This is a genomic window from Aeromicrobium sp. IC_218, from assembly GCF_004336805.1.
Taxonomy (GTDB): domain Bacteria; phylum Actinomycetota; class Actinomycetes; order Propionibacteriales; family Nocardioidaceae; genus Aeromicrobium.
Genome location: NZ_SJXM01000004.1, coordinates 167,892 through 223,222 on the forward strand (window position 1 = coordinate 167,892; position 55,331 = coordinate 223,222).

56 protein-coding genes, 1 tRNA gene and 2 riboswitches (2 of these 59 cut by a window edge) are annotated in these 55,331 nt (G+C 73.5%); of the genes, 36 read left to right on the forward strand and 21 right to left on the reverse strand.

Annotated features, from left to right (window positions below):
* Both E0W78_RS06690 and E0W78_RS06695 read left to right on the forward strand, forming a co-directional pair.
* A protein-coding gene (locus E0W78_RS06690) for a DUF817 domain-containing protein (protein WP_131403075.1) crosses the window boundary here: on the forward strand, positions 1–737 show its 3' portion. Its footprint begins 70 nt before the window's first position; the window shows 737 of its 807 coding nt (coding positions 71–807); its start codon lies off the left edge, out of view; it ends in the stop codon at positions 735–737.
* A gap of 223 nt (positions 738–960) precedes the next feature.
* Positions 961–1,926 (forward strand): SGNH/GDSL hydrolase family protein, encoded by a 966-nt coding sequence (locus E0W78_RS06695; RefSeq protein ID WP_131403076.1) that lies wholly within the window; start codon positions 961–963, stop codon positions 1,924–1,926.
* A 47-nt stretch (positions 1,927–1,973) separates the two neighbouring features.
* Here the strand turns inward: E0W78_RS06695 and E0W78_RS06700 are convergent.
* Positions 1,974–2,047, reverse strand: a tRNA-Gly gene (locus E0W78_RS06700).
* Between the two features lie 84 nt (positions 2,048–2,131).
* Here E0W78_RS06700 and dcd point away from each other — a divergent pair.
* Together dcd and E0W78_RS06710 are read left to right on the forward strand one after the other, a co-directional pair.
* Complete coding sequence (gene dcd / locus E0W78_RS06705) at positions 2,132–2,707, forward strand: dCTP deaminase (RefSeq protein ID WP_131403077.1); 576 nt, start codon at positions 2,132–2,134, stop codon at positions 2,705–2,707.
* Between the two features lie 148 nt (positions 2,708–2,855).
* Complete coding sequence (locus E0W78_RS06710; RefSeq protein WP_242686260.1) at positions 2,856–3,335, forward strand: acyl-CoA thioesterase; 480 nt, start codon at positions 2,856–2,858, stop codon at positions 3,333–3,335.
* A 9-nt stretch (positions 3,336–3,344) separates the two neighbouring features.
* On the opposite strand, the gene E0W78_RS06715 is transcribed toward E0W78_RS06710, so the two are convergent.
* Both E0W78_RS06715 and E0W78_RS06720 read right to left on the reverse strand, forming a co-directional pair.
* Positions 3,345–3,659, reverse strand: coding sequence for an SMR family transporter (locus E0W78_RS06715; RefSeq protein ID WP_131403078.1), 315 nt, complete (start codon positions 3,657–3,659; stop codon positions 3,345–3,347).
* Positions 3,660–3,670: 11 nt separating this feature from the next.
* Positions 3,671–3,735, reverse strand: a riboswitch (guanidine-III (ykkC-III) riboswitch).
* 16 nt (positions 3,736–3,751) lie between these two features.
* A complete protein-coding gene (locus E0W78_RS06720) occupies positions 3,752–4,270 on the reverse strand; it encodes a GNAT family protein (protein WP_131403079.1) in 519 nt (172 codons plus the stop codon).
* Positions 4,271–4,413: 143 nt separating this feature from the next.
* Here E0W78_RS06720 and E0W78_RS06725 point away from each other — a divergent pair, with 143 nt between their 5' ends.
* Both E0W78_RS06725 and E0W78_RS06730 read left to right on the forward strand, forming a co-directional pair.
* Positions 4,414–5,343 (forward strand): ABC transporter ATP-binding protein, encoded by a 930-nt coding sequence (locus E0W78_RS06725; RefSeq protein WP_131403080.1) that lies wholly within the window; start codon positions 4,414–4,416, stop codon positions 5,341–5,343.
* Positions 5,340–6,149 carry an ABC transporter permease subunit gene (locus tag E0W78_RS06730; protein WP_131403081.1) on the forward strand — a complete coding sequence of 270 codons (810 nt, stop codon included), beginning with the start codon at positions 5,340–5,342 and terminating at the stop codon, positions 6,147–6,149. Before E0W78_RS06725 ends, E0W78_RS06730 begins: the two co-directional genes overlap by 4 nt.
* Before the next feature lie 33 nt (positions 6,150–6,182).
* Here the strand turns inward: E0W78_RS06730 and E0W78_RS06735 are convergent, their stop codons facing one another.
* On the reverse strand, positions 6,183–6,746 hold the full coding sequence (locus E0W78_RS06735; protein ID WP_131403082.1) for a GNAT family N-acetyltransferase: 564 nt from the start codon (positions 6,744–6,746) through the stop codon (positions 6,183–6,185).
* A gap of 140 nt (positions 6,747–6,886) precedes the next feature.
* Here E0W78_RS06735 and E0W78_RS06740 point away from each other — a divergent pair, with 140 nt between their 5' ends.
* The gene (locus E0W78_RS06740; RefSeq protein ID WP_165570428.1) at positions 6,887–7,771 is read left to right on the forward strand and encodes a PfkB family carbohydrate kinase; all 885 of its coding nucleotides are present in this window, start codon (positions 6,887–6,889) and stop codon (positions 7,769–7,771) included.
* Between the two features lie 39 nt (positions 7,772–7,810).
* Here the strand turns inward: E0W78_RS06740 and E0W78_RS06745 are convergent, their stop codons facing one another.
* The 7 genes from E0W78_RS06745 to eccCa form a co-directional block, all read right to left on the reverse strand.
* Positions 7,811–8,335 carry a hypothetical protein gene (locus tag E0W78_RS06745; protein WP_131403084.1) on the reverse strand — a complete coding sequence of 175 codons (525 nt, stop codon included), beginning with the start codon at positions 8,333–8,335 and terminating at the stop codon, positions 7,811–7,813.
* 23 nt (positions 8,336–8,358) lie between these two features.
* Positions 8,359–8,934, reverse strand: a complete 576-nt coding sequence (locus E0W78_RS06750; RefSeq protein ID WP_131403085.1) for a hypothetical protein — start codon at positions 8,932–8,934, stop codon at positions 8,359–8,361.
* 2 nt (positions 8,935–8,936) lie between these two features.
* Positions 8,937–11,543 carry a hypothetical protein gene (locus tag E0W78_RS06755; protein ID WP_131403086.1) on the reverse strand — a complete coding sequence of 869 codons (2,607 nt, stop codon included), beginning with the start codon at positions 11,541–11,543 and terminating at the stop codon, positions 8,937–8,939.
* Positions 11,544–11,648: 105 nt separating this feature from the next.
* Positions 11,649–11,999: a hypothetical protein gene (locus E0W78_RS06760; protein ID WP_131403087.1), complete on the reverse strand. Its 351-nt coding sequence runs from the start codon at positions 11,997–11,999 to the stop codon at positions 11,649–11,651.
* Between the two features lie 10 nt (positions 12,000–12,009).
* The gene (locus E0W78_RS06765) at positions 12,010–12,315 is read right to left on the reverse strand and encodes a hypothetical protein (RefSeq protein WP_131403088.1); all 306 of its coding nucleotides are present in this window, start codon (positions 12,313–12,315) and stop codon (positions 12,010–12,012) included.
* 26 nt (positions 12,316–12,341) lie between these two features.
* The gene (locus E0W78_RS06770; protein WP_131403089.1) at positions 12,342–12,701 is read right to left on the reverse strand and encodes a hypothetical protein; all 360 of its coding nucleotides are present in this window, start codon (positions 12,699–12,701) and stop codon (positions 12,342–12,344) included.
* Between the two features lie 140 nt (positions 12,702–12,841).
* Entirely contained in the window at positions 12,842–16,804 is a 3,963-nt protein-coding gene (eccCa, locus tag E0W78_RS06775) for a type VII secretion protein EccCa (protein WP_131403090.1), read from the reverse strand.
* Positions 16,805–16,917: 113 nt separating this feature from the next.
* Here eccCa and eccD point away from each other — a divergent pair, with 113 nt between their 5' ends.
* From eccD to E0W78_RS06850, 15 genes are all read left to right on the forward strand, one after another.
* Positions 16,918–18,255: a type VII secretion integral membrane protein EccD gene (gene eccD, locus E0W78_RS06780; RefSeq protein ID WP_131403091.1), complete on the forward strand. Its 1,338-nt coding sequence runs from the start codon at positions 16,918–16,920 to the stop codon at positions 18,253–18,255.
* Complete coding sequence (locus E0W78_RS06785; protein ID WP_131403092.1) at positions 18,255–19,466, forward strand: hypothetical protein; 1,212 nt, start codon at positions 18,255–18,257, stop codon at positions 19,464–19,466. The genes eccD and E0W78_RS06785 overlap by 1 nt, the downstream gene beginning before the upstream one ends.
* Entirely contained in the window at positions 19,463–19,768 is a 306-nt protein-coding gene (locus E0W78_RS06790) for an ABC transporter permease (protein ID WP_131403093.1), read from the forward strand. The genes E0W78_RS06785 and E0W78_RS06790 overlap by 4 nt, the downstream gene beginning before the upstream one ends.
* Before the next feature lie 120 nt (positions 19,769–19,888).
* Complete coding sequence (locus E0W78_RS06795; RefSeq protein WP_131403094.1) at positions 19,889–20,548, forward strand: SAF domain-containing protein; 660 nt, start codon at positions 19,889–19,891, stop codon at positions 20,546–20,548.
* A 3-nt stretch (positions 20,549–20,551) separates the two neighbouring features.
* A complete protein-coding gene (locus E0W78_RS06800) occupies positions 20,552–21,367 on the forward strand; it encodes a hypothetical protein (RefSeq protein ID WP_131403095.1) in 816 nt (271 codons plus the stop codon).
* Positions 21,364–22,671 (forward strand): ATPase, T2SS/T4P/T4SS family, encoded by a 1,308-nt coding sequence (locus tag E0W78_RS06805; protein ID WP_131403096.1) that lies wholly within the window; start codon positions 21,364–21,366, stop codon positions 22,669–22,671. The genes E0W78_RS06800 and E0W78_RS06805 overlap by 4 nt, the downstream gene beginning before the upstream one ends.
* The gene (locus tag E0W78_RS06810) at positions 22,671–23,552 is read left to right on the forward strand and encodes a type II secretion system F family protein (protein ID WP_131403097.1); all 882 of its coding nucleotides are present in this window, start codon (positions 22,671–22,673) and stop codon (positions 23,550–23,552) included. Before E0W78_RS06805 ends, E0W78_RS06810 begins: the two co-directional genes overlap by 1 nt.
* Complete coding sequence (locus E0W78_RS06815) at positions 23,549–24,445, forward strand: type II secretion system F family protein (protein WP_131403098.1); 897 nt, start codon at positions 23,549–23,551, stop codon at positions 24,443–24,445. The genes E0W78_RS06810 and E0W78_RS06815 overlap by 4 nt, the downstream gene beginning before the upstream one ends.
* 38 nt (positions 24,446–24,483) lie before the next feature.
* A complete protein-coding gene (locus E0W78_RS06820; protein WP_131403099.1) occupies positions 24,484–24,702 on the forward strand; it encodes a hypothetical protein in 219 nt (72 codons plus the stop codon).
* Between the two features lie 16 nt (positions 24,703–24,718).
* On the forward strand, positions 24,719–25,144 hold the full coding sequence (locus E0W78_RS06825; protein WP_131403100.1) for a TadE/TadG family type IV pilus assembly protein: 426 nt from the start codon (positions 24,719–24,721) through the stop codon (positions 25,142–25,144).
* Entirely contained in the window at positions 25,141–25,584 is a 444-nt protein-coding gene (locus tag E0W78_RS06830; RefSeq protein WP_131403101.1) for a TadE/TadG family type IV pilus assembly protein, read from the forward strand. Before E0W78_RS06825 ends, E0W78_RS06830 begins: the two co-directional genes overlap by 4 nt.
* Positions 25,581–26,318 (forward strand): Tad domain-containing protein, encoded by a 738-nt coding sequence (locus E0W78_RS06835; RefSeq protein ID WP_165570429.1) that lies wholly within the window; start codon positions 25,581–25,583, stop codon positions 26,316–26,318. The genes E0W78_RS06830 and E0W78_RS06835 overlap by 4 nt, the downstream gene beginning before the upstream one ends.
* A gap of 93 nt (positions 26,319–26,411) precedes the next feature.
* Positions 26,412–26,987: a hypothetical protein gene (locus E0W78_RS06840; protein ID WP_131403103.1), complete on the forward strand. Its 576-nt coding sequence runs from the start codon at positions 26,412–26,414 to the stop codon at positions 26,985–26,987.
* A complete protein-coding gene (locus E0W78_RS06845) occupies positions 26,984–28,063 on the forward strand; it encodes a hypothetical protein (protein WP_131403104.1) in 1,080 nt (359 codons plus the stop codon). Before E0W78_RS06840 ends, E0W78_RS06845 begins: the two co-directional genes overlap by 4 nt.
* A gap of 109 nt (positions 28,064–28,172) precedes the next feature.
* Positions 28,173–30,959, forward strand: coding sequence for a LysM peptidoglycan-binding domain-containing protein (locus tag E0W78_RS06850; RefSeq protein ID WP_131403105.1), 2,787 nt, complete (start codon positions 28,173–28,175; stop codon positions 30,957–30,959).
* Between the two features lie 281 nt (positions 30,960–31,240).
* Here E0W78_RS06850 and E0W78_RS06855 read toward each other — a convergent pair whose 3' ends face one another.
* Entirely contained in the window at positions 31,241–34,204 is a 2,964-nt protein-coding gene (locus E0W78_RS06855; protein WP_131403106.1) for a heterodisulfide reductase-related iron-sulfur binding cluster, read from the reverse strand.
* A 156-nt stretch (positions 34,205–34,360) separates the two neighbouring features.
* Positions 34,361–34,906, reverse strand: a complete 546-nt coding sequence (locus E0W78_RS06860) for an NUDIX hydrolase family protein (RefSeq protein ID WP_131403107.1) — start codon at positions 34,904–34,906, stop codon at positions 34,361–34,363.
* 102 nt (positions 34,907–35,008) lie between these two features.
* On the opposite strand from E0W78_RS06860, the gene E0W78_RS06865 reads away from it, so the two are divergent.
* On the forward strand, positions 35,009–36,418 hold the full coding sequence (locus E0W78_RS06865; protein ID WP_131403108.1) for an FAD-binding oxidoreductase: 1,410 nt from the start codon (positions 35,009–35,011) through the stop codon (positions 36,416–36,418).
* A gap of 2 nt (positions 36,419–36,420) precedes the next feature.
* Here the strand turns inward: E0W78_RS06865 and E0W78_RS06870 are convergent, their stop codons facing one another.
* Positions 36,421–37,146: a sulfite exporter TauE/SafE family protein gene (locus E0W78_RS06870; RefSeq protein WP_131403109.1), complete on the reverse strand. Its 726-nt coding sequence runs from the start codon at positions 37,144–37,146 to the stop codon at positions 36,421–36,423.
* A 56-nt stretch (positions 37,147–37,202) separates the two neighbouring features.
* Here E0W78_RS06870 and E0W78_RS06875 point away from each other — a divergent pair, with 56 nt between their 5' ends.
* The 7 genes from E0W78_RS06875 (at position 37,203) to E0W78_RS06905 (ending at position 43,075) form a co-directional block, all read left to right on the forward strand.
* Positions 37,203–37,580 carry an ankyrin repeat domain-containing protein gene (locus E0W78_RS06875; protein WP_131403110.1) on the forward strand — a complete coding sequence of 126 codons (378 nt, stop codon included), beginning with the start codon at positions 37,203–37,205 and terminating at the stop codon, positions 37,578–37,580.
* A gap of 25 nt (positions 37,581–37,605) precedes the next feature.
* Positions 37,606–37,716, forward strand: a riboswitch (TPP riboswitch).
* Complete coding sequence (locus tag E0W78_RS16845; RefSeq protein WP_242686261.1) at positions 37,706–38,326, forward strand: ECF transporter S component; 621 nt, start codon at positions 37,706–37,708, stop codon at positions 38,324–38,326. (Overlaps the previous riboswitch by 11 nt.)
* Before the next feature lie 64 nt (positions 38,327–38,390).
* Entirely contained in the window at positions 38,391–39,716 is a 1,326-nt protein-coding gene (locus E0W78_RS06885) for an ATP-binding cassette domain-containing protein (protein WP_278249426.1), read from the forward strand.
* Positions 39,713–40,408, forward strand: coding sequence for an energy-coupling factor transporter transmembrane component T (locus E0W78_RS06890; protein WP_165570430.1), 696 nt, complete (start codon positions 39,713–39,715; stop codon positions 40,406–40,408). The genes E0W78_RS06885 and E0W78_RS06890 overlap by 4 nt, the downstream gene beginning before the upstream one ends.
* Positions 40,409–40,595: 187 nt before the next feature.
* Complete coding sequence (locus tag E0W78_RS06895; protein ID WP_131403114.1) at positions 40,596–41,054, forward strand: MaoC family dehydratase; 459 nt, start codon at positions 40,596–40,598, stop codon at positions 41,052–41,054.
* Position 41,055: 1 nt separating this feature from the next.
* A complete protein-coding gene (locus E0W78_RS06900; protein WP_131403115.1) occupies positions 41,056–42,276 on the forward strand; it encodes an acyl-CoA dehydrogenase family protein in 1,221 nt (406 codons plus the stop codon).
* Positions 42,263–43,075 (forward strand): SDR family oxidoreductase, encoded by an 813-nt coding sequence (locus tag E0W78_RS06905; RefSeq protein WP_131403116.1) that lies wholly within the window; start codon positions 42,263–42,265, stop codon positions 43,073–43,075. The genes E0W78_RS06900 and E0W78_RS06905 overlap by 14 nt, the downstream gene beginning before the upstream one ends.
* Before the next feature lie 22 nt (positions 43,076–43,097).
* On the opposite strand, the gene E0W78_RS06910 is transcribed toward E0W78_RS06905, so the two are convergent.
* From E0W78_RS06910 to E0W78_RS06920, 3 genes are all read right to left on the reverse strand, one after another.
* Positions 43,098–43,787 (reverse strand): NADPH-dependent F420 reductase, encoded by a 690-nt coding sequence (locus E0W78_RS06910; RefSeq protein ID WP_131403117.1) that lies wholly within the window; start codon positions 43,785–43,787, stop codon positions 43,098–43,100.
* A gap of 29 nt (positions 43,788–43,816) precedes the next feature.
* A complete protein-coding gene (locus E0W78_RS06915) occupies positions 43,817–45,121 on the reverse strand; it encodes an MFS transporter (protein ID WP_131403118.1) in 1,305 nt (434 codons plus the stop codon).
* Positions 45,122–45,214: 93 nt separating this feature from the next.
* Positions 45,215–45,811 (reverse strand): TetR/AcrR family transcriptional regulator, encoded by a 597-nt coding sequence (locus tag E0W78_RS06920; RefSeq protein ID WP_131403119.1) that lies wholly within the window; start codon positions 45,809–45,811, stop codon positions 45,215–45,217.
* Positions 45,812–45,892: 81 nt separating this feature from the next.
* Between E0W78_RS06920 and E0W78_RS06925 the strand changes: the two genes are divergently transcribed.
* Positions 45,893–47,668 carry an alkyl sulfatase dimerization domain-containing protein gene (locus E0W78_RS06925; RefSeq protein ID WP_131403120.1) on the forward strand — a complete coding sequence of 592 codons (1,776 nt, stop codon included), beginning with the start codon at positions 45,893–45,895 and terminating at the stop codon, positions 47,666–47,668.
* A gap of 4 nt (positions 47,669–47,672) precedes the next feature.
* Here the strand turns inward: E0W78_RS06925 and E0W78_RS16505 are convergent, their stop codons facing one another.
* On the reverse strand, positions 47,673–48,266 hold the full coding sequence (locus E0W78_RS16505; protein WP_165570431.1) for a hypothetical protein: 594 nt from the start codon (positions 48,264–48,266) through the stop codon (positions 47,673–47,675).
* 31 nt (positions 48,267–48,297) lie between these two features.
* Positions 48,298–48,903, reverse strand: coding sequence for a hypothetical protein (locus tag E0W78_RS06940; protein ID WP_131403123.1), 606 nt, complete (start codon positions 48,901–48,903; stop codon positions 48,298–48,300).
* A gap of 164 nt (positions 48,904–49,067) precedes the next feature.
* Between E0W78_RS06940 and E0W78_RS06945 the strand changes: the two genes are divergently transcribed.
* Positions 49,068–49,652, forward strand: a complete 585-nt coding sequence (locus tag E0W78_RS06945; protein WP_131403124.1) for a hypothetical protein — start codon at positions 49,068–49,070, stop codon at positions 49,650–49,652.
* Between the two features lie 50 nt (positions 49,653–49,702).
* Here E0W78_RS06945 and E0W78_RS06950 read toward each other — a convergent pair whose 3' ends face one another.
* Together E0W78_RS06950 and E0W78_RS06955 are read right to left on the reverse strand one after the other, a co-directional pair.
* Entirely contained in the window at positions 49,703–50,875 is a 1,173-nt protein-coding gene (locus E0W78_RS06950) for an acyl-CoA dehydrogenase family protein (protein ID WP_131403125.1), read from the reverse strand.
* Between the two features lie 8 nt (positions 50,876–50,883).
* Positions 50,884–52,455 (reverse strand): AMP-binding protein, encoded by a 1,572-nt coding sequence (locus tag E0W78_RS06955; RefSeq protein ID WP_131403126.1) that lies wholly within the window; start codon positions 52,453–52,455, stop codon positions 50,884–50,886.
* 86 nt (positions 52,456–52,541) lie between these two features.
* Here E0W78_RS06955 and E0W78_RS06960 point away from each other — a divergent pair, with 86 nt between their 5' ends.
* The 4 genes from E0W78_RS06960 to dinB all read left to right on the forward strand — a co-directional run.
* Positions 52,542–52,913 (forward strand): DUF202 domain-containing protein, encoded by a 372-nt coding sequence (locus E0W78_RS06960; protein WP_131403127.1) that lies wholly within the window; start codon positions 52,542–52,544, stop codon positions 52,911–52,913.
* Positions 52,910–53,248, forward strand: a complete 339-nt coding sequence (locus E0W78_RS06965) for a DUF202 domain-containing protein (RefSeq protein WP_131403128.1) — start codon at positions 52,910–52,912, stop codon at positions 53,246–53,248. The genes E0W78_RS06960 and E0W78_RS06965 overlap by 4 nt, the downstream gene beginning before the upstream one ends.
* 32 nt (positions 53,249–53,280) lie before the next feature.
* On the forward strand, positions 53,281–54,048 hold the full coding sequence (map, locus tag E0W78_RS06970) for a type I methionyl aminopeptidase (protein WP_131403129.1): 768 nt from the start codon (positions 53,281–53,283) through the stop codon (positions 54,046–54,048).
* 133 nt (positions 54,049–54,181) lie between these two features.
* Positions 54,182–55,331: the 5' portion of a DNA polymerase IV gene (gene dinB / locus E0W78_RS06975; RefSeq protein ID WP_131403130.1), read on the forward strand. It continues 50 nt past the right edge of the window; the window shows 1,150 of its 1,200 coding nt (coding positions 1–1,150); it begins with the start codon at positions 54,182–54,184; its stop codon lies off the right edge, out of view.

Genomic DNA, 55,331 nt, shown 5'->3' on the forward strand with positions numbered 1-55,331 from the left:
TCGCCGTCGGCGTCTTCGCGGGCCTCGCCCTGTCGTCGGTCGTCCCGCTGCCGGTCGCACGCTACGACGCGCTGCTGGTCTGGTGCGTCGGTCTCACGCTCGCGTTCTGGGCGGTCGGTCTCGAGACGAGGCGCGAGGTGCTCGTCGTGCTGGCCTTCCACCTGCTCGGCCTCGCGCTCGAGCTGTTCAAGGTGCACGTCGGCTCGTGGTCGTACCCCGAGGACGCCTGGACCAAGATCGGCGGCGTCCCGCTCTACGCCGGGTTCATGTACGCGGCCGTCGGCTCCTACATCTGCCAGGCCTGGCGCCGGATGGACCTGCGCCTGTCCGGCTTCCCGCTCGTCCCGGCCGCTGTCGTCGCGGTCGCGATCTACGCCAACTTCTTCACCCACCACTGGATCGCCGACCTGCGCGTCCCGCTCGCGCTCGTCGGCCTGGTCGTCCTGCGCCGCTGCCTGGTGCACTTCCGGGTCGGCCGCGAGACCTACCGGATGCCGCTCGTGCTGGCCTTCGTGCTCATCGGCTTCTTCCTGTGGCTGGCCGAGAACGGCGCGACCTTCCTCGGTGCCTGGACGTACCCGTCGCAGCAGGACGTCTGGGAGGCCGTCCACGTCGGCAAGCTCGGCGCCTGGTCGCTGCTGGTGACGATGAGCTTCGTCATCGTCGCCGTGCTCAAGCGCTGGGAGGGCGAGCTCTACGCCGACGCCCCGGTGACCGTCACCCCCGACCGGGACTGAGCGACCGTCACTCCCGACCGCGACTGAGCGACCGCGCCAGGGCGCGAGCTGGACTCACCGGCGCGGACCTGCTCATGATCGGCCCGTCCCTGGCCGATCATCGACGAGCGGACACCGGGCGACGTTCAGACATCCCACGGACCAGGGATGTCGTGCCGTTCGTCCCCGCGAAGAGTGCCGGACACCTAGTCTTCACGACGACCATCACGACCCGGGGACATGCATGCTGAACACCCACGCCCGCCGCTCCGTCACGGCGGCGATCACCCTGGCGCTCGCCACGATGCTCCTGGGGGGCGTGGGAGCGCCGGCCGTCGCGGCCGAGCAGACCGCTTCGGGAGCCGCCACGGCGCGCCCGACGCCGCTGCGTGCGAACGTGCCGCTGCAGGTGCGGTCGTCCCGGGGAGCCATGCTCCACGACCGGAAGGGCCGGGCCGTGCGCAACCGGGCCGGGCAGGCCCGCCGGATCGCCCGCGGCACGGTGCGGACGTACACCCACCGCGTGCGGATCGGGGGGCGCGAGTACCGCCGCATGGCCCGCAAGGGCTACCTGGTGCGGCTCAGCTCGCTGCGCAGCCTGCCGCCGCGTCCCGTGCCGAAGCCCCGACCTCTGCTGGTGATCCAGGGCGACTCGATCACCTCGCAGTTCAACGATCGGGTGGGCGATCCCCAACGAGGCTGGTGGTCGTTCCTCGCCCAGTCCAAGAACGCCCGGGTGCTCACCGACGCGGTCGGTGGCACCGGCTTCGCGAAGCGGGCCGCGGCCAATGGTGTCGGCTGCGTGACGCCCAGCTTCCGTGAGCGGCTGGGTCGGGTCGCGGCGATGCGACCGGACACGCTCATCGTGGAGGGCGGCCGCAACGACTGGTGGGACTGCGGGGTCGGCGCGCTCACGCCCGAGCAGATCGACGCCAACGTCGCGGCGTACTTCGCGGACCTGCAGAAGGTGGTCCGGAGCGCCGGGATCGACCGGGTGCACGTCGTCACCGTCTGGGGCACCGGGGACGTCGTCGGTCGTGCCCCGGTCGTGGCGGCCGTCCAGGCGCACGCGAGGCTGGCGGGCTACCCCTTCACGATGATCGACCTCGTGCAGAAGGAGACCCGGGACGGCACGCACCCGAACGCCGCGGGCAACCAGCGGATCTACCGCACCCTGGCGCCGCTCGTGAAGGTCGAGCTCGGCCGCTGACCACACGCCGAAGGGCCCGCCACCTCGCGGTGACGGGCCCTTCGCCGTGGAGCCGATGACGGGAATCGAACCCGCGTGTCTTGCTTGGGAAGCAAGCGCTCTGCCATTGAGCTACATCGGCGGACGACCTCACGGTCGAGCGCTCCTACTGTAGCCATCCCGCAGGCGCGCCCGCTCCAGGCCCGCCCACGCTAGGGTTTGCGACGTGCTGCTCTCCGACCGCGACATCCTGGCCGAGATCGACGCCGACCGCGTGCGCCTCGACCCGCTCGACCGGGGCATGATCCAGCCGTCCAGCATCGACGTGCGCCTGGACAAGTTCTTCCGGGTGTTCGACAACCACAAGTACCCGCACATCGACCCGGCGGTCGACCAGTCCGACCTGACCCGCGAGGTCGAGGTCGCGAGCGGCGACGAGTTCATCCTCCACCCGGGCGAGTTCGTGCTCGGGTCGACGTACGAGCTGGTCACGCTGCCCGACGACGTCGCGGCGCGCCTGGAGGGCAAGTCGTCCCTCGGCCGGCTCGGCCTGCTGACGCACTCCACCGCCGGCTTCATCGACCCGGGCTTCTCCGGCCACGTGACGCTCGAGCTGGCCAACGTCGCGACCCTGCCGATCAAGCTCTACCCGGGCATGAAGATCGGGCAGCTGTGCTTCTTCCGGCTCACGTCGCCGGCCGAGAACCCGTACGGCTCGGCCGTCTACGGCTCGCGCTACCAGGGCCAGCGCGGACCGACGCCGTCGCGTTCGCACGCCAGCTTCCACCGCACCCCGATCTGACCGTGCCGCCGCGTGACCTGGGTCGCGTGGCGAACCAGACACCTGCGCGAGGCGGTCCGGACGCGTCCCCCGCGTAGCCTTGAGGGTCGGTGACGACGACGACCCAGGGGGACGAGCGGTGGACGGCAAGACCTGCAGGGACTCCCTGGTGATCCGGACGTCGCGGATCTTCCCCGACGCCGTCAACGACCACAACACATTGTTCGGCGGCCGGCTCATGAGCGACATCGACATGACCGCGTCCATCGCCGCCGTCCGGCACACCCGCACCGCCGTGGTCACCGCGTCGACCGACTCGGTCGACTTCCTCTCGCCGATCCGGCCCGGCCACTCGATGTGCCTGGAGTCCTACGTCAGCTGGACCGGACGCACCTCGGTCGAGGTGTTCACCAAGGTCATCGCCGAGGACCTCAAGACCGGTGACCGCACCGTCGCCGCCACCGCGTTCCTCACGTTCGTGGCGCTGGACGACGACGGCCGCCCGGCCCCGGTGCCGCCGGTCGTGCCGGAGAGCGTCGAGGAGGTCTTCCTGCACGAGACCGGCGACCTGCGCGCCGAGCAGCGCCGCGACCACCGGCGCCAGTCGCAGGACCTCGCCCGCGTCCTCACCGCCGACCGGCCCTGGTGAGCGCCGGGCTCAGCGCGCGAGCTTGAGCCCGATGACGCAGCCGATGATGCCGGCCAGCAGCAGCACCTTCACCACGCTGGCCTGCTCGTCGCCGGTGGCCATGCCGTAGGCGACGGTCAGGGTGGCACCGATCGCGACCCAGACCGCGTAGGCGGTGCCGGTCGGGATGGATCGCATGGCGTAGGCCAGGCCGACCATCGAGGCGGACACGGCGGCGGCGAAGACGAGCGAGGGCGCCAGGCGGGTGAACCCCTCGGTCTTGCCGAGGGCGACGGCCCACACGGCCTCGAGGGCGCCGGAGACGATCAGGACGAGCCAGGACACGAGGGACTCCTACCGGCCGTCTTGTCGCGTTCCGGGTACGGCTCCCTCGTCCGGTCAGCCGCGTGGGGGCTGCGGGCCCGACGGTAGCAACGTCAGGACGCCGGGGCCAGCCGCTGGAAGAGCACGTGGTCCTGCCAGCGTCCGGCGATGTGCAGGTACTGCGGCGCCAGGCCGTACTGCTCGAACCCGTTCTTGGCCAGGACGCGCTGGGACGCCCGGTTGTCGAGCAGCGTCGCCGCCTCCACGCGGTGCAGGCCCAGGTGGTCGAAGGCATACGTCGTGGCCTCGCCCAGCGCGCGGGTCATCACCCCGTGGCCGGCGAACCGCTCGGACATCCAGTAGCCGACGGCGCACGACATGAACGCGCGCCGCACGACGCCCGTGAGCGTCAGCGCCCCGACGAGGCGGCCGTCCACGACGACGCCGAACGGGTAGGCCATCCCGGCCGCGTGGGCGGCGATGAGCTGCTTGAGCTCCTCGCGCTGGCCCGCGGCGGTGAAGAACGACTCCTCGCGCTCGGGCTCGTACGGCGCGAGCCGCTCGCGCTCGGCCGCGCGCACCACCGCGAGCTCGTCGGCGTCGTCCAGGTTCAGGATCCGCAGCACGTCCACGCCCGCACCCTAGGGCGACCCCGACCCGTCCGCCCGTCGGCTCGGGGTCGCGCCCCGGGTGCCGCCAGGGTCGCTCCCCGATGTGGCGGAGGGGGTTCGAGCTCGAGATTGGTCGTGCACCCACCGACCACCCAGGAGCAGTCATGATCCAGGCCCGCGCCCTCACCAAGCGCTTCGGCGACAAGACCGCCGTGGACGGCCTCGACTTCACCGTCGAGCCCGGCCGCGTCACCGGCTTCCTCGGCCCGAACGGCGCCGGCAAGTCCACCACCATGCGGATGGTGCTGGGCCTGGACCGGCCGACGAGCGGCTCGGTCACGGTCAACGGCCGGGCCTACGCCGACTCCCCGGCGCCGCTGCGCCAGATCGGCGCCCTGCTGGACGCCCACGCCATCCACCCGGGCCGCTCGGCCCGCGACCACCTGCGCTGGATGGCCGCCAGCAACGGCATCCCCACCCACCGCGTCGGCGAGGTGCTCGACCTCGTCGGCCTCGACACCGTGGCCGGCCAGCGCGCCGGACGCTTCTCGCTCGGCATGGGCCAGCGGCTCGGCATCGCCGCCGCGCTGCTCGGCGACCCGCCGGTGGTCGTGCTGGACGAGCCGGTCAACGGCCTGGACCCCGAGGGCATCCGCTGGGTGCGCCACCTGGCCCGCCAGCTGGCCGACGAGGGCCGCACGGTGTTCGTCTCCAGCCACCTGATGTCGGAGATGGCGCTCATGGCGGACCACCTGCTGGTCATCGGCCGCGGCCGGATCCTCGCCGACACCAGCATGCAGCGCTTCCTCACCGACCACGCCACGTCGTTCGTGCGGGTCAAGGCGCCCGGCCTGCCGGCCGTCGCCACCCTGCTCGACCGCGCCGGCCTCGACCTCGAGCGGGTCGACGACGCCCTCCACGTGACGGGCCTGGACGCCGCCGGCGTCGGCGAGCTCGTCGGCCGCGAGGGCCACGTGCTGCACGAGCTGACCCTCGTCCAGTCCTCGCTCGAGGACGCCTTCATGCGGCTCACCGCCGACAGCGTCGAGTACCGCACCCACGCCCCCGCCGAGCTCGAAGGAGCCTCCGCATGACCACGCTCACCCGCCCCGCGGCCCCGGCCGACACGTCGGCCCGCGCCGGCTTCCCGCAGGCCGTCCGGGCCGAGTGGCTCAAGCTCTGGAGCGTCCGCTCGACCTGGTGGACCGTCGCCGCCACCATCGGCCTGGGCGGCTTCATGACGATCCTCATCTGCGCGCTCAACGCCGAGTGGCTGGCCAGCGCCGACGCCGACGAGGCGCCTGCGACGTTCCTGACCTGGGGACTCATGCTGGCCCAGATCTGCGCAGTCGTGCTGGGCGCGCTGGTCGTCACCGGCGAGTACTCGACCGGCATGGTGCGGACGTCGTTCGCCGCCGTGCCCTCGCGCGGACGCGTCATGGCCGCCAAGTCGGTGGTGCTGTCCGGCGTCCTGCTCGTGCTCGGCGTCGTGGTCGCGCTGATCGGCTACGCGGGCGGCAACTGGTTCTTCGAGCGGGAGGGCATCGGGGTGCCGCTCGAGGGCGACATGCTGCGCGCGGTGCTCGGCAGCGGGTTGTTCCTGGCCGGCATCGGCCTGTTCACGGTGGCGGTCGGGTTCATCCTGCGGCACACGGCCGGGACGATCTCGGCGGTGCTCGCGCTCATGCTCATCGTGGGCAACATGGTGTCGCTGCTGCCGGGCGCGACCGGCGAGTGGCTGACCAAGCTCATGCCCGGCAACGCCGGCTCCGGCATCGCCCAGGCGATCGCCTGGAACCCGGACCTGCTCAGCCCGTGGGCCGGCTTCGGCGTGTTCGTCCTCGAGACGTCCGCGCTGATGGCGCTGGCGTGGATGGTCGTGCGACGGCGCGACGCCTGACGTCGCACCGTGGGCTCGCGAGGGGCCGGACGCTCAGGCGTCCGGCCCCGTCGCGCGTCCGGGGCCGCGGTACAGCACGTGGCGCTGCAGCGGGTGCCCGTCGGGCAGGTGGGGGTGGTCGAAGTCGTCGGCCGGGTCGTGCGTGAGCCCGATCCGCTCCATGACCCGGCGGCTGCGCCCGTTGCCGACGGCGGTGAACGACACCACCTCGTCGAGCCCGAGCTCGTCCCGGCCGAACCGGACGGCCTCGCGCGCCGCCTCGCTGGCGTACCCATGGCCCCACCACGGACGCGCGAGCCGCCAGCCGACCTCGACGGCCGGGGTGAACGGGGCCTCGAAGCCGGGCACGGAGAGTCCCACGAAGCCGGCGAACGGCGTCACGTCCGGCGCCTCGAGCGCCCACAGGCCCCAGCCGCGCTCGTCCAGGCCCGTGGCGATGCGGTCGGCGAGCGCGTCGCTGGCCTCGCGGTCGAGCGGGGCGGGGAAGTGCTCCATGACGACCGGGTCGGCGTTGAGCGCCGCGAACGGCTCCCGGTCCTCGGGCCGCCACGGTCGCAGGCGTAGCCGAACGGTCTCCAGGGTGGTTGCCGGGCGCATGTGTCGAGCATCGCACGGGCACTTCCGAAAAAACGGTTTGCCGCGACCCGTCGCGGCACTAGGGTTCCGTGCATGCTTCCCCACCGCATCGCTGCGCCCTGCCCTGGCGCGGTCGTCCCTCCCGGCCCGGGAGGCCCCGCGTGAGCCACGTCCTGGTCATCGGGGACGTCCGCGACGACATCAGCGTCGTGCAGGAGACGCGGCTGCGGGCCGACGACGACACGACCTCCAGCATCCGCACACGTCCGGGCGGCTCGGCCGCCAACGTCGCGGCCTGGGTCGCGCACCTGGGCGTCGACGTCGCGTTCGTCGGCAAGGCCGGCGTCGACGGGGCGACCAAGCACGCCCGCTTCCTGGAGGCCCACGGCGTCCGGGCGCACGTCGCCACCGCGCGGGACGCGATCACCGGCACCGCCGTCATCTCGGTCGACCCGGCCACGCGCATCGACTACGAGGACCGCGGCGCCAACAGCCTCCTGACCCTCGAGGACGTGCCGGAGGAGGTCTGGGACGGCGTCATCCACGTGCACCTGACCGGCCAGTCGTTCTTCGACGAGCGCACCCGACCCGTCGCGCAGGCCGTGGTCCAGCGGGCCCGCGAGGCCGGCGTGACGACGAGCGTCGACCCCGGCTGCCTCGTGCTCCTGCGCCAGGTCGGCGCGGACGTCTTCCTGGACTGGGTCACCGGCGTCACGGTGCTCATGCCCGACCTCGACGAGGGCCGCGTGCTGGCCGGCAAGGACGACCCGCACGACGTGCTGGACGTGCTCGGTGCCCGCGTTGGACGCGTCATGCTCACCCTCGGCGCCGACGGCGCGCTGTACGGCGGACGCGGGCGAGAGACGGTCGCGGTTCCCGCCGCGACGTGCGACCCGATCGACGTCACCGGGGCCGGCGACGCCACCGTCGCGGGGTACCTCGCGGCCCGCGCCCACGGCGCGGAGGCCGAGGAGGCGCTGGTGCGCGCGATGGAGGCCGCGGCCGCCTGCATCACCCGTGGCGGCGCCCGCCCCCACCTGGCCTAGGACTCGCCCTCGGCCTCGTCGAAGCCGTCGGGGTCGAGCTCACGGCTCGAGGTCGTCGGTGGACACCTCGGCGACGGCGGCGGCCACCAGGGGACGCAGGCGAGCAGCCGCGTCCTCGCCCGTCGGCGTCGTGTCGGCCACGGTCAGCTGCGCGGTGACCTGGAGGCCGTCCCACACCCCCCAGGCCGTCGGTCCCTCGGCGGTCGCCGCGTCGCTGCTGGTGCAGACCAGACCGTCCGCCCCGGCGACGTCGAGCGGCAGCGGCCGCTCGCACTGCGACCGCGAGGCCTCGACGTCGGAGAGCACCTTGTCCTCGGACTCGACGGCCCGTACCTGCGTGATCGCCCCGTACCCGCCGTCGCCCAAGACCCGGCAGCCCAGGACGTTCGACGCCGCACCTCCGCCGTCGACCGACTCGTCCTCGCGACCGGTCGGCTCGGAGCCGAGGGCGTCGCTCGCCGCCTCGTCGCTGATCCACGCGCATCCGTCGAGCTCGGCCTGCTCGGGCTCCTCGGAGCCGGTGCATGCGGCAAGACCGAGCAGCATCGCGAAGGTCGTCGCCACGGCGCGAGCGGCCACGTGCGGGGTCAGGACCCTGCCTCGGCCTCGTCGAAGCCGGCGGGGTCGACGTTGTCCATCACGTCCGTCGCGACGGTGCGCAGGCGGGCGGCGTCGTCGGGCTCGGCGCCGCCGTCGCGCTCCAGGCCCAGGCGCATGGTGAGCTCGTCGTCGGACCACACCGCGTAGAGCTCGGACCCGGCGACGTCGAAGGCGGTGTCCTGGCAGACGCCACCGGTCGCGTCCTCGATCCCGAGCGGCTGGGGCGTCGCGCACCCCTGCGACCAGCTGGCCACGGACGCTGCGGGATCACCCGTGGGCGTGCGGGTCACCGTGACGGTCAGGGCGGTGCCGATCGGGGTCGCCCACCGGCAGCCAAGCAGGTCCGACGTCCCGTTGAGCGAGGTGCTCGCGTCGGTCGGGTCGTTCACCGTGTCGCCGAGGACCTCGGTGACGGTCGCGTCGTCCACGAACCCGCAGGCGGCAGGATCGGACTTCTGCTCCGGCTCGTCGGCCTCTCCGGTGCATGCCGCCAGCAGCAGCGCGGCCGTCAGGGCGGGGACGGCGACGGCTGCTCGGCGTCCTCGGTCCGGTCGTGATCGCACGATCAGTCCGAACCGAACTGCGGGAAGTTGGAGCGGTAGGCGTCGATCTGGGTCTGGCCGTACACCGACGAGCCGTGCTCGATGACCCACTGGTTGAACTGCGCCTGGACCTGCGGGTCGACCCCGCTGTCGGAGTCGCTCGCGTACAGCGCCGGGTCCACGCGGCGCGTGCCGTCGGGGTCGGTGATGACGGCGTCCTCGGGCAGACCACCGGGGCCGCCCACGCTGATCAGGTCGTTGCGCAGCAGGTGGTCGTACGTGCTGAACCGCAGCGAGTGCGCGAGCTCGCTGTCGGCGTCCTCGGCCCATGCGTCCGTCACGCTGTCGGGCTGGCTGCTCAGCTGGTCGCCCAGGTACGACAGGCCCTCGGAGGTGATCGTCCCGGCGATCGCGTTGGCCGGTGTGGGGATGAAGCTCGTCGCGGCGCCGAACGCCTTGCCCAGGGCCTCGCGTCCGGCCTGGTCGATGGCCTCGTCGGCCTTGCCGCCCTTGAAGCCCTGCTCCAGGATCGTCGCCATCGTGTTGCCGCCGAAGGACGACTCGCTGCCGAACACCTCCTGGAAGGACCGGGTGCCGCCGTGCCCGTCGGGGATGAGCGCGTTCTCCAGGTCCGCGACGGTGCGTGGCTTCGACCCGTCCGGCATGACGGCCGAGTCCATCGCCTGGCCGATCTGCTGGTCGTGGTGCGTGTACGCCGCCGCTGCGACGTACTGCAGGCCGGTCTTGTCGTCGCCCTCGCCGAGGCTGTTGAGGATGGCGTCCAGGTCGTCGCCCGAGAGCGCCATACCGGTGGGCTTCCCGTCGACCGCGTGGATGAACCCCAGGCCGGCCGGGTCGCCCTCGCCGTTGGTGTTGGCGGCGCGGTTCACGTCGGGGATGTAGGAGGCCATCATCTCGCCGACCGAGTCCCGCATGCCGGTCGGGATCTGCCAGCCGTCGGTGCCGTCGACGTTCCAGAAGCTCTCGTTCTCGCCGACCGACTGGCCGATCATGAAGGCCGACTGCCCGGCGAGCTCGGCGGCGGCCTGACCGGAGGGCCCATCGTTGCGCGAGTGCGTGGTCGCGCCGGCCAGGGCCTCGCCGAAGCCGTCGCCGTCGTCGGTCGGCCACTCGCGCTGCATCAGCAGGTAGTGCAGACGGTCGTTGACCTCGACGTCGTCGACGCCGTCCTTCGGGCTGTCGAACGTCGTGGTGCCGCCGTCGGAGAAGAACCGCTCGGCCGCGCCGGGAGTCTTCTCCATGCCGCCCAGCAGGTTGGCCAGGCCGTCGAAGCCCGACATGCCCACCGCGCTGCGGTCGTCGCCCTCGCCGCTGAGCTGCGGGTCGCGGATGTAGTACGCGTCGCCGAGCGCCTCGTTCGCCGGGCCCCACACGGGGTCGCCGTCGTGGCTGCGCTCCCACTCGTAGACCTTGCTCGTGAGGTCGCCGAGGAAGCGGTCGTCGAAGCTGGTCTGCTCGCCGCCGTGGCGGATGAGCAGGGTGAGCGCCGCCGCGTTCTCCGGGTTGCGCGTCGTGTCGGTGATCGCGCCGTACCAGCGGTCGACGAGGTCGGCCGGGGGCGCGTCGGCGCCGGTCTGCTTGGTGTAGTTCGCGAACGACTCGCCCAGCTCGTCGAGCAGGCCGTCGTACATCTCGTTGTCGGCGACGAAGTCCGGGTCGTTGGCGCTGCGCTGGGTGCCGCCGGCGCTGTAGATGCGGTCGCTCAGCGAGCGGACGGTGTCGGCGATCTGGTTCGGCGAGACCCGCGAGAACAGCTTGTTGTTGTAGGCCGCGCTCGTGTTGAGCAGGGCCAGCAGCGCGACGGTGTCGGCGTCGACGTCGCGGGCGTCGTCGCTGGTCAGGTCGTCGGCGGTGTAGTCGGCGAGCTTCTCGGCGGTCTCCGGCGGGATGTGGTCCACCAGGTCCGGCGGGGCGTCCTGGACGTGCTCGCGGATGTAGTCGGCCTGCTCGGCCGGCGACATGTCCTCGATCGTCTCCAGGAACTGGGCCTGCTCGGCCTGCAGCCGCTCCTCGTCGGTGAACTCGATGCCGGGGAACATGCGCTCGGCGGCGGCGATCGGGATCTGACCGGCCGCGAACAGCTTCCGGACGTTCTGGTCGGTCGGGCCGTCGCCGAGCATCTGCGCGACGTTGTCGGCCTGGGTGTCGAGCTCCTCGAGGGCCGCGGCGTAGTCGGTCTTGAGGTAGGCCTCGATGCCGGCGCCGACCTCGGCGCTGCTGCGCTGCTCGTCCTCGGGCAGCTGGGCGTTGGCCTGGCCCTGGTAGCGCATGGCCGACGCCAGGTCGGTGCGGTAGCGCTGGTTGAGCTCGGCGACCTTGGTGTCGAAGGCGTCGACCGCCTCGGCGAAGAGCTTGATGCAGCCGCAGGCGTACTCGCCGTTCGCGGCCAGGGCAGCGGCGGTCTGCCGCGCCACCTGGGGGTTGAGGCTCGTGCCGAGCGTGATGTCGCCCTCGGTGCTCCCGACGACGCCCTGCTCGTCGAGCGCCAGGTCGTCGGCGATGTCGGCGATGATCGCGACCTGCGTGCGGGGCGACTCGGCCGCCGCCTCGATCTGGTCGCCGGTGACGTCGTAGTACTCGAACGGACCCTCGACGCGCGTGACGCTCATCTGTCTTCCCCCGGGTGTCGTGCTGCGTGGACGGGGCCCTCGGCCCCGGCGGACGGCGAAGGGTGACGGCCCCGGAGGGCCGTCACCCGACGACGTCGTGCGTGCCTAGACGGCGGCGCGGTTGATGCGAGCGCCGACGCCCTGCGTCTGCGTGGCGGCGGTGCGCACGTCCTGCGCGGCGTCGTTGTCGCCGTCACGCGCGGTGACCGCGACGTGGGCGACGTTGGACCCGCCGTCCTGGACGAGCGTGGGCAGCTGCGTCGAGCCGTCGAGCAGGAACGAGTCGAAGTAGGTGGTCAGCGCCGAGCGGATGCGCGCGTGCGTGACCGTGCCCTCGAGCTCGCCGAACCCGGACTTGATGCCCGAGCAGGCCGTGTTCGCCGCACCCCCGCGGCCCGCCATGCGGGTGCCGGTGGAGTGCAGGCCCTCGACGTCGACGCCGACCGTGTCGCCCATGGCCGCTACCTCAGGACAGGGTGTTCATCGACCGGTTGGCCGCACCGCGGACGTTGGTGATGAACTCGTCGGTGTTCTCGGAGGTGCGCCCGGTCAGGTTGGTGAGGTTGGTGTTGATGTCCTCGCCGTGACGGCTGGTGGCCGCGCGGGTGCCGGCGGCGACGTCGGAGCCGACGCCACCCTCCATCTGGTTGATCAGGTGCGCCTGCTGGCGGTCGACCTCGTCGCCGGCGCTCTGCAGGCCGGCCATGTTGGTACGGGTGTCGTCCACGTGCTGCTGGACGGCGCCACGGTCGACGCGGATCTGGTCGCTCATGTGATGTCCCCTTCAGTGTGTGGGCGTCAGGCCCGGTTGATCTTGCTGACGAGGTCGGTCGCGCCGGTCTCGACGTTGGTGGCCACGGACTTCTGGTCCTGGGCGCCGGTGTCCTCGTGCTGGGCGGTGCGGCGCACGAAGTCAGCGCCACCGGAGGCGTTGTTCGTGTGCATGAGCGCCCCGGCCGACAGGCTGTTGGCGGCGGCCGTGGAGCCGTTGCCTGCCTGCGTGGCGAACGCGCCCTTGTTCTGGCCGAGCAGGTCGCCGGTGGCGTTGTGCTGGCGAGCGGACAGACCCTGGGCGGCCTCGCCCTGGGTCGCGATGTTCTTGTTGGCCTGGGCTGCGCCTTCGTAGCCCTCGGTCAGAGACACGCGGTCTGCGGTCATCGGTCCATACCCCCTGAGTCGGAACGCTGAGTGCCCAGGATAGGCACAGGACGTGGGATGCGACACCCCGAGTGGCGCACGCCCGGGCGCGTCGTGCCCGCCCCCGCGGGCGCCGAAACGGTGTGGCCGAACCTGCTCGGTCAGTCGTCCTCGTCGTCCACGCGGGCTGTCTGGACGAGCGAGGCCGAGCCGTCGCGGGTGACGTACATGGCGCGTCCGCGGGGGAGCCGCTGCGACGGCAGGCCGCCGACGAGGCGGCCCTCCATGCGGTCGCCGGAGAACATGAAGCCCGGTGCGCTCAGGTCGATGAGGCGCTGGATGAGCGGCTCGAAGACCGCCCGCGACATGCCGCCGGTGCGGCGTGCGACGACCAGGTGGAAGCCGAGGTCGCGGGCCTGGGCGAGCAGGTCGACGAACACGTTGAGCGGGTTGCCCTGGGAGGTGGAGACCAGGTCGTAGTCGTCGACCAGGACGAAGACCTCCAGGCCCTGCCACCACGAGCGGTTGCGCAGCTGCTCGGACGTGACGTCGGGGCCGGGGACGCGCTGGCGGATCGCGGTGGCGATCTCGTTCGTCAGCCCCGTGGCCTGGTCGTGGCCGGTCGCGTACCCGAGCAGGTACTCCTCCGGCACGACGTCCAGCAGCGAGCGGCGGTAGTCCAGCACCGCGATGCCGACCTCGTCGGGCGTGCGGGTGCCGATGATGTTCTTGACCAGCAGCTTGAGCAGGTTCGACTTGCCGGTCTCGCCGTCGCCGTAGACCTGCAGGTGCGGGTCCGCGCCCCACAGGTTGATCTCGGCCGGGCCGAGGTTGAGCTCGGACAGGCCGACGAGCATGCCGGTGTCGCCGGCCTCGAGCGCCGGCATGTCGCTCCAGCGGACCAGGCGGGGCAGCACCTCGACCTTGGTGACGCCCTCGGCGCCCCAGCGCTCGACGACCGCGTCGATGAGGGACGCCTGCAGCGCGCTCTCGTCGAGCTCGGCGTCCGGGTCGGCGGGCACCTCGGTGGAGGGCAGCGCGGCCTGGAACAGCAGGGCGTTGCCGCGGGTGCCGGTGACGCCGCGGCCGGGCACGTCCTTGGGGATCTGCTCCATGACCTTGCGGTCGAACTGGGAGTCGTAGGCGTCGTTCATGCGCAGCTCGACGTGCCCGCCCATGGACGCCTGCATGCGCATGCGCACCTGCATCGTCTGGGTCACCGACACGACGACGTGCACGCCGAAGCTGGTGCCGCGGGCGGCGATGTCGGCGACGGCGTAGTCGAGGTCGTCGTACTCGTCGCGGAAGCTGCCCCACCCGTCGACCACGAGGAAGACGTCGACCGGTCCGCTGTCGGGCAGCTCGCCGGCCGCGCGGGCCCGGCGGAACGCGGCCATGGAGTCCAGGCCGTGCTCGCGCATGAGCGTCTCGCGGCGGTCGAGCAGGGTGCGGACGTCGTTGATCGTGCGCCGGATGCGCTCGGGGTCGACGCGGGTCGTCACGGTGGCCACGTGCGGCAGGCGGGCGAGCGCGCCGAGCGAGCCGCCGCCGAAGTCGATGCAGTAGAACGCCACCTGCTGGGGGGACGCGGTCGCGGCCATCGACAGCAGCATCGTGCGCAGCAGCGTCGACTTGCCGGTCTGCGGTGCACCCGCGACGACCAGGTTCGCGCCGGCGCCGGTGAAGTCCCAGCGCATCGGCTGCTGGTCCTGGTGCGAGGGGTCGTCGACCAGGCCGAGGGTGGCCACGCAGGTCGTGGCGTCGGTGGTGGAGGCGAGGTCGGCGACGGTGCCGAGCGCGAGCCGGGACGGCAGCGGCGGCAGCCACACCGGACGGGCCGGGGCCGCGCCGGTGGACGTCAGCTGCTCGGCGAGGACGTCCAGGACGCTGCGCGTGGCCTGGGCCGCCGCCTGCTCGTCGGCCAGGCGCTGCCCCGCCGCGAGCTGCTCGGCGAGCCAGGCGCCGAGGCCGTTGGTCGACAGGTAGGGGACGACCGGGACGGCGGTGCGCGGCCCGTCGGCCGGCGGCACGTAGGGGGAGGAGACGAGCGCGGCCTTGAAGCGCTCGAAGACCGTGGTGTCGACCTTGAGGTAGCCCGAACCGGGCTCCGGCGGGAGGTGGTAGGCGTCGGGGACGCCGATCGCGTCGCGGCTCTCGCCCTCGGAGAAGGTGCGCAGGCTGATCCGGTACGACAGGTGCGACTCCAGGCCGCGGATCTTGCCCATCTCGAGCTTCTGCGTGGCCAGCAGCAGGTGCACGCCGATGGAGCGGCCGATTCGTCCGATCGCGACGAACAGCTCGGCGAAGTCGGGCTTGGCGGTGAGCAGCTCGGAGAACTCGTCGACGATGACGAGCAGGTGGGGCAGCGGCTCCAGCGGCTCCCCGGCGTCGATGCGGTCCTGGTACGCGGTGACGTTGGGCAGGTTGCCCGCCTGCTTGAGGATCTCCTGACGGCGCTGCATCTCGCCGTACAGCGCGTCGCGCATGCGGTCGACCAGGGTCAGGTCGTCCTGCAGGTTGGTGATCATGCCGGCCAGGTGGGGGATGCCCTCGAGCGGCGCGAACGTGGCGCCGCCCTTGAAGTCGACGAGCATGAGCGCCAACCGGTCCGGGCCGTGGCCCAGCACGAGCGAGCTGACCAGCGTCCGCAGCATCTCGGACTTGCCCGAGCCCGTGGCGCCGACCACCAGGCCGTGCGGCCCCATGCCGCCGTGGGCGGACTCCTTGAGGTCGATCATCACCGCCTGGCCGTTGGCGCCGACGCCGACCGGGACGCGCAGCAGGTCGCGCAGCGGGCGGGCGCGCCAGCCGCGGCCGAGGTCCAGCCGGCCCGGGTCGTCCACGCCGAGGATCGCCGGCAGGCCGACGGTGTCGGTGAGGCCCGAGTCGTCCGAGAGGTCCTCGACGGTGAGCCGCAGCGGGGCCATGGAGCGGGCGACGGCGGCCGCCGCCCCGTCGGGGAGGAGGTCGATGGTGAACGGCCGGTCCCACGACGCGAGCGTCGCCGAGCCGTCGGCGGCGATCTCGAGCCGGTCGTCGACGGACTCCGGCTCCTGGCGGGCGTGGTCGTGCAGCGTGACGACGTGGACGCCGAGCGCCGCCAGCGGGACGGACGGGTCGGGCGAGGTCAGGTGCGACCCGTCGGGGAGGCCCTCGCCGTCGACGACCACGACGAGCCGGGTCGGCGGCTGCGACCCGCGCGCTCGCTGGTGCCGGTCCAGCCGCGACTCGAGCTCGGGGGCGAGCAGGTCGGCCATCTCCGCCGCGGACGACGTGACCCGGCGGACCGGCAGGTCGCCGTCGAGCTCGCGGGCATCGAGCAGGTGGGGCAGCCACTTGAGCCAGTCCCAGGCCGGCGCCGCGGCGTCGGAGCGGACGAGCGCCAGGGCGACGTCGTGCGGTCCGTGCAGCGCCGCGAGCTGGACGACGAGGTGCTGGGCCACGGCGCGGCGGGCGCCGGGGGCGCCGAGGACGCTCAGCCGGCCCAGGCGTCCGAGGTCGGTGGTCACCGGCTGGTCGCGCAGCGTCGCGTAGCGGGTCTCGAGCTCCTGGGCCGCGTGCAGGCAGACCGGGTCGAACTGGTGCAGCGGGCCGGTGTCGGCGTCCAGGCGGAGCCCGGCCGCGAGCGGCACCTCGCCGGTGCCGAGCCGCACGTGCAGGAAGTCGGGGTGCCCGGGCCGTCGTTCCCAGCGGCGGGCGTCGTCACGCGCGACGGCGAGCAGCTCGTCGGCCCGCGGGAAGCGCCAGGCCTGCTCGGCCCGCTGCTCGGCGATCTGGTCGCGCACGGCCAGGCGCATCGCCTCGACGTAGTCCAGGTAGCGCTCGCGGCTCTCGCGCACCTGGCGCCGGGCACCGGAGCGCTGGGCGAAGACGACGAGCGCGCCGACGGCGATCGAGCCGATGAGGGCGAGGAAGGCGGCGACCGCGACGATCGGGCGGTCGCGCTGGGTGACGGCCATGGTCACGGAGCCGGCGCCGCCCATGAGCGGCATGACCAGCATGCCGGCCGAGGCGAGCGGGGTGGGCGTGCTGCCGACGCTGGGCGGCTCGGCGATCGAGAGGGCAGTCTCGCGCCGCGCGGGCGGGTCGATGCGGGCCGGGCGTCTCACCAGCGTCGTCGTCATCGGACCCCCGTCCAGGCGGCGGCGCTCGTTCTGCGCTCGCGATCGCGCTAACGATATGCTCACCGGCGCCACCGGGCACCCGGGCGCCGGGCGTGCGGGGCGGAGGGGGACAGATGCTCACGGCCTACAGCAGGGTCACCGTCGTCACGACCGACCGGACGGTCGACCTGGCCCTGCCCAGCGCGCTGCCGCTGGCCGACCTGCTGCCCCAGCTGCTGCGCTACGCGGCCCCCGAGTCCGACGCGCACGCACCGGCGTCCTGGACGCTCTCGCGCGTCGGTGCCGCGTCCCTGGGCCTGACCCAGACGCTGGCCGACGCGGGCGTCGTCGACGGCGACGTGCTCGAGCTGCGGTCCGCGACCGACACCAGCACGCCGGCGCTCGTCGAGGACGTCCGCGACGCGGTCGAGGACACCGTCGACGCCGCCGGCGGCACCTGGGACACCCGCGACACCGGCTCGTTCGTCGCGCTCTCCGGCGCCGCGGTGCTGCTGCTCGGGGCGCTGGTCCAGTGGCTGCTCGGATGGATGGCCGACGGGTCCGACGCGGTCGTCGGTGCCGCGGCGGCCGTCGTCGCCCTGCTGGCCGCGACCGCCTGGACCGGGCGTCTCGGACGTGACCGCGACGCCCGCCTGGTCGCCGTCGTGGGGCTCGTGTGGGCGGTCCTGCTCGGCGACGCGGTCGCGCGGGCGCTGGAGCTCGGACCCTGGAGCTCGCTCGCGGCCGTGGCCGTCACGGTCGCGGTCGTGGCCGCGCTCGCGCGCACGGTGAGCGACGCGGTCACCGCCCACGTGTCGGCGACGCTCGTGCTCGCCGTGGCGCTGCTCGTGCTCGCGGCCACGGGGCTGAGCGACGTCGACACGCAGCAGGCCGTGCGCGTCCTGCCCGTCGTCGCCCTGCTCGCCGTCGGCGTCCTGCCGCGCGTGTCGCTGTCGGTCGGCGGCCTCGCCGGCGCCGACTACCGCGTGCGGCACGCGGGCCGGGTCAGCGACGCCGACCTGCGCCGCCGGTTCCGCGTCAGCAACGACCTGCTCGTCGGCGGGCTCGTCGGCATCGCCCTCGTGGTCGTCGTCGGCGGCCTCCTGCTCGACACCGACGGCGACGACTGGGACCGGACGCTGGCGCTGCTGCTGGCGCTCACCGCGGCCCTGAGGTCCCGGGTCTTCTCGCGCGTGCAGCACATGCTGCCGCTGCGGCTCGCCGCGGTCCTCGTGCTGACGGCCGTCCTGGCCCAGGCGATGGACGGTGCCGACCTGGTGACCTGGCTGGTGCCGGCGGTCAGCCTGGCGCTGCTCGCCGGGCTCGGCCTGGCCTCGATCCGGTTGTCCGAGATCCAGCGGGCCCGGGTGAAGCGGACGCTGAACCTGGTCGAGCTCGTGACCGTGGTGGTGCTGATCGTGGTGCTGGCCGGCGCCATGGGGGTCTACGACGCACTCGGGGGGTTGTTCTGATGGCGGACGACGACGAGCAGACCGAGGCGGCCGAGCGCGCCGCCGGCCGGCGCCGGCGGGCCGAGGGCTCGGCGAGCGACCTGGCCCGCATGGGCATCGACCCGCGCAGCCTGGGCCTCGGCCCGTCCGTCCCGACGGCTCCGCCCACCGCCACCCCCGCGGACGCCGGACGTCCCGAGGACGAGGCGGACGGTGGCTCGGTCGTCCCGCTGCGCCCGGAGTTCGCCCGTCGTCCCGCCTCCTTCGACGGTCCCGGCGCCGTCGACGGGCCGGCGCGGCCCACGTTCGCGCGGGCGCCCGAGCCGGGTCCGGCCTCCGTCGCCCCGCCGTCAGCCCGGGTCGCCGGCGACGTCGAGCGGCTCCTGGCCGGCGCGGCGGCCCGGCTGCCCGCTCCGCGGTCGTCGGCCCGCCTCGTGAAGGGCGTCGCGAGGGGACTGGCCACGCCCGACGCCGCGGCCACCGTGCAGCAGGACCGTGAGCTCGTCGAGGCCGCACGCCGCCGGCAGACCGACCGCCGCGTCGTGGCCTTCGTCGCCGGCAAGGGCGGCGCGGGCGCCACGACGGTCGCGCTCGGCGTCGGCGCGACGCTGGCCGCGCTGCGCGAGGACCGCAGCGTGGTGGTCGACGTCCAGCGTGGATCCGCCTCGCTCGGCCGGCTGGCCGGTGTCGGCGACCCGCGCTCGGTCTCGTCCCTGCTGGGCACGGCCGAGGCGGTCGAGCCGCCGGTCACCGCGTCCGGGCTCGGCGTCGTCGACGGCGCCGGCTGGGACTCCGAGCTGCGCCGGGGCGACGTCGCCGGGGTGCTCGACCGGCTCGGTGCCGGCCACACCTTCCACCTGCTCGACGTCGGCGACGAGGCCGGCGAGGGCGGTCACGCCGCGCTCGCCCGGGCCGACCAGGTCGTCGCGGTCACGGTGACCGGACGCGTCGGGCTCGCCGCGCTCGAGGTCGTCGTCGACCGGGCCCGCGCCGTGAACCCGGCCGCGGCCGACGCGCTCGTCCACGTCGTCGTCTGCACGACCGACGAGGCCTACGGACGGGTCCACCGCGAGCTCGCCGAGCACGGCAGCCCGGCCTCCCGCGTGGTGGTCGTGCCCCCGGACCCGTACCTGGCGTCGGGGGAGCCGTTCGACCCCGCCACGGTCACGTCGGCCACCCGCGAGGCGATGCTGGCCGTCGCCGCCGCGGTGGCCCTGGGCGGACGGCGATGAGCGACGAGCGCCCGGTCGCACCGCCGACGCCGCCCGCCCTCGCCGGCACGCCGAACGCCGAGCGGTACGTCCTGGAAGCGGACGCCATGCGCCGTCGCCAGCTGCGCTCGGCCCTGCTGCACGGCTCGCGCCGCACCTGGCGCGAGCACCCGCGCACCTGGCCGGCCGTGGTGATCGGCATCGTCGCGGCCGCCGTGGTCGTCGCCGCCCTCGCCGTCGCGCAGGCGCTCGACAAGACGGTCGAGAACCAGGAGAAGCAGCAGCGCTCGCAGGCCGTGGTCGAGCTCGTCCGGCCGGCCTGAGACTCGGCGCGCGGCCCCGGAGCCGCTTGTGTACGTTGTGCCCCGTGATCTCGCGGGGGCGGGTCGACACCCCTCCTCCGCTCGGTCCGCCGCACCCCGACGCGTCGAGAGGCCCCCTGCATGGCTCCGTCGAGCACGACCCAGTCCGCACCGTCCCGTCTGCCCTCCACCCGTGAGCGGCGTCCGGCCCTGATCGCGCTGGCGATCGTGCTGATCGTCGGCGGCGCCCTCGCGTCCGGCTGGCTGGCCCTGCAGTCCGGCGACCGCGCCTACTTCCTGCAGGTGAAGGACGACGTCGCGCAGGGCGAGGAGGTCACCTCCGACAAGCTGCAGCGCGTGAGCCTGCCCGAGGGCTTCGAGGGTGGCGTCCCGGTCGGCGACGAGGACTCGGTCGTGGGCAGCCCCGCCACCACCCGGCTGCTGGCCGGCACGGTGCTGACGCCCGGCATGGTGTCCAAGGACGCCGGCATCGCCGAGGACTCGACGCAGGTCTCGGTGCCGGTCAACCCGGGAGCCCTGAACCTGCGGTCCGGCGACCAGGTCGCGCTCGACATCGGCGCCACCGACGGCAACCGCACCTCCGTGCTGGCCGAGGTCGTCTCCGAGCCCGAGACGTCCGGCGACGGCGGCTTCGGGTCGTCCAGCAGCACCCAGATGATCGTCGCGGTGCACCTGTCGTGCCTGTCCCAGGTGTCCCAGGGCGTCGAGGACTCCAGCATCGTCGTCGCCCGCGTCGGCGCGGTCGACGAGTCGCTCGTCCGCCGTACCTGCGGGGGCTGACCCGTGGCGCTCATCGCGGTCGCCTCGGCGAAGGGCTCGCCCGGCGTCACCACCGCCTCGCTGCTGATCGGCGCGCTGTGGCCGCGCCGGGTCCTCGTGGCCGAGTGCGACCCGTCCGGCGGCGACGTCGCCCTCCGGATGCCCGGGACGGACGGACGTCCGCTCGACCCGCAGCACGGGATGCTCAGCCTCGTGGCCGCCGGCCGCAAGTCGCTGCACCCCGGCCTGCTCCCGGCCCACACCCAGCCGATCGTCGGCGGTCTGGACGTGCTCAGCGGCCCGATGGTGCCCGAGCAGGCCGGCGCCCTCGCCCAGCAGTGGGAGCGCCTGGCCGACCTGTTCGCCCGCCTCCCCGGCACGGACGTGGTCGCCGACCTCGGTCGCATCGGGGCGGTCACCCCGCAGAACGTCCTGCTCGCGTCCGCCTCGGCGATCGTGCTGGTCGTCGGCACCGTGCCCAGCGAGGTCGTGCACCTGCGCGAGCGCGTGCGGGCGGTCCACGAGGCGCACGGCGGCCCGATGGGTGCGCCCATCCACGTGGTGGTCGTCGCCCCGCCGAAGCGCTCGCGCACCGTGAAGGAGGTGCGCGAGGCGATCGAGCGCTCCGAGGTGCCCGTCGCCGGCGTGCACCACCTGGCCCACGACCCGTCCGGCGCCGCGTTCTTCCTCGGGCAGGTCAGCGGCAGCCCCGCGCGCACGGCCCTCGTCCGCTCGGCCCGCCCGGTCGTCGACGAGCTCGCCGCCGCCACCGCCGCCTTCCACGTCAGCGCCGAGGAGCCCGCCGGCGACGAGCCGGCCACGGGAGAGGTGCCCGCATGATCGACCACGACCTCGTCCGGCAGCTGCGCACGCAGGTCGCCGACCGGCTCAACGAGCAGCGCCGCCGCGACCAGCTGGCCGGCGTGACGCCGATGAGCGCCGACGACGAGCGCGAGTACGCGCGCTCCCTGATCGTCCAGGTGCTCGAGGACCACGCCCGCTACGAGATCGCCGAGGGACGCACGCCGATCGCGCCCGAGGACGAGGTCGAGGTCGCCACGGCCATCCACTCGGCCCTGTTCGGCGTCGGACGCCTGCAGCCGCTGCTGGAGGACCCCGAGGTCGAGAACGTCGACATCAACGGCTGCGACCACGTCTTCGTCCAGTACGGCGACGGGCGCGAGGAGCGGCACCCGCCGGTCGCCGAGAGCGACGAGGAGCTGGTCGAGCTCATCCAGGTGCTGGCCGCCCACACCGGCCTGTCGAGCCGGCCGTTCGACTCGGCCAACCCGCAGCTCGACCTGCGCCTGCCCGACGGCTCGCGCCTCTCCGCGGTCATGAACGTCTGCGCCCGGCCCTCGGTCTCGATCCGCAAGGCGCGCCTCGGGCGCGTGTTCCTGGACGAGCTCATCGCGAACGGCACCGTCTCGCCCGACGTGGGCTCGTTCCTCAAGGCCGCCGTGGCGGCGCGCAAGAACATCATGATCGCCGGCGCGACGAACGCCGGAAAGACCACGATGCTGCGCGCCCTGGCCAACGAGATCCCCGCCCAGGAGCGGATCATCACCGTCGAGCGCGCGCTCGAGCTGGGCCTGGGCGAGCACGCCGACCTGCACCCGAACGTCGTCTCGTTCGAGGAGCGGCTGCCCAACTCCGAGGGCCTCGGCGGCGTCTCGATGGCCGAGCTCGTCCGCCGCTCGCTGCGCATGAACCCCTCGCGGGTCATCGTCGGCGAGGTGCTCGGCGACGAGATCGTCACGATGCTCAACGCCATGAGCCAGGGCAACGACGGCTCGCTGTCGACCATCCACGCGAACTCCTCGCTCGAGGTGTTCAACCGCATCGGCACGTACGCGATCCAGAGCCGCGAGCGGCTGCCGCTCGAGGCCACCACGATGCTGATCTCCGGCGCCCTGGACTTCGTGGTCTTCCTACGCAAGCACAACGACCACGCCACCGGCGGGGGGCAGGCCCGCGTCGTGGAGAGCATCCGCGAGGTCGTCGGCCACGACCAGCAGGTGCTGTCCAGCGAGGTCTTCGCCCCGGACGCGGCCGGTCGCGCCCAGCCGCACGCCCCCATCGCCTGCATCGCCGATCTCCAGGAGCATGGCTACGAGCCGCTCGTGCACGGACGGTGGGCCTGATGTTCGAGGAGCTGCGCGTCCCGCTGTTCGTGACGGCCGGTGCCGTCACGGGGCTGGGCCTCGCGCTGCTCGTGCTCGCGGTCAGCGGGCTGCCCGTGCGGGAGCGGGCGTCCGCGACCCCCGGCCGCCGTCGCTCGGTCGCCGGCTCGCAGCGGCGCCTGAAGCAGCTCGCGGCCGGCGTCGGCGTCTTCGTCGTGGTGCTGGTCGTGACGCGCTGGCTCGTGCTGGCCGCCGCGCTCGGCGTCGTCGTCGCCTTCTGGGACCGTGCCTTCGGCGGCGCCCGCCAGGAGCGTGACGCGATCAACCGGGTCGAGGGCCTGGCCACCTGGATCGAGGCGCTGCGCGACACCATCGCCGGTGCCGTCGGCCTTGAGCAGGCCATCCCCGCCACCGCGGTCAACGCGGCTCCGTCGATCCGCCCGTCGCTGAACCTGCTCGTCGACCGGCTGCGCGTGCGCGAGCCGCTGCCGGACGCGCTCATGAAGTTCGCCCGCGACCTCGACGACCCGTCCGCCGACCTCGTCGTCGCCGCGCTCATCCTCAACTCGCGCCTGCGCGGCCCCGGCCTGCGCGACGTGCTCAGCGCGCTGGCCAACTCCGCGCGTGACGAGCTCGACGTCCGCCGCCGGGTCGAGAGCAGCCGGCGGTCCACCCGCCGCAGCGTCCAGGTGGTCGTCGGCGTCATCGTCACGGTCGCCGCCGGGCTCGTGCTGTTTAACCCGGCCTACGTCTCGCCCTACGGCACCTTCGAGGGCCAGCTGGTGCTCGCCGGCGTCCTCGCGCTGTTCGCCGGCAGCGTGTTCTGGATGCGCAAGCTGTCCGGCGTCGAGGAGCCCGAGCGCTTCCTCATCGGCTCGCTCGACACGAGGGGGACGGCATGACCTGGTCCCTGCTCGCCGGAGCCGCCGTCGGTCTCGGCATCGTCCTGCTCGTGCACGCGCTGTCCGCGCCGGTGCCCGGCGTCTCGGCCACGCTGAGCCGCCTGGACGCCGGACGCCGCGGCCGCGCGCTCACGACCACGGCCGCCGACGAGGACGGCCAGGGCCGCGTCGAGCGCCTGCGCGGCACGATCGGCGAGCGCCTCGAGCAGGAGGCCACGTCCCGCGGCTGGCAGCTGCGCTCCACCCGCGCCGACCTCGCCGTCATGAACCGCTCGATGGCCGTCCACCTGGGAACGAAGGCGCTGCTCGCGCTGGGCGCGCTCGTCTGGTTCCCGGTCGTGTGGCTGCTGTTCGGCTTCGGCGTCGGACCCGTGCCGCTCGTCGTGACGCTCGCCGCCACGGCGCTGGCCTTCATGCTCCCCGACCTGCAGCTGCGGCGGGAGGCCGAGGTGCGCCGCCGCGACTTCCGCCACGTCGTCGGCTCGTTCCTCGACCTCGTCGCGATGAACCTGGCCGGCGGTCGCGGCCTGCCCGAGGCGCTCATGGCGGCCTCGTCCATCGGCGACCACTGGGCCATGGTGCGGCTGCGCCAGGCCCTGTCCAACGCCCGCATCATGGGCTGGACGCCGTGGGAGGGCATCGCCCGCCTGGGCCGCGAGCTCGGCGTCGACGAGCTGCGCGACCTCGCCTCGGCGCTGGCCCTGGCCGGCGACGAGGGCGCCAAGATCCGCCTGTCGCTCATGGCGCGCAGCGAGAGCATGCGCCGCAAGGAGCTCGTCGACGTCGAGGGATCGGCCGGCGAGAGCTCGCAGTCGATGCTCATGGCCCAGCTGCTCATGTGCGTCACGTTCCTGGTCTTCCTCGCCTACCCGGCCATCAGCCAGCTGGGCTAGCGTCCATCACGTCGTCCTACACCCCCGGAGGAATCGTCATGAACAACCCCGTCGTCTTCTACGCGACCGCGATCATCACCCTGGTGCGCGGCCGCGCGGAGCAGGCCCGTCGCGAGGGCCGCAACGAGCTGGGCGCCTCGGCCATCGAGTGGGCGATCATCTCGGCCGTCGTCGTCGTGCTCGCCCTCGGCATCGCCGCGGTCATCCAGAACGTGGTCGAGTCCAACTCGGACAAGATCGAGCAGGGCGCGAACTAGCGCCCGCGGACGACCGATGACCCTGGGGACGAGCCGGAGACGGCGCGACGACCGAGGCACCAGCGCGCTGGAGTTCTCGATCATCGCGCCGATCTTCCTGCTGCTCGTCTTCACGATCATCGAGGGCGGGCTCTACCTGCACGCCCGCAACACGGCGCAGTCCGCGGCCCGCGAGGGCGTCTCGTACCTGCGCCTGGCCGGCTCGAACTCCGACCCGGTGTCGTTCACCGCGGCGGCCGAGCAGGTCACCGAGGGGTACGCGGCCAAGCTCGGCCGGCTCAAGAACGTCACCGCGGCCGGCACGATCGACACCTCCACCGGTCGCGTGACGATGCTGGTCGTCGGCGACGTGGTGCTGCCGGTGGGCGGCACGGTGCAGGTCGAGCAGACGTCCACGGCGACGCTCGAGCAGTTCCGCGGCGACCTGCGGGAGGGTCCGTGAGGCGCGACGAGCGGGCGACCGCGAGCCTCGAGCTCGTCATCGTGGCTCCGTTCCTGCTGCTCCTGCTCATGCTGATCATCGCGTTCGGCCGGTTCGCCCAGACCGAGAACCTGGTCGACCAGGCCTCGCGTGACGCGGCCCGGGCGGCCACCGCGCAGAACGTCCGCGCCCAGGTGAAGCCGGTCGCCGACGACGTCGTCGCGCAGGTGATGGACGACGCCCCTGCCTCGTGCCGCGACACCGCCCAGGCCGACCCGCCGGCGCTGACCGCGGGCGCCTTCCAGCTGCCCGACCCGAACGCGCCCGTGCAGGTCGAGTCGGTCACCGTCACGGTCCGCTGCACGCTCGACCTCAGCGACCTGGCCGGGCTGCCGCTGCGCTCGGTGCAGCTCACCCGCACCTTCACCAGCCCGCTGGACCGCTACCGGGGGTACCAGTGAGGCGCCGGGACGAGCGCGGGTCGATCACGCCGTTCGTCGTCATCGTCGCGCTCGCCATCATCCTGCTCGCCGGCCTGGTGATCGACGGTGGCCGTCAGCTCAACGCCAAGGGGCGCGCGGTCGCGTACGCCCAGGAGGCCGCTCGGGCCGGGGCCCAGGCGGTGAACGTGAGCGATCCGCGGCTGGACCTGAACCGGGCCCAGGCACTCGACACCGCCCAGGAGTACTGCCGCCAGGCCATGGCCGCCGACGGCCAGCTCGTGCGCTGCGAGCCCAGCCTGCGCACCGTCAACGACGGCCAGCTCGGCTCGTTCCTCGCGGTCCAGGTCGACGCGCAGGTCGAGATCGACGCGATCCTGCTCGACATGGTCCGCAGCCCGACGATGACCGCGTCGGGCGCCGCGATGGCCCGCCCGGTCAGCGGCATCAGCGAGGCCGACAGCGGCAAGGTGTCGACGCTCGCGCCGCCGTCGGTCGCTCCGCCCGAGGAGGGCACGGTGGGCACCGCGCCCCTGCCGACGAACGTCGAGGTCACGCCGTGCGAGCCGTCGCCGAGCCCGACGCCGACGCCCACCGAGACCCCGACCGACGACGGCGACGACGAGGACGACCCCAAGGACGACGACGACCCGAAGGACGAGGACGAGCCGACGAAGACGCCGTCGCCCTCCCCGACGCCGTCCCCCACGCCCACCGTCGACTACTGCAAGACGCCGGGACCGGGCGATGAGTGACGGAGCGCGGCCGTCCCGTGGACTGGGCGTTCACGCGCACCCGCCGGTAGGCTGGGCCGCGCTCGTGAGCCAGGAACGTCCGGGGGGACACGCATGAGACATCGCGCACCGCGGGTCGCTGCCGTCGTCGCGCTGGTCGTGCTGGCCGCCGGCTGCGGCGGTGACGACGAGCCGTCGGCCGACGCGGCCACCCCGTCGCCGAGCGCCACGACCCCGACGTCCGCGCCGGTCGCGCAGCCCGACACCCTCGGCGTCGACGTGCGCGTCACGAACCTCGACGCGCACGCCGCCGACCCCGCCGTCGCCCGTTGGCGGCTGCTCAACGCCGCCATCGTGCGCACCACGAACGACCGCACCGTCGCGCCGGCCCTGCGCCAGGTCGCGACCGACGCCGTCGTCCGCGACTTCGCCAAGCGCCTCGCCCCCGGATGGAAGGACGGATGGACCGTGCCGAGCAGCGTGATCCTCCGCATCGAGGACTCCCGGCCCGACCGCGTCGTCGGGTGCCTCTGGTCGCCCTCGCAGGCGTACCGCGGCAAGGACGGCAAGCCGGTCAGCACCCCCGACCAGTCCTGGCTGCGCATCGTCTCGACCTACTCCGGCAGCGGCGACGCCCTGCGCTTCGGCTCGTTCGAGGTCGATGGCACGTGCGCGGGGGAGGCACCGTGAGGCGCGCGATCGCCGCCGCGCTGGCCGGGGTCCTCGGCGCGTCCGTCCTGAGCCTGGTCGGCGCCGCGCCGGCCGCCGCCTGCACGCCCGCGCAGATGCCGTGCAACCCGGCCGGCTCGAGCGGCGGTGGCCCGTCCACGCCGGTCGACGGCAGCAGCGGCACCCGCTACGACAACTACACGTCCACCACGCAGAGCTGCTCGGTGTACGCCAGCGGCAACGGCATGGGCTCGTACTGCGTCTCGCTGGGCGGGGGCGACGCCCTGAAGACGCTGCGTGAGATGTACGGCGGCCAGGAGTTCCAGCAGTGCCGCTACAGCGACCTGCCACCGGGCATCCAGGCCCCGTTCAACACGCGGCCGTCCGAGGGTCGCTACATGCTCGTGCGCTGCCTGCGCGGCGTCGACTTCGACACCTACAGCGGCGGTCGCAACCGCAGCCTCTCGCTCGAGATCCGCTTCGTGGAGTTCGGCGAGGACGTCCGCGACCAGGGTGGCGCCCTCAACGACTTCCTCTGGGGCCGCATCAGCCAGGACACCTTCCTGCCGGTGCCGTTCCTGCAGCCGAAGCCGAACCCGACGCCGATCGTGGGCGTGCCGACCTACCTGACGTTCCAGTGGCGCAACCCGGTGAACGAGCAGGTCGTCGCCCAGGGCCCGTTCGCGAACCGCGGCGAGGTCGGCGGCCCCTACATCGAGATCGAGACGCCGACCGGCCTGACGATGGTCGCGCAGGCGACCGAGGTGCGGCTCGACCCGAACCAGGAGGGCATCGACGCCGTCACCTGCGCGCCGACCACGCCGTACGTCGTCGGTGCCGCCCCGAAGGATCAGCCCGCGGACGCCTGCAGCATCACGTTCCCGCGCTCGTCGGCGTCCGCCCGCAAGTTCGCCACCCGCGACATCCCGTCGAACCTGCCGGACTCGTTCTACGCGGACGTGCAGGTCGACTGGCGGGTCCAGTACGGCGAGGGCGACCAGCTGCAGGACCTGGGCGACTTCACGATGCGACTCAAGCAGCCCATCCCCGTGCAGGAGGTCCAGGCGCCGAACCAGCCTCCGGCCGTCATCTACTGACGTCCGGCGGGTGGGCGCCGCGCTCGCTCCACTAGGCGGGGGCGGGGCCCACCGACTACCTTGGGACGGTCCGCCAGGGCGGGCATGTCGTGACATTCCAGGGGGAACGATGACGTCGACGCTCCAGCGTCCCGGTGGCGACCGGCTGCCGACGATCACCAAGGTGCCGAGCCGTGGCGCGCAGGTCGCGAAGGGCCTTGCCGCCCTCGTGGGCACCGCGCTCATCGTCGTGGGCGTCCCGCTCGCGCTGCTGGCCGCCTTCGGCACCCCGTGGCCGGACGAGGCCCCGTCGCTGCAGTGGCTCACCGAGCCCACCACCACCGAGGCGCTCATGGGCGTCCTCGCCGCGGTCGTCTGGCTGGCCTGGGCCCATTTCGTGGTCTGTCTGGTCGTGGAGGCCGTGGCCGAGCGCAAGCGTCGCGGTCTCGCGCCGCAGGTCCCCGGTGGCGGCATCGGCACGCAGACCCTGGCCCGCCGGCTCGTCGCGACCATCGTCCTCATCGCCGGCACCTCCGCGGCCGGCATGTCGACCGCGACCGCCGCCACGTCCGGCGGCGCCGACCAGGACGTCCAGATCCGGCCCGCGACCACCCTCGTGCAGACCGCGACCCCCGACGCGGGCGACGAGTCGCGACCCGACGGCGACACGCTCGAGCGCGCCACGAAGGCGGACGTCCAGCAGGGCGTCACGACCTACTACGAGGTGAAGCCGCCGAACAACCGCAACTACGACACGCTCTGGGCCATGGCCGAGCGCTACCTCGGCGACGGGTTCCGCTACAAGGAGATCTGGGAGCTCAACAAGAACGTCGAGCAGGCCGACGGCCGCGTGCTCAAGAGCGCCGACCTCATCCACCCCGGCTGGGTCATGAAGATGCCCAACGACGCGAAGGGTCCCGGCCTCAAGGTCGTCGACCACGCGGCCGAGTCCGCGCCCGCTCCGGCTCCTGCTCCCGCACCGACCGACGTCCAGGCGGGTGCGGACGCCTCGGCCGACGTGGCCGCCGACGCCACCGGTGGAGCCTCGGGCGGTGCCGCCGCCGACCAGCAGGAGGGCCGCTGGGGCCCGGTGTACGGCGTCGCGGGCGGTCTCGCCCTGGCCGGTGCCGTCATCGGCCTGCGTCGCCGCCGCGCGTCCGCCCCGACCGGTGAGCGCTGGGCCCGCCGCCAGGCGGCGCCGAACCCCGACCCGCAGGGCCCGGCGCCCGTGCCGCCCGGTCCCGGTGGCCGGCTGCGCCAGGAGGGTGACGTCGAGACCGCGACCTGGCTCGACCGCGTCCTGCGCTCGTGGAACGACGGCCACGGCGCCCTCGTGCCGGCTCGCGTCTCGGTGAGCGAGTCCGGTGCCGCGGTCGCCTTCGACCAGCCGCCCGCGCGTCCGGTCCCGGCCGGCTGGGCCGCCCGCGGCGAGACCGTCTGGGCCGTGGAGCGCGACGGCGCGCCCGCCGGCACCGGTCCGGCCCCCGTGCCGGGCCTCGTGGTGGTCGGTCGTCGCGAGGACGGCAGCCTGCTGCTCGTCGACCCCGAGGGCGTCGCCGGCGTGCTCGCCCTCGACGGCACCGACACCGTCGCCCGCGGCGTCGCGGTCAGCATGGCCGTCGACACCGCCACCCACCCGTGGGCCGACGACCGCGCCGTCACCCTCGTCGGGTTCGCCGACGACCTGTCGGCCGTCTCGCCGGCGCTGACCCACAGCGACGACCTGGGCCGCGTGCTCGAGTCGCTGCGCAACGTCGCCCGCTACCAGCGCGACGCGTGCCGCGCGGCCGACGTGGCGACCGCCCGCGAGGCTCGCGTGGCCGGGGGCTCGGCCCGCTGGACGTACCACCTGGTGGTCTGCTCGGGCGTCCCGAACGCCGACGAGCTGGCCACGCTGACCGCGCTGGCCGCCGACCCGCAGGTGGCGCTCGGCGTCGTCGTGCTCGGCAACGTCCCGGACGCCGCCATGCGGCTCAGCGCCCGCCACGACGGCCGCATCGTCTCGCCGGTCCACGGCGTCGACGTCGCCGCCCAGGTGCTCGAGCCGGCCGTCGCCCGCGACCTGGCCGCGCTGTACCGCCCGGTGGCGAGCGGCGCCTCGGTCAACCTGGACGACCTGGTCGACGTGATCGTCGACGAGCAGGCGACCAGCGCCGCCGAGGACGCGACGGTGCGACTCGACCTGCTCGGCCCGCTCCAGGTGACGGCGCCGGGCCCGGTCGACGAGGACCGTCGTCCGCTGCTCACCGAGCTGCTCACGCTGCTGGCGCTCAGCCCGCGCGGGGTCCACGTCAACCTCGTCTCGGCCGCGCTGTGGCCGCGCGGCGTCGACGACGCGGTGCGCGACGACACGCTCGCCCGTCTCGGCACCTGGCTCGGCTCCACCGCCGACGGCACGCCCGTGCTGCGCCAGGACGCCGGCATCTGCTCGCTGACCCCCGGCGCCGTCCGACTCGACTGGGACGCCTTCCGCGACGCGCTCAACCGGGCGGCCAACGACGGCGCCCAGCGCGAGGCGCACCTGCGCTCGGCGCTCTCGCTCGTCCGTGGCCTGCCGTTCGGGGACGTGCCGGCGTCGCGCTACACCTGGCTGGACTCCATGACCATCGAGGACGACGTCGCCATCGCCGTGACGCTCAGCGTCCACGCGTACGCCGAGGCCGCGGCCGCTCGGGGCGACGAGTCGACCGCGGTCGACGCGCTGCGCCACGGGCTCGAGCTCATGCCCGGCAGCGAGGAGCTGTGGCGGGCGCGGCTGCGCCTGGCCCACCACTTCGGCGACCGCGACGTGCTCGAGGCGGTGGCTCGCGAGATGTACGCCGCGCTGGACGAGCACGGCTCGGCGGCCGGCGCCTCCGGTCAGACCGACGGCCTGGTGGACGAGCTGCTGCCCGGGTTCCGCTCCCGCGTCGCCTGACCGAGCGTCCGTCGAGCGCCCCGCGTCCCACCGGGACGCGGGGCGCTCGCACGTCCGGCCCCCTGCTCTGTCTCGACCGAGCGGGGCGGTGAGTGGTCCACCAGCCCGACGGCGCACGTGGTGGATGGCGCACCGCCCGGGCAGCCACCTCGGGGCGGTGAGTGGTCCACCACGACGCTGGTCGGGTGGTGGATGAGCCACCGCCTCGTTGCGCGCGACGGGGGGCCGGGGACGACGAAGGGGCGGGACCGTGATGGTCCCGCCCCTTCGTGGGTCGTGCGTCAGGCCTTGGCGTCCGGCTTCTCGTCGCCCTCGTCGTCGGCCGCCGCGTCGGTGGCCGTCTCGGAGAGGTCGGCACCGCTCGGGTTCGCCTCGCTCAGCGGGGCGACGTCCTCGGCGACGTCGGGGTGCGCCTCGGCCTCGACCGGGGTGACCTCCTCGGCGTCGAACGACAGCTCGCCCTGCACCGGCTCCTCGGCCTTCGCCTCCGGCTCCGGCGTCGCTTCCACAGGCTCAGCGGCCGGTGTCGGCTCGGCCTCGGCGACCGGCTCGGCCTCAGCGACGGGCTCGTCGGTCTTCGCCTCGGTCTCGGTGAGAGGCTCGGCGGCCTCGTCGGCCGACTCGTCCACGGACGTCTCGGGCTCGGCGGCCTCCGGCGTCGCGTCCGGCTCGGTGCGCGCGGTCTCGGCCTCGTCGGCCTGCTCCACCTGCGCCTCCTTCGTCGGCTCGTCCGCGGCCTTCGCCTCGGCGTCCGCCGGCTCCCGGCCGCTCGCGCTGCCGGACTCGTCGACGTCGACGTTGTGCTCGGCCGCGACCTGCTGGGCCTCGGCGCCGGCGCCGCTCTCGTCGGTGGCCGGCTCGTCGAGCTCCTCGGCCACCTCCTCGGCGTCGTCGGCCTCGGTCACGCCACTTGTGGGCTCGCCACCCTCGGCCTGCTCCTTGGCCGCCTCGGCACCGACGCCGACGTCCTCGGGCTTCTCGACCGACTCCGCAGAGTCGTGGGCCTCCGGGCCGTCGGGCGCGGTCGACTCCGTGGCCGCGGCCGCGGTGGCCGCCTCGGCCTCGGCGACGACGGCCTCGTCGTCCTCGGCGCTCGGCTCGACCGGGGCGCGCTTGACCGACGCGAGCAGCATCTGCGCGACGTCGAGCACCTCGACCTCCTCGCGGGCCTCGCCGGCCGCCTGCTTCGCGGTCAGGCCGTCACTGAGCATGACGCGGCAGAACGGGCAGCCCACCGCGATCTGGTCGGCGCCGGTGGCGACGGCCTCCTCGGTGCGGTTGACGTTGATGCGCGAGCCCAGCGTCTCCTCCATCCACATGCGCGCGCCGCCGGCGCCGCAGCAGAAGGACTTCTCGGAGTTGCGCGGCATCTCGGCGTACGTGGCGCCGGGGATGATCTGCAGCAGCTCGCGCGGCGCCTCGTAGACCTGGTTGTGACGGCCCAGGAAGCACGGGTCGTGGTAGGTGATCTTCTTGCCCGCGGCCTCGCCGGAGGTGGGCGCCACCGGGGTCAGCTTCTTCTCGCGCACCAGGCGGTTGAGCAGCTGCGTGTGGTGGACGACCTCGAGCTCGACGCCGAACTCCTGGTACTCGTTCTTCAGCGTGTTGAAGCAGTGGGCGCAGGTGGAGACGACCTTCTTGACCTTCGTCTCCTTGAACACCTCGGCGTTCTGCATGGCCAGCTGCATGAACAGCACCTCGTTGCCCGCACGACGGGCCGAGTCGCCCGAGCAGGTCTCACCGTCGCCCAGGACGGCGAACGTCACGCCGGCCATGTCGAGCAGCTCGGCGACGGCCTGCGTCGTCTTCTTGGCGCGGTCCTCGTAGGCGCCGGCGCAGCCGACCCAGAACAGCCACTCGACCTCGTCGAGGTCCTCGACGTCCACGCCGACCTGCTTGACCTCGAAGTCGAGGTCCTTCGCCCACGCCATGCGGTCGCGCGGGTTCATGTTCCAGGGGTTCCCCTTGCGCTCGAGGCCCTTGAAGATGTTGTTGAGCTCGGCGGGGAAGTTGGACTCGACGAGCACCTGGTAGCGGCGCATGTCGTCGATGTGGTCGACGTGCTCGATGTCGACGGGGCACTGCTGGACGCAGGCGCCGCAGTTGGTGCACGACCACAGCACGTCCGGGTCGATGACGCCGAAGAGCGACTCGTCGCCGATCAGCGGACGCTCGAGTTCGGCCTTCTCGGCCTCGGTGAGGGTGTCGGCGTCCTTCTCCAGCAGCGGGATCTTGGTGTAGGCATGCTCGCGCAGGCCCATCATGAGCAGCTTGGGGCTCAGCGGCTTCTCGGTGTTCCAGGCCGGGCACTGGCTCTGGCAGCGACCGCACTCGGTGCAGGTCGTGAAGTCCAGGATGCCCTTCCAGCTGAAGTCCTCGACCTTGCCGACGCCGAGCTTGCCGAAGTCGTCCTCGTCGAGCTCCTCCATCGCCTCCATGTCGACGCGCTTGCCGTTCACGGTCATCGGCTTGAGGGCGCCGAGCGCGGTGGAGCCGTCGGACTCACGCTTGAACCAGATGTTGAACCAGGCCGTGAAGCGGTGCCAGGCCACGCCCATCGTGATGTTCTTGGAGATCGTGCCGAGCCAGACCATCGCCATGAGGATCTTGGCCGTGGCCAGCGCGTAGATGATGTTCTCGGCCGTGTGGTCGGAGATGTCGCCGTACAGCGAGCCGATGAACCAGGTCATCGGGAAGTGCGCCTTGGTGCCGTCGTGCAGCTGGTACTCGGCGCCGCGGATGAACAGGCCGGCCAGGCCCTCGCCCAGGATGATCGCCTCGACGAAGTACGCCTGCCAGAACGTCGAGCCGAAGAAGCGGCTCTTGCGCTCCAGGCGGCGCGGGTGGTTCTTCTGCCGCACGAAGATCAGGTACAGGATGCCGATGACGGTCAGCCACGACAGCAGCTCGGTGGCCCACTCGAACGGGTACCACTCGCCGACGATCCACAGCGTGAAGTGCGGGTCGAAGATCTGGAAGTACGCCGTCGCGACCGCGGAGCTCAGGAAGATGAAGCCGGCGAAGACCAGCCAGTGCATGATGCCGATCCACGTCCACTGGAGCATCCGGGTGTGACCCAGGGTCTCCTTGAACATGTTGGCCCAGCGGGCGGCCTTGTTGTCCGTCCGGTTCAGCGCGGGGCCACCGGCCCCGATCACCTGCCAGAAGCCGCGCAGCGCCTGCGCGAACAGCCCGAGCGCGATGGCGGTCGCGACGAGCGAGAGAGCGATGGCGGCGATGCGCATGGAGGTCCCCTTCCGGTGGGCCCGACGATCGATGAGCCGAGAGTAGTGCGCCGTGACGGGGCTCACCGGGTTAGGCAAGCCACAGTCGGGCACCGAGTTATTACTCAGCGGTAACCATACGTCGCGGGTCAGCGCGACGCCAGAAGGGGGCCGGGGTCAGGCCGGGAGGGTGCCCAGGTGGGTGAGCACCTGGCGCAGCAGGTGGCCGCGGCCACCTTCCATGTCGTCGAGCACCTCGGGCATCGCCGCCTCCTCGGGCGTGAGCCAGGTGAGCTCGAGCGCGTCCTGGCGCGGGGCGCACTCGCCGGTGACCGGGACGACGTAGACGAGCGCGACCGCGTGCTGACGCTGGTCGTGCAGCGGGGCGATGCCCGGCAGCGGGAAGTACTCGGCGACGGTGACCGGGGTCGTGCTCAGCGGCAGCCGGGGGAACGCGGTCGGGCCGAGGTCCTTCTCCAGGTTGCGCAGCAGCGCGCCGCGCAGCGACTCGCCGTGCATGACGCGACCCGAGACGAGCGTCCGCGTCATCGAGCCGGTGGACGACGCGCGCAGCAGCACGCCCACGTGCTCGACGCGGCCGAAGGAGTCCACGCGCACGGGCACGGCCTCGACGTAGAGGATCGGGACCCGGCCCCGGGTCTCCTCCAGGGCGAAGTCGGAGAGCCAGCCGGGGTTCGGGTCGGGCGTGCGCACGGACGACATGGCCACATTCTGTCCGAGCGGGGCAACCGCGGCCCGCCGGGCTCCGGCGCGGCGCGTCGCCGGTGCCGCCGCGAGGCCCCCGCGACCGGGCACGATGGGCGCGTGAGCAGGACGTACGAGCGCGACACGAGCGCCGGACCGGTCAACGGCGGGGTCTCCTTCTGGTGGGAGCAGGCGGGCGTCCCGGCGCAGCGTCCCGGGCTCGACGGCGACCTCGCCTGCGACGTCGCCGTCGTCGGCGGCGGGCTCACCGGTCTGTGGGCCGCCTACGAGCTCAGCCGGCTCGACCCCTCGCTGGACGTCGTCGTGCTGGAGGCCGAGTTCTGCGGCTACGGGGCGTCCGGGCGCAACGGGGGCTGGCTGTCGGCCGAGCTCGCCGGCAGCCGCGAGACGTACGCCAGGGCCGGAGGTCGCGAGGGCGTGCTGGCGCTCGTCCACGCCATGGAGCGGGCGGTCGACGACGTCCTGGCCGTGTGCGCCGAGGAGGGCGTCGAGGCCGACCAGGTCAAGGACGGCGTCCTGTACGTCGCCCGCACCGCGGCCCAGGAGGAGCGCCTCCGCGCGTCGCTGGACGCCGACCGCGCGTGGGGCCTCGGCGAGGACCACCGCCGCCTGCTCGACGCCGACGAGCTCGCCGCGCGCGTGCGCGTGGCCGGCGCCCGCGCCGCCGCGTTCAGCCCGCACTGCGCCCGGGTCCAGCCGGCGCGGCTCGTCGCCGGGCTGGCCGCCGCCGTCGAGCGCCGCGGGGTGCGCATCCTCGAAGGCACCCGCGTCACGGACGTGCGTCCTGGCGAGGCGGTGACCGAGCGCGGCACCGTCCGGGCCCAGCACGTGCTGCGCTGCCTGGAGGGCTTCACCGCCGGGCTGCCCGGCCTGCGCCGCACCTGGCTGCCGATGAACTCGGCGATGGTCGCCACCGAGCCGCTTCCCGACGCCGTGTGGGACGAGATCGGCTGGCGCGGCGCCGAGCTGCTCGGCGACGAGGCACACGCCTACTGCTACGCCCAACGCACCGCCGACGGGCGCATCGCGCTCGGCGGTCGGGGCGTCCCGTACCGCTTCGGCTCGCGCACGGACGTCGACGGGCAGACCCAGGCCTGGACCGTCGAGTCGCTGCGCCGCATCCTGCACGACCTGTTCCCGGCCACGCGCGACGTGCCACTCGCGCACGCCTGGTGCGGGGTGCTCGGCGTGCCGCGCGACTGGAGCGCGTCCGTCGGGCTCGACCCGGTGACCGGCGTCGGCTGGGCCGGCGGCTACGTCGGCAGCGGACTCACCACCACGCACCTGGCCGGGCGCACGCTCGCCGACCTGGTGCTCGGCCGCGACACCGACCTGACCCGGCTGCCGTGGACGAACCACCGGGTGCGGCGCTGGGAGCCCGAGCCGCTGCGCTGGCTGGGCGTCAAGGCGATGTACGGGCTGTACCGCGAGGCCGACCGGCGTGAGGCGAAGGGACTCGGCCGCACGAGCGCGCTGGCCCGGCTCGGCGACCGCATCACCGGGCGCTGACCTCAGACCAGCGAGCGGACGACCAGCACGACGGCCGAGACCGCGCTGACCGCCAGCACCAGGGTGCGGAACCGCGCGGCCGGCACCCGGTCGCGCGCCCACTCGCCGACGGCGACCCCGAGCAGCAGCACCGGCACCATGAGCGCCCCGAGCGCGAGCTGCTCGACCGGCAGCTGCCCGGCGACCGCGAGGGTGACCAGGCTCAGCCCGCTGCCGACCACGAAGTAGACCGCGAGCGTCGAGCGCACCTGGCGGGCCGGGCGATGCTGGTAGAGCAGCGCCATGGGCGGCCCGCCGATCGCGGACGTCGTCGCGGCGATGCCGCTGGTGAACCCGGCCACGCCCAGCGTCGTCCGAGTGACCGGGACCCGGATCGCCCACGCGGTCAGCACGACGGCGAGCAGCACGGCCAGGCCGACGGCGACGCCAAGGTCGCGCGGGCTGACCGTGGCCACGACCCACGCCCCGACGACGGTGCCGACGACGCGTCCGGGCATGGCCCAGCCGAACCCGGCCCAGTCGACGTCGCGCCGCTCGCGGGCGAGCGTGAAGACCGGCAGCACCATGCCCAGCACGAGCAGCGAGCCCGGCATGAGCTCGGGCGCGAGGAGCGTCACGACGGGTGCGGCCACGAGTCCCAGGCCGAGCCCGACGACGGACTGCACCACGGCGCCCAGGACGACCGAGACGGCGATCGCGGCGAGGATCCACACGGCGACGTCGGGCACCGCGCCAGCGTCCCACGCGAGCGGCGGACATCCGGCGCCGACCGTAGGCTCGGGGCATGACCGAGCCCGCTGATCCCCGCGCCGTCGAGCTGGCCTACCAGCTCATCGACCACGCCCGTGCCGGCGAGACCGACGCGGTCGCCGCGTTCCTGGACGCGGGTGCCCCGGTCGACCTCACCGACCCGCAGGGCAACACGCTGCTCATGCTCGCCGCGTACCACGGCCACGCCGAGACCGTCCGGCTGCTGGCCGAGCGCGGCTCCGACGTGAACCGGCTCAACGACCGCGGCCAGAGCCCCATCGCCGGGGCCGTGTTCAAGGGCGAGGACGAGGTCGTCGCGGTGCTCCGCGAGGCCGGCGCCGACCTCGACGCGGGCACCCCGTCGGCCCGTGCCACCGCCGAGATGTTCGGCAAGGGCGACCTGCTGGCCTGACCCGTCGCCGACGGGCTAGGGTCGAGCCACACGACAGGGGAGCGCCTACGCAGAGGGCGCTGAGAGTGCGGAGAAGCCGCAGACCCTTGAACCTGCTCCGGTTAGTACCGGCGAAGGGAGTCATGATGACGAGCTCTGCAGACACGTCCATCACGGGGTTCTTCGTGCGCTACCGCACGATCGACCTGGTCACCATCACCACCCTCGGCGTCGCCTTCGGCCTCGTCTACTGGGCCTGGGGCAAGGCCTACGCGCCGCTCAGCGAGCCGCTGGTCCTTGCTTACCCCCCGCTCGCCGGCCTGTTCGGCGGGGTCTGGCTGATCGCCGGCGTCGTCGGTGGACTCATCGTCCGCAAGCCTGGCGCCGCGCTGGTCACCGAGCTGGTCGCGGCGGCGGTCTCGCTGCTCGTGGTCGGCGGGACGGAGTGGGGCGTCAGCACGCTGGCGTCCGGCTTCTTCCAGGGCCTCGGCGCCGAGCTGGTGCTCGCCCTGCTGCTCTACCGACGCTTCGGCGTGGTCGTCGCGGCCCTCGCCGGCGCGGTGGCCGGCGCCTTCGAGTCGCTCTACGAGTGGCAGTCGTACTACGACTACTGGGACCTGCCCTACAAGCTCGTCCACCTCGGCCTCTTCGCGCTCTCGGGCGCGGTCGTCGCCGGCGTCGGCGGCTGGCTGCTGGTGCAGGGCCTGGCTCGCGCCGGGGTGCTGGACGCGTTCGGTCCCGGCCGCGAGCAAGCGCGGGAGGTCTGACCTGCGCGGGCGCGTCCGGACCCGTGGCCTGACCTGGCGCCCGCTGGGGCGGCGACGCCCGACGATCGCCGGGCTCGACCTCGACGTCGAGCCCGGCGAGCGCGTCCTGCTGGTCGGGGCGAGCGGGGCGGGCAAGTCGACGGTGCTGCACGCGCTCGTCGGCGCGCTCGGCTCGACCTACGCCGGCGACCTGTCCGGCGAGGTCGAGGTCGACGGCCGCGTGGGTCTGCTGGTGCAGAACCCCGAGGACGCGCTCGTCGCCGCCCACGTCGGGCGGGACGTGGCGTTCGGCCCGGAGAACCTCGGCCTCGGCCGCGACGAGACCTGGGCGCGGGTCGACGCGGCGCTGACCGCCGTCGGGCTGGACGTCGACCGTGAGCACCTGACCGTCGCCCTGTCCGGCGGGGAGAAGCAGCGCCTGGCGCTCGCCGGCCAGGTCGCGCTGCGCCCGGACGTCCTGCTGCTCGACGAGCCGACCTCGATGCTGGACGACGCGAGCGCCGCCCGCGTGCGCGACGCCGTGCTGGCCGTCGCGCGGGACCGCACCCTGCTCGTCGTCGAGCACCGGCTCGAGCCGTGGCTGCCGCACGTGGACCGGGTCGTCGTGCTCGGGCCCGGCGCGGTCGTCGTCCAGGACACCGACGTCGCCGGCTTCCTGGCCGGTCCGCCGCCGGACGGGGTCTGGTTCCCCGGCCTGCCGGACCCCGAGCCGGTGCCCGTCCCGGCCCCGCTCGTGGAGCCCGCGTCGTCCGCCGTGCACGCTCTCGCCGGGGTGGACGTCGTGCTGCGGGCGCGGACGCTGCGTGGGTCCCAGCTGACCCAGGCCCTGTCGGGGGTGGACCTCGCCGTCCGCCCGGGCGAGGTGGCGGCGCTCGTCGGTCCCAGCGGCTCGGGCAAGTCGACCGCGCTCGGCGTGCTCGGCGGCCTGGTGCGTCCGACGTCCGGCACCGTGACGCCGGACCTGCGGCGTGCCCGCACCCGCGAGCTGGCCGCGCTCGTCGGCTGGGTGCCGCAGAACCCCGAGCACGGGTTCGTCACGACGCGGGTCGCCGACGAGGTCGGGCGGACGTCCGAGCGGGTGGGCCGGACGGTCGACGTCGACGCGGTGCTCGAGCTGCTCGGCCTGGCGCACCTGCGCGAGGCGAACCCGTACCGCCTGTCCGGCGGCGAGCAGCGCCGGCTCGCACTCGCCGCGGCGCTGGCGCACCGGCCCGGCACGGTGCTGCTCGACGAGCCGACCGTCGGGCAGGACCGCGGCACGTGGTCGGCCGTCGCCGGCTGGGTCCGCGCCGCCGCCGACGCGGGCGCGACCGTGGCGCTGTCCACCCACGACGACCTGGCGCCGCGCGACGTCGAGGTGCGGCTCGACGACGGACGGGTGGTCGCGTGACCGGCGCCGTCCTGCGGGTGAACCCGCTCGTGCTGCTCGCGGTGGGCCTCGGCTCGCTGCTGGGCTCGTTCGCCGTCCGCGACCTGACGACGGGCCTCGTCACGCTGGCCGCGTACGCCCTGGCCGTGGTGCTGACCGTGCCGAGCTGGCGCTACCCGCTGCTGTGCCTGCTCTTCTGCTCGATCGCGGCGGCGTCCGTGGTCTGGTCGACGTGGCGGCTCGGCGGCCACGACGAGGCGAAGGCGTTCACCGCCGGCCTGCGCATCCTCGTGCTCGCGTGGCCCGGCTCGGTCGCGGCCGGCTACGTCGACCCGGCCCGGCTCGGCGACCACCTGGCCCAGAGCCTGCACCTGCCCGGGCGGTTCGTCGCCGCGTTCTCGGCGGCGCTGCAGCGGTTCTGGTCGCTCGTGCGCGAGTGGCAGGAGCTCGAGCGCGTCCGCCGGGCCCGCGGGGTCGGGCCGAGCCGCAGCCCGCTGGCCACCCTGCGGTACGCGGCCGGCGCGGCGTTCGCGCTGCTCGTCCAGGCGATGCGGGGCGCCTCGCGCGCGTCCGTGGCGATGGACGCGCGCGGGTTCGCCGACGCCCACCACCGCACCTGGGCCGAGCCGGCCACCTGGACCCGCGCCGACGTCGCCGGCCTCGCCGTCGCCACCGGTCTCGCCCTCGTCCCCCTCGTCCTGCACCTCACCTAGCCACCGCTCCGCCGCGAAGTGTGTCGAGTCGGACGGGGTCGGGCGCGTCCCGACGTCCGTTCCGTCACGAATCGCGCCGGAGGCGGGCTCGGGTGAGGGACGACGCGGAGCACGCCTGGCGGGTGGCCCGTCCGGCGGAGTAGGGTCGCTGCTAAGCAAGCGCTTACCTCCGTCGGGAAGGACCCCCATGACGCGCACGTTCGCGAACCTCGACGAGTTCCGTGCCCAGGTGGGCAACGAGCTCGGCACCAGCGACTGGATCACCGTCACCCAGGAGCAGATCGACACCTTCGCCGACGCCACCGGCGACCACCAGTGGATCCACGTCGATCCCGAGAAGGCGGCGAAGGGCCCGTTCGGCACGACGATCGCCCACGGCTACCTGACGCTGTCGCTGCTGCCGGTCATGGTCGGTGCCATCTACGAGGTGCAGAACCTCGCGATGGGCGTGAACTACGGCGCCAACAAGATCCGCTTCCCCGAGCCCGTGCCGGTCGACTCGCGCATCCGCGCGACCGCCACCCTCACCGACGTCACCGACATCGCCATCGGCAGCCAGATCACGATGAAGGTCGTGGTCGAGCGCGAGGGCGCGGCCAAGCCGGCGTGCGTCGCCGAGGTCGTCTACGTCTACGCAGGAGCCTGACATGCACTTCGCCCACGACGAGAAGACCACCGAGCTGCTCGAGCGCGTCACCGCGTTCATCGACACCGAGGTCGTCCCCCGCGAGAAGGTCCTGCACGAGCAGGTCGCCGAGAACGTCCGCACCGACTCCTGGGCGCGCCCGGCCGTCGTCGGTGAGCTCCAGGCGCTGGCCAAGCAGCAGGGCCTGTGGAACTTCTTCCTGCCCGGCGACGAGGGCGCGGGCCTGACGAACCTGCAGTACGCCCCGCTCGCCGAGGCCACCGGACGCTCGATCCAGCTCGCACCGGCCGCGTTCAACTGCGCCGCGCCCGACACCGGCAACATGGAGGTGCTGACCCAGTTCGGCACCGAGGAGCAGAAGAAGCAGTGGCTCGAGCCGCTGCTCGCCGGCGAGATCCGCTCCGCCTTCGCCATGACCGAGCCGGATGTCGCGTCGTCGGACGCGACCAACATCGCCCTGCGCATCGAGCGTGACGGCGACGAGTACGTCATCAACGGCCGCAAGTGGTGGATCACCGGGGCGATGAACCCCGACTGCGCCATCTTCATCGTGATGGGCAAGACCGACCCGGACGCCGAGCGGCACCGCCAGCAGTCGATGGTGCTCGTCCCGCGCGACACCCCGGGTCTCGAGGTCGTCCGCGGCATGCACGTCTTCGGCTACCAGGACCGCGACCACGGCGGCCACGCCGAGCTGCGGTTCACCGACGTCCGCGTGCCGGTCTCGAACGTGATCGGCGCCGAAGGTGCGGGGTTCGCCATCGCCCAGGCCCGCCTGGGGCCGGGCCGCATCCACCACTGCATGCGCTCGATCGGCCTGGCCGAGCGCGCGGTGGAGCTGATGTGCGAGCGCGCCTCGTCGCGCGTGGCGTTCGGCAAGCCGATCGCCGACCAGGGCGTCGTCCGCGACTGGATCGCCGAGTCGCGCGTGCGCCTGGAGCAGCTGCGCCTGCTCGTGCTCAAGACCGCGTGGCTCATGGACACGGTCGGCAACAAGGGCGCGCACACCGAGATCCAGTCGATCAAGATCGCGACGCCGCAGACGGTCGAGTGGATCCTCGACAAGGCCATCCAGACCCACGGCGCCGGTGGCCTGAGCCAGGACTTCTGGCTGGCCGAGGCGTTCGCCGGCATCCGCACGCTGCGCTTCGCCGACGGGCCGGACGAGGTGCACAAGAACTCGCTGGCCAAGGCCGAGCTGCGGCGTCATGCGCGTCGCTGACGGCACGAGCGCCGTCGTCACCGGTGCGGCGGGCGGCATCGGGGCGGCGGTCGCGCAGCGGCTGCTCGAGCGTGGGGCCTCGGTCACGCTGAGCGACCTGGACGCCGAGCGGCTCGCGGCCACGGCGTCCGCGCTCGAGGCCGAGCACCCCGGACGCGTGGCGCACCGGGCCGGTGACGCGGCCGACGAGGCCTACCTGCGCGAGCTGTTCGCCACGGCCGAGGGGCTGGCCGGGCCGGTCGGCCTGTTCGTGGCGAATGCGGGCATCTTCCGCGGCTTCGGGCTCGAGGCGGACGACGCGGCGTGGGAGTCGTCGTGGGACGTCAACGTCATGGCCCACGTGCGCGCCGCGCGGCTCCTCGTGCCGCAGTGGCTCGAGCGCGGCGAGGGCTGCTTCGCCGTCACCGCGTCCGCAGCCGGCCTGCTGACCCAGCTCGGGCTGCCGACGTACGCGGTCACCAAGCACGCCGCCGTCGGGTTCGCCGAGTGGCTGGCCGCGACCTACGGCGACCGGGGCGTGCAGGTGGCGGCGCTGTGCCCCATGGGCGTCCGCACCCCGCTCGTCGACCAGGCCGAGGCCACGCAGGACGAGCAGGCCCGCCTCGGCATGCGCTCGGTCACCGAGGCCGGCGCCGTGCTGGAGCCGCTCGAGGTGGCCGACTCGCTGCTCACGGCGATCGACGAGGGCCGCTTCCTGGCGCTGCCGCACGCCGAGGTCGGCACGATGCACGCGCGCAAGGCCGCCGACCCGGACCGCTGGATCGCCGGCATGCAGCGCCTGCGCCGCTCGCTCGACTGAGCGGGGCGCAGGCGCCGTCAGGTCAGCGGGTGGCCTGGGCCAGGGCCGCGCTGAGCTCGTCGGCCGAGACCGGCTTGGCCGGCGCGGTGCCGCCGGGCTGCACCGTCGACGGGTCCGCGAAGTACGGGACGCCGTAGGCCGGGGTGTTCGGCTCGTAGCGCCAGCCCTCGGCCAGCGGCCCGGCGTCGAGCGCGTCGAAGCCCAGCTCGTCGAGCAGCTGGACGACCTCGCCCTTGGCCCGCTCGTCGTCGCCGGCGATGGCCAGCGCCGAGCGCTCGGCGTCGCCGGAGGGGCGGGCCAGCTCGGGGATGTGCGCGAAGGCGATGTTGTTGAACGCCTTCACCACGTGCGAGTCGGGCAGGTGGCGCTGGAGCAGCTCGGCGGAGGTGGCCTCGCCGGAGTCGAGCTCGGCGATCTGGCCGTCGCGCTGCGGGTAGTAGTTGTTGGTGTCGATGACGGTCTTGCCGCGCAGCGGCTCGACCGGGACCGACTCGTAGGCGGCGAGCGGGATGGTCACGACGACGACGTCGCCGGCCTCGGCCGCCTCCTGGGGCGTCGCGGCCCGGGCGCGGTCGCCGAGCTCGGCGACCAGGTCGGCGAGGGTGTCGGGCCCGCGCCGGTTGCTCAGGACGACGTCGTGCCCCGCCTTGACCGCGAGTCGCGCGATGGCGCTGCCGATGTTTCCGCTGCCGATGAGTCCGATGGTGGTCATACCAAGGGGCAAGGACGTCCGGCGCCCGCCTATTCCGTGACGGCGCCCACGGTGGCCGGCGTCCGCGTGCGGTGGCGGGTCGAGATCGAGGCGGTGATGACGGTGAACGCGAGCACCGCGACGAGGCACACGACCAGCCAGGCACGCCATCCGCCGGTGGCGTCGACGACTCGCGGGGCGAACAGCACGGCGGCCAGGATGCACAGCCGGCTGACCATGTGCTGCAGGCCGAACGCGGTGCCCTGGGCGTCGGGGTGGATCTCCTCGACGTGCTCGGAGAAGCTCGCCTGCCAGGTGCCGAAGGTCGCCGCGACCGAGCCACCCAGCGCGACGAACAGCGCGACCACGACCCAGACCGGCAGCTCGGCGCCGGCCGAGGTGACGGCGATGAGCACGGCCAGGCAGGCGCACGCGGCCACGCCGCCGGAGAGCAGGTACGGCTTGCGGGCCTGCGTGGTGTCGGACTTGCGCGCCCACACCAGGCTGCCGAGCAGGGCGGCCGCCCAGAACGACATGGTCACGACGGACGCCTCGCGCACGCCCATGTCGAGCTGGTCGACGAGCATCTTCTGCGCGTAGGTGTTCATGGTCGCGAGCAGGACGAACATGAGCGACATCGCGGCCACGTGCGCGGCCACGACGCGGTGCTGGAGCAGCGCCCAGGCGCCGGGCCGGCGGGCGTCGGCGAACCGGTGCTCGACGTGCTCGTCGGAGTGGCGGGTGTGCTGGCGCACCTCGGGGGCGAGGTCCTGCAGGAAGACCATGACGAGCACCGACCCGGCGAAGGCGAAGCCAGCCATGATGTACAGCTGCGAGTGCCAGGTGCCGAAGAAGTCCAGGGTCGCGGCGGCGATGCCGGCGGCGACGAAGTTGGCGCCGAGCGAGCCCCACGACCAGAACGCGAACGCCTGGGCGCGGCCCACGCGCGGGGTGAAGTCGCGGATGAGCGGCTGCGTGCCGGACATCGCGACGCCCTCGACGAACGCGAGCAGGATGCGAGCGGCGGTGAACTGGCCCGGCGTGTGCGACCAGGCCATGAACAGGCAGGACGCGGCGGACAGGAACATCCACGGGACGATCACCCGCACGCGTCCGACGCGGTCGACCAGCCGGCCGCCGAGGAAGCCCGCGAGCGCGCCGCAGAGCAGGGACGCGGCGGTGATCAGGCCGTACGTCTTGAGCGACATGCCGATGTCGTCGAGCAGCAGCGGCAGCACCGGGGCGAGCTGGCCCTCGTACGCGGAGATGAAGCACGCGATGACGACGACGGCCACGAGGACCCGGCGCCTGGACCCGGTCGGGTACTCCGTGAGCTCGCGGCGGTAACGCATCATGTCGCTTCCCTTCTTCTGGACACTCTGTCTAGAAAGTGTCGGCGAGGGGACTGTACGTGATGTGATGCGGCGCACACAAGCGGTCGGACGGATCTACTCCGGGTCGAAGCCGCTGGCCCAGTACCGACCGCGGCGCGAGAGCTCCACGAGCGTCTCGATGACGTCGTCCAGCGCCGGTCGCGGAGCGGCGGACTCCAGCCACCACAGGAGGACGGACGTCTGCTCGCCGGCCCAGGCGCGGGCCACGACGCGCAGGTCGACCCGGGGGGTCACGCCCAGCGCGTCGGCACGGGCCCGGAAGACCTCGAGCGCGCGGTCGCCCCAGGCGTCCGCGAGCAGCCGCAGGCCGCGCCCGTCGCCCTCTCCGCGCAGGATCATCCGGTACAGGTCGGCCTGCTCGGCCGCGTGCCGGAACAGCGTGTCGACGGGCTTGCCGGTGAAGCCCTTCTCGTTCACGTCGGTCACCGGGGCGAGGCGCGCGTCGAGGTCGTCGATGACGCTGCGCACGACGTGGTCGTACAGCTTCTCCTTGTCCGGGAAGTGCGTGTAGAACGTCGCGCGGCCGACCCCGGCCTCGGCGACGATGTCCTCGACGGTGAGGGCCGAGTAGCCCCGGGCCAGCGACAGGGACACCAGGGCGTCCCGCAGCAGGGCGCGCGTCCGGGTGCGGCGCTTGTCCTCGCGTTCCATGCCGCAGTTCTAGCAGAGCCCCTACTTGCTGGACGTGATGTCCAGTAATGTCGGTCCGGACGACCACGAGCGGGGGACCCGATGGACGAGCAGACCCACGACGCGGACCGCGGCTTCCTGGCCGCCCCGCTGGCCGACCAGGTGCTGGACGCGTCCGGCCGGGTGGTCCACGACGGCACGGCCTACGCGTTCCTGGACGCCGACGCCCCGGACACCGTGCACCCCGACCTCTGGGAGCACAGCCGGCGCACTGCGCGGGCCGGCCTGTACGAGGTCTGCGAGGGCGTATATCAGGTGCGCGGCACGGACCTGGCCAACCTCACGGTCGTCGAGGGCCGCACCGGCGTGGTCGTGATCGACACCCTCACGTCCGCCGAGACCGCCGCCGCGGCGCTGGCGCTCTACCGCTCGGTGCGCGGCGACCGGCCGGTGCGCGGCGTCGTCATCACCCATCCGCACGCCGATCACTTCGGCGGCATCGACGGCGTGCTCGAGGGCGCCGGCGAGGTGCCGGTCGTCGTCCCCGAGGGCTTCGCCGAGCACGCGGTGAGCGAGAACCTGCTGGCCGGTCCGGCGATGTCGCGCCGGTCGGCGTACATGTACGGCACCGCGCTGGAGCCCTCGCCCACCGGTCACGTGGGCTGTGGGCTCGGTCCGCGCCTGGCCCGCGGCAGCACCGGCCTGCCGCGGCCGACGCACGAGGTGCGCCGCACCGGCGAGGTCGTCGAGATCGACGGCGTCGTCCTGGAGATGCAGATGACGCCCGGCACGGAGGCGCCGGCGGAGATGAACGTGCTGATCCCCGAGCGCCGCGCGCTGTGCGTGGCCGAGAACGCCGTCCACTCGATGCACAACATCATCACGCTGCGCGGCGCCCAGGTGCGTGACGCCCGGGCGTGGGCGCGCTACCTCGACGAGACGATCGAGCTCTACGCCGACCGGGCCGACGTCGTCCTGGCCACCCACCACTGGCCCACATGGGGCGCGGACCGGGTGCGCTCCTTCCTGGAGGACCAGCGCGACGTCTACGCCTACCTTCACGACCAGACCGTGCGGCTCATGAACCGCGGCCTCACCCCGCGCGAGATCGCCGAGCAGCTGGAGCTGCCGCCCGCGCTGGCCGAATCACCGGCCGGGCACGGCTACTACGGCTCGCTCAGCCACAACGTGAAGGGCGTCTATCAGCGCTACCTGGGCTGGTACGACGCGAATCCCGCCCACCTGTGGCCGCTGCCGCCCGAGCAGGAGGCGCAGCACTGGATGCGCGTCGTCGGCGGCACCGGGCGCGCGCTCGCCGCCGCGCGCGAGATGGTGCTGGAGGGCGAGCTGCGCTTCGCCGCCACGCTGCTCGACCACGTCGTCTTCGCCGACCCGCAGGACCGGGTCGCGCGCGAGCTGCTGGCCGAGGTCTACCGCCGGCTCGCCGCCCAGGTCGAGAACGCGACGTGGCGCAACTGCTTCCTGACCGGCGCGCTGGAGCTCGTCGAGGGTCCGCCGCCGGCGTCCGCTCCCGGTGGCGGACTGCTCGGCGTGGTCGGCGTCGAGGACCTGCTGGACGTCCTCGCGGTGCGGGTCGACGGGCCGCGCGCCTGGGAGGCGGACACGTCCTTCGACTGGGACGTGCCGGGCTCCGGCACCTGGCGGCTGTGGCTGCGCCGGGGCGTGCTGCGCCACCGGCGCCTGGCCGACGGCGCCGATCCCGGCGCGGCCGTCGTGCGTGCGGACGTCCGGGGTCTCGTGGGCCTGCTGCGCGGCGACGCGTCCGGTGCCCGGGTCAGCGGCGACGGCACCCGCGTGGGTCTCGTGCTGGGCGCCCTCGAGCCGGCGTCCGCGCCGTTCGCGGTCGTCGAGCCCTAGGGCCTCAGCCCGCGGCGAGCGCGCGGCTCTTCTGGGCGGTGCGGATCTTCTTCGCCGACAGCGCATCGCCGTAGATCAGGACCGAGGCGTCCTTCTCGACCACGCGGAAGGCCGTGGCCGCCATGCGCACCTTGGGCAGGTCGCCCAGGCACGAGCGCTTCACGGTGGCCGTCATCCAGCCGTTCCTGCCCTTGCGCCCCTTCAGGCTCGCTGAACACGCGTGCTCGTAGCCGGCGTCCATGACGTCGGCGTCCGAGGAGTCGAGGAACCCGTGGAGCTCGTAGTCGGGCTCGTCGCTGCCAGGGGCGTAGAACTCGACGCTCAGGCCCGCGTCCGACTTCAGCCGGGAGAACTTCACGGTGACGCTGACGGTCCTGCGGCGGTGGTCGTACCGGACGCTCTTGGCGTCGATGCCCGACTTCTTGCTCTCGGTCCTGCCGAGCTGGCGCTCCTGGTAGCCCTCGTCCCACATGGTCGTCAGCACGACGTCGGCCCGCTTGTCCTTGATCGTGGCCCGCTCGGCGTGGGCGGCGGTGCCGGTGCCGAGGACGGCGACGGTCGCCAGGCCGGCGGCGAGGGCGAGGGAGGTGAGGCGCACGGGGTTCCTTCGGTGGTGGGGAGAAGGGGACTCAGCCCGCGGCGAGCAGGCGCGTCTTCTGCGGCGTGCGGATCTTCTTGACCGATAGGGCGTCCCGATAGGTGACGAGCGCGCCGTCCTGCTGGATCAGCCGCGAGGCACCGACAGACATGCGGATCTCGGGCAGGTCGCCCAGGCACGACCGCTCGATCGTCAGGGTCATCCAGCCGTTCCTGCCCCGGCGGCTCGCGAAGTCGCCCGAGCAGGCGTCCTCGTAGTCCTCGGTGCCGTAGACGAAGGACTTGGACTCGCCCACCTCGCCGTAGGCCTGGAAGTCGGGCTCCTTGCTGCCCGGCGCGTAGATTCCCACGTACATCCCCGAGCCGGACTTCAGCCGCGAGAACCGCACCGTGACGCTGATCGTCCGACGGTCGTGGTCGAAGCGCACGCTCTTCGCGTCGATCCCGGACTTCTTGCTCGACGTCGTGTTGAGCTGACGCTGCTCCACCATCTCGTACTCGTCCGCGGAGTACGTCGTGCGCACGACGTCCGCCCGCTTGTCCTTGATCGAGGCCCGCTCGGCGTGCGCGGCGGTGCCGGAGCCCAGCACGGTGACGGTCGCCAGGCCGGCGGCGAGGACGAGGGAGGTGAGGCGCACGGCGTTCCTTCGGGAGTGCGGACGAGGGCCGGGCGTCGTGCCCGTCCTCCCGGATCGTAGGTCCGCGACGCGCTCCCGCGGAGCCATTCGCCCGGATCGGTGGGGGCGTCTGGGATCCTGGGTCGCCGTCCACCGGACGGGGTGAGGTGCCGACGAGGAGCGGGATGATGGACGGAGAGCGCCTGATCGCGCGGAGCCGGTTGCGTTCGGCGTGGCCGATCCTGCTGGTGACCGCCTCGGCCGGCGCCGTCATCGGAGCGGTCCTGGGGTTGGCCGTCGCCCTGACAGACCCCGAGCTCGCGACGACCGAGTCGAAGGTCGACGCCGTGCTGATCAGCCTCACCATGTTCGGCCTGGTGTGCCTCCCGGCGGCGTTGGTCCCTCTGGCCATGTGGTCCGTGTCGGCCGCGCGCGTCAGCTACTGGGTGGCGGGCACTCGCGTCGTCGCGCGCCGCGGTCGACGGATCGTCGCGGAGCTCGATGCCCGTGACGTCGCGTCGGTCCGGGTCATCGGGTACTCCAGCGTGTGGCCGATGATCTTCGGGCTGGGCACGATCTGGTCGTTCCAGACCGACCTTCCCCGCATCGGGTACGAGACGAGGGCTCCGGTGCGCGGCCGGACCTTACACACCTTGCCGAGGATCCTGCTCGTGGGCCGAGACGTGCCCGAACGCATCCGGGACGAGCTCTTCGCCGCCCTGCGGCTGGCCTCCGTGCGCGAGTCCGTCCTCGACCCGTCTACCCAGTAGGACGCACGAGGGCCCGGGACGCCGACGCGTCCCGGGCCCTCGTCGCGCGGTCAGGCCAGGAGCGCCTTGGCGATGCCGTTGCGCTGGATCTCCGAGGAGCCGGTGAGCACGCGGAACATGCGCAGCTTCTTGAACGCCGACTCGATCTCCGAGCCCTGCACCATCCCCGCCTTGCCGTGCAGCTGCATGGCGTCGTCGGCGATGCGGAAGGCGTTCTCGGCCACGAACAGCTTGCACATGAACGCCTCGGTGGCCGGACGCCGTCCGGCGTCCAGCGCCGCCAGGGCGTCGTACGTCATGGACCGCGCCGCGTAGTAGGCCGTCGCCATGTCGGCGATGCGGTGCTGCACGGACTGCAGGTCGGCCAGGCGGCCGCCGAAGACCTGACGGTCCTTCGCGAACTCGATCGTCAGCTCCAGGACCCGCCGGGCCTGGCCCAGCACCGTCGGGCAGTGCAGCAGCCGGTTGACCACGACGCGTCCGACGCCGATGCGCAGGCCGTCGCCGACCTCCCCGAGCAGCTGGTCGGGCCCGACGTAGCAGTCCTCGAGCACGATGTCGGCCTCGATGTGCTCGCCCGAGAGGGGCACATCACCGGCCTCGACCCGGCAGCCGGGGCTGTCGAGGTCGACCAGGAACGCGGAGTAGCGCTCGTCCTCCCCGGCCATGCGGGCCACGAGCACCGAGAAGTCCGCGAACGGGCCGGCCGAGCTGAACACCTTGCGGCCGGTGATCCGCCAGCCGTCGCCGTCGGGCGTCGCGGTCGTCGACATCGCGCGGACGTCCGAGCCGGCGTCGGTCTCGGTGAGCGAGAAGCAGCACGCGCGCTCGCCCCGCACGACCGGCAGCAGGTAGCGCTCGACCTGCTGGGGGGTCGCGACCTCGAAGATCGAGCCGGCCCGCAGCGGACCGCCCATGTCGCCGAGCACCGAGTGGTACAGCACGCGCCCGGACGCGCCGACCTCCTCCTTGAGCACGGCCAGCTCGGTGAACGACAGGCCGCGGCCGCCGAGCTCGGGCGGCAGGTGGACGCCGTAGAACCCCAGCTCCCGGCTCCGCCTCCACACCGGCTCCAGCACGGAGCGGTCGTAGACGGACGCGGGGCCGAGGTCGTGGGCGCGCTCGTAGTCGGCGAGCTCGCCGTCGAGGTAGGCGCGCAGGTCGGCCACGAGCGGGCCGAGCGTGGGGGAGTCGTCGTAGGACGGACGCAGGTCGAAGGTCATGGGGCTCCTCAGTTCACGGCCCGGTCGGCGCCGGTCCAGTAGCGGGCGCGGACGGCGCGGCGGTCGATCTTGCCGTTGCGGTTGGCCGGTAGGGCGTCGACGACGTCCACCGACCGGGGCTTCTTCAGGCGGTCGAGCCGGTCGGCGCAGAAGGCGATCAGCGCGTCGGCGTCGACGGTGGCGCCGGGCCGCGGCACGACGACGGCCTTGACCGCCTCGCCCCACGTCTCGTCGGGCACGCCCACGACGCAGGCCTCGGCGACGTCGGGGTGCTCGTAGACGGCGGCCTCCACCTCGCTGCAGTAGATGTTGAAGCCGCCGGAGATGATCATGTCCTTCAGGCGGTCGACGATGAAGACGTAGCCGTCCTCGCGCATCCAGGCCACGTCGCCGGTCAGCACCCACCCGTCGCGGAACGTCTCCGCGCTCAGTCCGGGCTCGTGCCAGTAGGACGTCACGCAGTCGTCGCCGCGCACCACCAGCTCGCCCGTCGTGCCGGCCGGGACGGGGCGCAGGGCGTCGTCCACGACCATGACCTCGGTGTCGTACAGCGCGCGTCCGCACGACAGCAGCAGGTCGGGGTCGGACTCGATGCCGCGCACGACGTCCTCGGCGGTCAGCACGAGCACGCCGCTGGTCGTCTCGGCCTGCCCGTAGCCCTGGGCGACGATCGGCCCGAAGAAGTCGACGGCGTCGCGCAGGCGCTGCGGCGACACCGGTGCCCCGCCGATCGTGACGCTGCGCAGCGACGACAGGTCGAACGCGTCGCGGCCGGGCAGGCCGAGCAGCAGGTTGAGCATCGTCGGCACCATGAACGTCGTGGTCACGCGCTCGCGCTCGACCAGCGCCAGGAACTCCGCCGGGGTGAACGCCGGCATGACGACGATCTTCGCGCCGCGGCTCAGGGCGGCGAGCAGCACCATGCCCGAGGCGTGGGTGATGGGGCCGGCGACCAGGTAGGTGTCGCGCCAGGTCAGCGCGCCGCCGGGCTCCATGAGCCGCTTGCGCACGTTGGCCAGCCGGTTGCCGGTGGTCTGCACCGCGGCCTTGAGCCGTCCGGTGGATCCGGACGTGAAGTTCAGGACGCAGGGGTCGTCGAGGGCGAGGTCGGGTCCGTCGAAGCGGGCGTCGCCGCCGGCGACCAGGGCCTCGTACGACACCGACTCGGCGGTGTCGGCCGGTCCCTCGGCGTCCAGGACGACGACGGTCGCGTCGCGTCCGGAGCGCTTGACCGCGTCCACCGCGAGCGACGCGTGGCTCGGGTCGGCCACGACGACGCGGACGTCCGCGTCCTCGACCACGTGAGCGGCCTCCTCCAGCCCCAGGCGGAAGTTGATCGGGACGCGCAGGAAGCCGCCCTTGACGAGGGCGACCTCGACCTCGACGAGCTCCGCGCGGTTGGCCGCGTACGTCGCCACGGCGGCCCCGACGGGCAGGCCGAGAGCGGTGAGCGCGGAGGCCAGTCTGCTGGACCGTTCGTCCAGCTGGGCGTAGGTGAGGCGCTGGTCGCCGCACACGAGCGCCTCCTGCTGCGACCAGTGGGTCGCGGCACGGGAGACGAGTCGACCGAGGTTCGGCATGGGTGTCCTTCCGACGTTTCTGGACACAGTGTCTATCATTGTGGTGTCGAGCACCAGGGCCCGGCGCGACGAGCGGGAGGACGACGATGGCGCGATCGGCGCACGAGCGTCGGCCCCGACGCGTGTACGGCGAGGGCGACGAGCCGGACCCGCGCTTCACGCTCGCCAACGAGCGGACGTACCTGGCCTGGGTGCGCACGGCGCTCGCCCTGACCGCGGCCGGGGTCGCCCTGGACGCGGTCGCGCTCGACCTCGACGCGCGGCTGCAGGTGGTGGTGAGCCTCGTCCTGGTCGTGCTCGGCGCGTCCGTCCCGCTGCAGGCGTGGCGCGGCTGGGCCCGGACCGAGCGCGCCCTCCGCCGCCGGGAGCCGCTCCCGGCACCGGGCTGGGCTCCCGTGCTCGCCGTCGGCGTCACGGTGGCGGGCGTGGTGCTGGCCGTGGGGATCGTCCTGGCATGAGCCTGTTCGACCCGGGCCTGCAGCCGGAGCGGACGACGCTCGCGTGGCGCCGCACCGCGCTGTCGATGGCGGCCGCCGCCGCGGTGCTGGCGCGAGTGGCGCAGGCGCGCGGCGACCACGTCGCGGCGGCGGCGTCCGCGGTGGGCGGGGCGGTCGCGGCGGCCTGCTGGCTGCTGGCCGGGCGTCGGTACGCGAGGGTCACCGCGTCGCTGCGCAAGCGCGGCGACCTGACCGGCGCCCCGCTCGGTCCGGCCGCGGCGGCCCTGTGCGCGGCCAGCCTGTGCCTGTCGCTGGCGGCGGCGCGGCTGGTCCTGGCTGGCGGCGGTGCGTCCTGACCGGTTCTCGGCGGCGAAGTAGGCTCGGCGTCGTGATCGAGCTCCTCACCCCCGCCCAGGTCGACCAGATGCGTCCGGCCGGCCGGTTCGTCGCCAGCGTCCTCACCCGTCTCACCGAGATGGCCGACGTCGGGGTCGACCTGCTCGAGCTCGACGCCGAGGCGCACCGGATGATCCGCGAGGCCGGGGCCGAGTCCTGCTACATCGACTACCACCCGTCCTTCGGCGCGATGCCGTTCGGCAAGGTGCTGTGCACGTCGGTCAACGACGCCGTCCTCCACGGCCTGCCGCACCCCTACAAGCTCCAGGACGGCGACCTGGTCAGCTTCGACTTCGCCGCCTCCGTCGACGGCTGGGTCTCCGACTCCGCCGTCAGCGTCGTCGTCGGCACGGCGCGCGACGAGGACCTGGCGATCATCGACACCACGCAGCGGGCGCTGGCCGCCGCCATCGACGTGGCGCAGCCGGGCAACAAGCTCGGCGACATCTCCGCGGCGATCGGCGACGTCTGCCGGGCCGACGGCTACTCGGTCAACACCCAGTTCGGCGGCCACGGCGTCGGCCGGACGATGCACGGTGACCCGCACGTCCCCAACGACGGCCGCGCCGGGCGGGGCATGAAGCTGCGCCCGGGCCTGGTCATCGCCATCGAGCCGTGGCTCATGGCCGGCACCGACGAGATCGTCATGGACCCCGACGGCTGGACGATCCGCAGCGACGACGGCTCGCGCGGCGCCCACAGCGAGCACACGATCGCCATCACCGAGGACGGTCCGCTCGTCCTCACCGCCCGCGACTGACGCGCCCACGCCCACCCCGCCCCGCCCGCTCCTCGAGCGTGTCGAGAGGACTCCCTTCGACAGGCTCAGGGATCGTGGGGGCCGCCTCGATCGGCGTGAGGACGCTGTCACCGGCGGGTGGGACGATCGAGGGGTGGAGCCCTCGATCCTCCACGCCGACCTCGACTCGTTCTACGCGTCCGTGGAGCAGCGTGACGACCCGGCCCTGCGCGGACGCCCGGTCCTCGTGGGCGGCGGCGTCGTGCTCGCGGCGAGCTACGAGGCCAAGGCCCACGGCATCTCCACGCCGATGAACGTCCGGCACGCGCTGCACCGCTGCCCCGACGCGATCGTCGTCCCGCCCCGCTTCGAGGCGTACGTCGAGGCCAGCCGCCGGGTCTTCGAGGTCTTCCACGACACCACGCCCGTCGTCGAGGGCATCAGCATCGACGAGGCGTTCCTGGACGTGTCGGGGCTGCGTCGCCTGCGCGGACCCGCCGTCCACGTCGCCGCCGAGCTGCGCCGTCACGTGCGCGAGCGGGTCGGCCTGCCGATCACCGTCGGCGTCGCCCGCACCAAGTTCCTGGCCAAGGTGGCCAGCGGCGCGGGCAAGCCCGACGGCCTGCTGGTGGTCGAGCCCGACGACGAGCAGCGCTTCCTGCACAGCCTGCCGGTGCAGAAGCTGTGGGGCGTCGGCCCGGTCACCGGCGAGGCGCTCAACGCCCGCGGGCTGCGCACGGTCGGCCAGGTCGCGGCGATCGACGAGCCCGACCTCGTCGCGATGATCGGCAAGGCCGCCGGCCGGCACCTGCACGCGCTGGCCAACCTGCGCGACCCGCGCCCGGTGGTCACCGGTCAGCGGCGCGGGTCCATGGGCGCGCAGCACGCCCTCGGCCGCGGACCCCACGGCTGGGACGTCGTCGACGGCACCCTGCTGGCCCTCGTCGACCGGGTGACCGGACGCATGCGGGCCGCGGGGCGAACAGGTGCCACCGTGACGGTGCGGGTGCGGCTGGACGACTTCCGCCGGCTCAGCCGGGCCCGCACCCTGCCGACGCCGACCGACCGCACCGAGACGGTGCTGACCACCGCGCGCGAGCTGCTCGGCGACCTGCGTCCGCTGCTCGAGCGCGAGGGGGTCACGCTCGTCGGCGTCTCGGTCGGCAACCTCGACGACCACGGCGCGCAGCTGGAGCTGCCGCTCGGCGACGACAGCAACCCGCGGGCGGCGGCCGGCGCGGCGCTCGACGACGTGCTCGACGCCGTGCGCGGCAAGTTCGGGCGGGCGGCGGTGGAGCGGGCGG

What these genes read in the sequence shown, in the direction of transcription:
- E0W78_RS06695 (WP_131403076.1), top strand. Translation starts at nt 961, where the DNA reads ATGCTGAACACCCACGCCCGCCGCTCCGTCACGGCGGCGATCACCCTG.
- E0W78_RS06725 (WP_131403080.1), top strand. Translation starts at nt 4,414, where the DNA reads ATGATCCAGGCCCGCGCCCTCACCAAGCGCTTCGGCGACAAGACCGCC.
- E0W78_RS06730 (WP_131403081.1), top strand. Translation starts at nt 5,340, where the DNA reads ATGACCACGCTCACCCGCCCCGCGGCCCCGGCCGACACGTCGGCCCGC.
- E0W78_RS06735 (WP_131403082.1), bottom strand. Translation starts at nt 6,746, where the DNA reads ATGCGCCCGGCAACCACCCTGGAGACCGTTCGGCTACGCCTGCGACCG.
- E0W78_RS06755 (WP_131403086.1), bottom strand. Translation starts at nt 11,543, where the DNA reads ATGAGCGTCACGCGCGTCGAGGGTCCGTTCGAGTACTACGACGTCACC.
- E0W78_RS06760 (WP_131403087.1), bottom strand. Translation starts at nt 11,999, where the DNA reads ATGGGCGACACGGTCGGCGTCGACGTCGAGGGCCTGCACTCCACCGGC.
- E0W78_RS06765 (WP_131403088.1), bottom strand. Translation starts at nt 12,315, where the DNA reads ATGAGCGACCAGATCCGCGTCGACCGTGGCGCCGTCCAGCAGCACGTG.
- E0W78_RS06770 (WP_131403089.1), bottom strand. Translation starts at nt 12,701, where the DNA reads ATGACCGCAGACCGCGTGTCTCTGACCGAGGGCTACGAAGGCGCAGCC.
- eccCa (WP_131403090.1), bottom strand. Translation starts at nt 16,804, where the DNA reads ATGACGACGACGCTGGTGAGACGCCCGGCCCGCATCGACCCGCCCGCG.
- eccD (WP_131403091.1), top strand. Translation starts at nt 16,918, where the DNA reads ATGCTCACGGCCTACAGCAGGGTCACCGTCGTCACGACCGACCGGACG.
- E0W78_RS06785 (WP_131403092.1), top strand. Translation starts at nt 18,255, where the DNA reads ATGGCGGACGACGACGAGCAGACCGAGGCGGCCGAGCGCGCCGCCGGC.
- E0W78_RS06790 (WP_131403093.1), top strand. Translation starts at nt 19,463, where the DNA reads ATGAGCGACGAGCGCCCGGTCGCACCGCCGACGCCGCCCGCCCTCGCC.
- E0W78_RS06795 (WP_131403094.1), top strand. Translation starts at nt 19,889, where the DNA reads ATGGCTCCGTCGAGCACGACCCAGTCCGCACCGTCCCGTCTGCCCTCC.
- E0W78_RS06805 (WP_131403096.1), top strand. Translation starts at nt 21,364, where the DNA reads ATGATCGACCACGACCTCGTCCGGCAGCTGCGCACGCAGGTCGCCGAC.
- E0W78_RS06810 (WP_131403097.1), top strand. Translation starts at nt 22,671, where the DNA reads ATGTTCGAGGAGCTGCGCGTCCCGCTGTTCGTGACGGCCGGTGCCGTC.
- E0W78_RS06815 (WP_131403098.1), top strand. Translation starts at nt 23,549, where the DNA reads ATGACCTGGTCCCTGCTCGCCGGAGCCGCCGTCGGTCTCGGCATCGTC.
- E0W78_RS06820 (WP_131403099.1), top strand. Translation starts at nt 24,484, where the DNA reads ATGAACAACCCCGTCGTCTTCTACGCGACCGCGATCATCACCCTGGTG.
- E0W78_RS06825 (WP_131403100.1), top strand. Translation starts at nt 24,719, where the DNA reads ATGACCCTGGGGACGAGCCGGAGACGGCGCGACGACCGAGGCACCAGC.
- E0W78_RS06840 (WP_131403103.1), top strand. Translation starts at nt 26,412, where the DNA reads ATGAGACATCGCGCACCGCGGGTCGCTGCCGTCGTCGCGCTGGTCGTG.
- E0W78_RS06850 (WP_131403105.1), top strand. Translation starts at nt 28,173, where the DNA reads ATGACGTCGACGCTCCAGCGTCCCGGTGGCGACCGGCTGCCGACGATC.
- E0W78_RS06855 (WP_131403106.1), bottom strand. Translation starts at nt 34,204, where the DNA reads ATGCGCATCGCCGCCATCGCTCTCTCGCTCGTCGCGACCGCCATCGCG.
- E0W78_RS06860 (WP_131403107.1), bottom strand. Translation starts at nt 34,906, where the DNA reads ATGTCGTCCGTGCGCACGCCCGACCCGAACCCCGGCTGGCTCTCCGAC.
- E0W78_RS06875 (WP_131403110.1), top strand. Translation starts at nt 37,203, where the DNA reads ATGACCGAGCCCGCTGATCCCCGCGCCGTCGAGCTGGCCTACCAGCTC.
- E0W78_RS16845 (WP_242686261.1), top strand. Translation starts at nt 37,706, where the DNA reads ATGACGAGCTCTGCAGACACGTCCATCACGGGGTTCTTCGTGCGCTAC.
- E0W78_RS06895 (WP_131403114.1), top strand. Translation starts at nt 40,596, where the DNA reads ATGACGCGCACGTTCGCGAACCTCGACGAGTTCCGTGCCCAGGTGGGC.
- E0W78_RS06900 (WP_131403115.1), top strand. Translation starts at nt 41,056, where the DNA reads ATGCACTTCGCCCACGACGAGAAGACCACCGAGCTGCTCGAGCGCGTC.
- E0W78_RS06905 (WP_131403116.1), top strand. Translation starts at nt 42,263, where the DNA reads ATGCGCGTCGCTGACGGCACGAGCGCCGTCGTCACCGGTGCGGCGGGC.
- E0W78_RS06910 (WP_131403117.1), bottom strand. Translation starts at nt 43,787, where the DNA reads ATGACCACCATCGGACTCATCGGCAGCGGAAACATCGGCAGCGCCATC.
- E0W78_RS06915 (WP_131403118.1), bottom strand. Translation starts at nt 45,121, where the DNA reads ATGATGCGTTACCGCCGCGAGCTCACGGAGTACCCGACCGGGTCCAGG.
- E0W78_RS06920 (WP_131403119.1), bottom strand. Translation starts at nt 45,811, where the DNA reads ATGGAACGCGAGGACAAGCGCCGCACCCGGACGCGCGCCCTGCTGCGG.
- E0W78_RS06925 (WP_131403120.1), top strand. Translation starts at nt 45,893, where the DNA reads ATGGACGAGCAGACCCACGACGCGGACCGCGGCTTCCTGGCCGCCCCG.
- E0W78_RS06945 (WP_131403124.1), top strand. Translation starts at nt 49,068, where the DNA reads ATGATGGACGGAGAGCGCCTGATCGCGCGGAGCCGGTTGCGTTCGGCG.
- E0W78_RS06950 (WP_131403125.1), bottom strand. Translation starts at nt 50,875, where the DNA reads ATGACCTTCGACCTGCGTCCGTCCTACGACGACTCCCCCACGCTCGGC.
- E0W78_RS06955 (WP_131403126.1), bottom strand. Translation starts at nt 52,455, where the DNA reads ATGCCGAACCTCGGTCGACTCGTCTCCCGTGCCGCGACCCACTGGTCG.
- E0W78_RS06960 (WP_131403127.1), top strand. Translation starts at nt 52,542, where the DNA reads ATGGCGCGATCGGCGCACGAGCGTCGGCCCCGACGCGTGTACGGCGAG.
- E0W78_RS06965 (WP_131403128.1), top strand. Translation starts at nt 52,910, where the DNA reads ATGAGCCTGTTCGACCCGGGCCTGCAGCCGGAGCGGACGACGCTCGCG.